The organism is Lentzea sp. NPDC051838, from assembly GCF_040681245.1.
Lineage (GTDB): Bacteria > Actinomycetota > Actinomycetes > Mycobacteriales > Pseudonocardiaceae > Lentzea.
Genome location: NZ_JBFAYI010000003.1, coordinates 170,114 through 224,667 on the forward strand (window position 1 = coordinate 170,114; position 54,554 = coordinate 224,667).

Sequence of the window (54,554 nt, forward strand, 5' to 3'; positions counted from 1 at the left end):
AGCGGTGCGCTGGTCGGCTTCTTCTCGCCGAACTGCGAGCCGTGCAAGGAGCGCATGCCGCAGTTCATCGAGTACGCGACGGGCCACCGCGGCAAGGTGATCGCGGTCGCCGCCGGACCCGCGGAGGAGGTCGCCGACATGGTCGTGCGGCTCGGCGAGGTGGCCGAGGTCGTCGTCGAGGAGATGGGCGGCCCGCTGCACAACGCTTTCGGCACCACCGGTTATCCGGCGCTGTGCCTGGTCGACGACTCGCGGACCGTTGTGGCGAGCGGCTGGGAGATGTCCGCGCTGCCGGTTCCCGCGACCAGGTGAACACCTCTCTGGGCGCCCGCCGGGTGCTGTCGCTCCTGGTCGGCGCTTTCGGCCTGACTCGGGCGGCGGCACCGGTGGGCATGCCGCTGTACGTGGTGCTCAGCCTGCTCGGCGGCGTCGTGCCGTTGGCGGCGGCGTGGTGCACCAAGGTGTTGCTGGACGGGATCTCCGCGGGCAGTGGCTGGGCCGCTTTGGTGCCGTGGGCGGTCGCGCTGGCGTTGACGGGGTTGGTCAGCGGTCTGCTGCCGGTGGTCTCCGAGTACCTGAAGCAACGGCTGGACCGCGCGGTCGCCGTGCTCACGATGGACCGGCTCTACCGGGCGATGGGCAGGCTCACCGGCCTGGCGCGGATGGAGGACCCGAGGTTCCGCGACAAGCTCCAGCTCGCGCAGCAGACCGGCCGCAGCGGACCGGGCCAGCTCGTCGACGACGGCCTGGGCGCGGTGCAGGCGGCCATCACGACCGGCGGGTTCCTCGGCACATTGCTCTTCCTGAACGCAGGCATGGCCGTGATCGTGCTGGTGGCGGCGGTTCCGGCGCTGATCGCCCACCTGCGGCTCAGCCGGGCGCGGGTCGAGGTGCTGTGGTCGATCACGCCGGCCGAACGGCGCGAGGTGTTCTACGCCGAGCTGTTGTCGAGCCTCGACGCGGCGAAAGAGCTGCGGTTGCTGGGACTCGGCGACCTGTTCCGCCGCCGCATGCTCGTCGAACTGACCGCCGCCCACGCCCTGGTCGCGGGCCAGGACCTGCGCGACGCACGGGTGCGCGGCCTGCTCGCCTCGCTGACCGCCGTGGTGTCGGCAGGGGGACTGGTCTGGTCGGTGTGGCTCGCGGTGTCGGGCACGCTGTCGATCGGTGACGTCGCGATGTTCGTGGCCGCGGTCGCCGGGGTGCAGGGCGCGTCGCAGAGTCTGGTGCACTGCCTGGCTTCCGCGCACCACTCCGTGCTGTTGTTCCACCACTACCAGGAGATCGAGTCGCAGCCGCCGGACCTGCCTCCTGCTTCTGCCGCGGTTCCGGCTCTGCGCCAAGGGATCGAGCTGCGCGACGTGTGGTTCCGCTACGCCGATGACCAGCCGTGGGTGCTGTGCGGCGTGAACCTGACGATCTCTTTTGGACGGTCGACCGCACTGGTCGGGCTGAACGGCGCGGGCAAGTCGACGATCGTGAAGCTGCTGTGCCGGTTCTACGACCCTGATCGCGGCGCGATTCTGTGGGACGGCGTGGACATCCGGACGTTCTCGGTGGACGAGCTGCGGTCCCGGATCGGCGCGGTGTTCCAGGACTACATGCGCTACGACCTCACCGCCGCCGAGAACATCGCGCTCGGAGATGTGTCCTCAATGGATGATCGGGGCCGTGTGGTCGGCTCTGCCGAGCGAGCCGGCGCGCACGACCTGGTCGCGGCGTTGCCTCGCGGGTACGACACGTTGTTGTCCCGCATGTTCTTCGACGAAGCCGATCGCGAGGATCCGGAGACCGGCGTGCTGCTGTCCGGTGGCCAGTGGCAGCGACTGGCTCTGGCCAGGGCCTTCCTGCGCGACCGCCGGGATCTGATGATCCTCGACGAGCCCAGCTCCGGACTGGACGCGCAGGCTGAACACGAGGTGCACAGCAGCTTGCGCCGGCATCGTGAGGGGGCGACGAGCGTGCTGATCTCGCACCGGCTGGGCGCGGTCCGGGACGCGGGGGTGATCGCGGTGCTGACGGGTGGTCAGGTCGCGGAGCTCGGGACGCACGACGAGCTGATGTTCTTGGACGGGGACTACGCGCGGCTCTTTCGCTTGCAGGCCTCCGGGTACGACGAGGTGGTGGCTGGGTGAGATCGGGTGCGGGGCTTGGGGATGTGACTCGGTGGTGACCGGATGATCTGGGTGGTTTTGGCCGTTGCAGCGGTTTTGGCGTGGCTTCTCGTGTTGCGCGGCCGCCTGCTGGTGGTGACCGTGCACGGCGTGAGCATGGAGCCGACCTATCACTCCGGCGACCGGTTGCTGGTCCGGCGCACCAGGCTCGACCGCGTCCGCGCGGGCCAGGTCGTGGTGGTGCAGGTGAAGGCTTCGACACCGGACGACCCGACCGGCGGTCGCCTGGTGAAGCGCGCGGTGGCGGTGCCGGGTGATCCGGTGCCGCCGGAGATCCCGGTGCCCGGCCCGCGCGTGCCCGTGGACAGCCTGCTGGTGCTCGGTGACAACCTGGCGCGCAGCAACGATTCCAGGCGTTTGGGTTTCTTGTCGGGGGACGCGCTCATCGGCGTGGTACTCCGGCCGATCGGAGGAAAGCGATGACCACGGGTGCGGTTGTCCTTTGTGGACTTGTTCTTCTGGTTTCAGCTGTGAGCAAGGTGCGCACTCGATCCGACTACGCCGACTTCGTGGCATCGGTGCCCGCGTTCGGGATTCCACAACAGTGGACGCGGCTGTTCGCGGTGCTCACGGTTGTCGCCGAGTTCGGGATCGCGGGGTTGCTGCTCATCGGCTACTGGACCGCGGGGCTGATCCTCGCGGCGGGCATGTTCGCGGTGCTGACCGCCGTGGTGTGGCGCGCGGTGTCACGTCGGTCCGGCGCGGTGTGCCGGTGCTTCGGGCGTGCTCGCACCACGCTCACCCACCGGCACACCGCGCGCAACGCGTTCCTGTTGGCAGCGGCGGTTCTCGGTTTGTCCACAACGGACAGCACGGACCTGGCTGTGGCGTGGCTGGCGGCGGCGGTCGGCGTGATCGGCGCGGTACTGGTGGTGCGGTTCGACGACTTGGCCGACCTGGTCGCGGGCTAGCCGCGGTAGGCGTCGAGCAGCAGCCCGTGGAAGTGGTGCACGCCGTGTTCGGACAGGCCTGACCCCGCCGGGTCGTAGACGATCCGGCCCTGGTCGAACGCGGGCGTGCGCATCCCGCGCTGCACGCTCTCGACGATGCTGATGTCCTGCTGCTGCAACACTTCGTCGATGTACCGCACGCCATCGAGTTCCGACGCGGTGAGCTCGGTCGTCTCGAAGTAGAAGTCCCAGGTCTCGCGCGCGCGTTCCGGCCCGTCCGGAAGAATCTGCAGCACCATGAAGTTGTCGCGGCCGGGATACCGCAACAGGCAGGTGTTGGGCCACAACCACCACACCGCGTGCTGGTTCACCGTCGCGCCGGACACGTCGTACGCCGAGTTCTCGTGCTTGCCCGCCTCGGCGAAGTGGCTCGACCAGATGCCGTGCGTCTTCACGTCGTAGGTGCTCATGTCCACGAGGTCGACGAACTCGGGATGCGCGATGTGGCAGTGGTAGCACTCGAGGAAGTTGTCGACGACGTTCTTCCAGTTCGACTCGAGCTCGTACGTGAGCCGCTTGGCGTGGGTCAGCGAAGCCACGTTCGGCGCCCAGAAGTCGATCTCCGCCTTGAGGTCCGGCGCCTGTTCGGCCAACGCCTTCGCGGTCGGATCCAGGTTCACGTAGACGAACCCGCAGAACTCTTCGACCTGCACCTGGTCCAGGCAGATCTCGGACTTGTCGAACGTCTCCATGCGATCCGCACGCCTCGCCGCTCGAAGCCCGCCGTCGAGGTCGTAAGTCCAGGCGTGGTAGGGACAAACGATGTTCCGCGTGACGCCAGAACCCTGAAGCAGTTCGTGCGCGCGGTGCTTGCACACGTTGTAGAACGCCCGCAGCGTCCCGGCCCGATCGCGGACGATCGCGATCGGCATCCCGGCGACCGTCGCCGCCACGTAACTGCCGGGCGACGCGAGCTGCTCGACGTGGCAGACCCATTGCCACGTCCGGGAGAACACCGCGCGGTTCTCGAAGTCGTGCCACCGCGGCTCGACGTAAGCCTCGGCGCGCAACGACATCGAGCGCGCGGGATCGGGGTGGTAGCCGGAAGCGATGCGCTGAACGTCCTCGGACGTGATGTCCCGCATCAGGTCGACAGCTTCGTGGGCAGGCGCTCGAAGCCTCGCAGGATGCGGGTCGGACGGCGGTGCGCGCCGGGCAGCGGGCTCAGGTCCGGGAACCGCTCGAAGATCGACCGCAGACCGATCTCGCCCTCCATCCGGGCCAGCTGGGCGCCGAGGCAGTAGTGGCGGCCCGCCCCGAACGACACGTGGTCGCGGGCGTTCGCGCGAGTCACGTCGAAGGCGTGCGGGTCGGAGAAGACCTCGGGATCGCGGTTGGCGGCGGCGAGGACGGCGGTGACGAACTGCCCGCGCTGCACCGGAATGCCCGCGATCGTGGTGTCACGAGAGGACATCCGGCCCGTCATCAGCACCGGTGGGTCGACGCGCAGCACCTCGTCGACGGCGTTGCTCCACAGCTCGGGCTGCGAGCGGAGAACCGAGAGTTGCGCGGGATTCTTGGTGAGCAACGAGATGCCGTTGCCCAGCAGGTTCACCGTGGTCTCGAAGCCGGCGGCGAGCACCAGGCCCGCGGTCGACTTCAGCTCGCGGTCGGTGAGGCCCACGCCGTCCTCGCGCGCGGTGATCAGGCGGCTGAGCAGGTTGTCGCCGGGGTTGGCGCGCAGCGTGTCGAGGTGGCGGGTGAGCCACGCATCGAACGTGTTCAACGTGGTCTCGACGGTGCGGAACACGCGCCACGACAGCCCGAGATCGAGACTCGGCGCGGCGGCACCGCCCAACGCCAGCACGGTCGCGCGGTCCTCCGGCGGGACACCGAGGATCTCGCTGATCACGGTGACCGGCAGGAGCCCGCAGTAGGTCTCGATGAGGTCGACCGGGTTCGACGGATCAAGACCGGACAGCAGTTCGTCGGCGATCGCCTGGGTGCGCTCTCGCAGTTGCTCCACGGCACGTGCGGTGAAGACGCGCGTGACCAGCTTGCGGTAGCGGGTGTGTTGCGGCGGCTCGACGACCAGCAGCGACGGCGGCTGCACCGGGTGCGTGATGTCCGTGGCGGACCACGCGGCGAGCGTGCCCAGGATGCCGCCGCTGTACCGGGGCCTGGTCGTCACGAGGGCGTCGTTGGTGAGGATTTCGCGCACGATCGCGTGCCGGGCCGTGGTGTGGCCGACTTTGGTGGCGGCGATCGGGCCGCGGGCGCGGATCTCGTCGAACAGGCCGGTGAGGTCGGCGCCCGTGGACGCCTCGACGGTGATGCGGCCCTGCAGGTCGCCGCGACGGGCCTGCATGCGCAGCACCGTGCGGGGCAGCGCGTGGCCGATGCTCCAGCGCACTGCCGTCTTCACGTGTTCCTTCGCGAGACTCATCAGTTTCGCAGCGTTGCGGACGTGCGGCCGTGCGTCAACGGTATTCTGCCGCGCCATGGAAATCCGGGCGCTGCTCGACCGCATGACGCACGAGGGCCACCAGCAGGAGGCCGCGGAGTTCTTGGCGGAGCACGCAATCACGTCGTTCGACGAAATAGTCACGCTCATGTGCGGCGACGACCAGGTCGTGCGGCCGGCGTGCCGGGTGTTCTCCTTGCTGCACGCGGACGACGAGGTCTACGCGGCCCTTCTCCGGCACCCGCACGAGCGGGTTCGCGTGCACGCCGCGAGCATGTTCCGCGGCGACATGGCGTTGCCGTATGCGCGCGAACTCCTGCCACTGCTGGAGGACGAGGACTACTACGTCCGTCGGGAGGCGTTGCACGCGTTCGGTTCCATGGGCGACGACGTGCTGCCGTTGCTGCACGAGACGCGCGCGACGGCCAAGGGTGCGCTGCGCAGAGCCGCGTTGTCGGCGCTCGTCGAGGTCGCCGGCCCGGACGCGATGTCGGCCGCGGACCGGAAGATGATCGAGCGGTACGTCCTCTTCAAGATCGAGGAGGAGATGTACGGCACCGAGGAGATGCACCTCTGCGGCGGCTGGTTCGCGATCAGGACCGAGGACCAGAACGCGGTGCTGGAGGTGTGCGGGCTGAAGGACCCGACGCCGGTGACCAAGATCCTCGGCGGCGAGGCCTGGAACAACGACCACCACGCGTGGGGCGGCGCCGCGGACCACGTCCAGTGCGCGCGCGTCTACGTCACGGGCTCGTGGGACGGCTGGACGCTGGTGTTCGGCGAGCCGTTCGCCCACGCGGAACGGCCGGTGACGGAGATCTGCGCGGTGCTGAGCGCGGTGTTCGGCGAGGCGCACTACTACGGCATGAGCTGCGGTGACGGCTGGACGGCGTGGTGCATCGCGGAAAGCGGCGAGGTCGTCCGCAACTACGACTGCTTCGACCACGACAACCAGTCCGGCGAACCGCTCGACGTCGAGGAGGGCATGGGACTGCCCGGCGACTGGAGCGACGACAAGGACGACGACCTCGACGACATCTGGGCCACCGACGTCGCCGAGGAGATGTCGGTCAACCCCAGGTACTTCGAGGGCGACATCGAGGGTCACGGCGTGCTCGCGCTGACGCAGTGCGGCCGAACCTACGGCTCTCCCAAGGGTTTCCTGCGGATCTAGGCCCTCAGGACCGGGACCTCCAACGCGCGCACCACGTCGTTGTCCGCGTCCGTGACCACCCCGGCGACCTCGCTGAACGGCAGCACCCCGAACCGGGAGGCCGCGCCGATCTTCTCCGAGCTGGCCAGCACGTACGTGTCGGCGGCCTGGTGGGCGAGCGCGCGTTTCATCGCCGCCTCGTCCGCGTCGCCGGTGGTGAGGCCCGCCTCGGGGTGCACGCCCGTGACGCCGAGCAGGAACAGATCGGCGTGCACGCCCCGTGCGGCCTCCACAGCAGCAGCGCCGCACGCGACCATCGAGTGCTTGAAGAGCCTGCCGCCGATCACGTAGACCTCCACGTGCTCGTGCGCCTCCAACGCGCTCGCGATCGTCGGACTGTGCGTGACGACCGTCGCCTGCAACGAGAGCGGTAGCGCGCGCACCACAGCGAGGGTGGTCGTGCCGCCGTCGAGGATCACGGTGCTGCCCGGCTCGATCAACTTCGCCGCTGCTCGTGCGACCCGTTGCTTGCCGTCGACCGAGACGTCCTGCCTCGTCGCGTAGTCGGCGATGGCCGGGGATACCGGCAGTGCGCCGCCATAGACGCGTTGACAGAGCCCTGCTGCTGCGAGATCGCGCAGGTCACGACGGATCGTGTCCTCGGAGATGCCGACTTCCAGCGCGAGGTCCTTGGCGACGATCCGGCCGTCCGTGCGCAGGCGTTCGAGCAGCAGGTCACGGCGTTGGGCAGCGAGCATGCACGTTTCTCCTTGTTTCTGCCGAGTGTTGCACATTATGGTCGGCTTCATGCTGATTCTGATCGCAGGGCCCTACCGCTCGGGCACCGGGGACGACCCGGAGCTGATGGCGCGCAACCTCGAACGCCTGGAGGAGGCCGCGTGGCCGATCTTCCGCAGCGGACACGTGCCGATGATCGGGGAGTGGGTCGCGTTGCCCGTTCTGCGTGGCGCGGGCGGCACCGCGCCGACCGATCCGATCGCGGAGGAGATCATGTATCCGACCGCGGAACGCCTGCTGCGGCACTGCGACGCGGTGCTGCGGCTGCCGGGGGAGTCGACCGGCGCGGACGAGGACGTGCGCATCGCCAGGGAGCGCGGGTTGCCGGTGTTCGACCGGGTCGAGGACATTCCCGGCTATCGGTCCGCCTAGCTAGGCCGTCAGGCCCGCGATCAGCACGTCGAGCGTGCGCCGGTACTGCCGCACGAAGTCCACCCGCGCCGACTCCAGTCGCGGGTCCGACACCGCTTCCAGGACCTCCGGCGTCGGGTTGGCGAACGGCCACAACCCGATCAGCACCACCATCGAGGTGCTGACGAGCTCGTCGGCGGCCTCCTCGGACAGTCCCGGCACGTGCCGGGCGACGATCCGGGCCTGACGCAGCAGCTGGGAGCGGTTCTCCAGCTTGAACTCGCGGATCAGCGCGGCTGACACGTTGCGCTCCAAAGTGGACGCCAGCAGGCTCCACAACTCGCACAGCACCGGGCGTTCGGCGAGCGACCGCGCCCACACGTCCGTCAACGAGCCATCGGTCACAGCTGCCTCGAACGCGTCCAGCCACTCCGCCCGTTCGCGTTGCAGCAGGGCCAGGAAGAGGGCCTCGCGGGTCTCGAAGTACGTGACGATGCCCGACTTCGAGCCGCCCAGTCTGCGCGCGATCTCCCGCAGGCTCACGTCCGCCGCGGGGAGCTCCAGCAGCAGCTCGCGGGCCGCGTCGAGCACGGCCTGGCGGCGCAGTTCTCGCTGTTCGGGGCGTCGGGCGCGCTGGAAGGTCTCCACCGTCACAGGTTAACAGTCCACTGTCCGCTTGCTAAGAGTCCAGTGGACGGCTACTTTGAGAAATAAGCGTCCACTGGACTTGTAAGGGGAGTGCAATGAGCAAGGTCATCGTCGTGACGGGCACGGCGTCGGGGCTGGGCAAGGCCACGGTGGAGAAGTTCGCCGCGGAAGGCTGGAACGTCGTCGCCACGGTCCGCAAAGAGGCCGATCTGAAGGTGCACAACGAGAACGTCCGCACGCTGCTGCTCGACGTCGACGACGAAGAGGCGGCACCAGGGTTCGCGCAGGAGGCGTTGGCCCAGTTCGGCCGAGTCGACGCGCTGGTGAACAACGCCGGCTCGTACACGATGGGCCCGGTCGAGGCGACGACGATGGACCAGGCGCACCGCCAGTTCCAGACCAACTTCTTCGGCCTGATCGCGATCACCAGGGCGTTCCTGCCGATCTTCCGCGAGCAGCGTTCCGGCGTCGTCGTCAACATCGCCTCGATCGCGGCGGAGCAGTCGTCGCCGTACCACGCGGTGTACTCGGCCTCGAAGGCCGCGGTCGTCAGCCTGAGCGAGAGCCTGAACATCGAGATGGAGGAGTTCGGCGTCCGGGTCCGCGCGGTGCTGCCGGGCCAGCACGCCACCGCGATCTTCACGAAGATCGACCAGGCCGACGCGCCCGAGGACTACCAGGTGGGGATCAAGCGGTTCTTCAGTGGCGTGTCGCGGCGAGGGTCCGCGCCCGAGGTGACGGCCGAGGTCGTCCTGCAGGCCGTGCTCGACCCGCGGTTCGCCCCGGTGCGGTACCACTCGGGACCGGACAGCGCCGCGATTCCCAGGGCCAAGCAGATCCTCGGGCAGCAGCAGTACTGGGAGGAGTTCCGGGCGGCGGCGGGCGGACGGCCGAGCGCGTTGTGGCGCACGCTGATGGCGGCGCCCGGCGAGCACGAGTTCGAGCGGGCCGTCTGATGCTGCCCGAGCACCTCGGCGGCTTCACTCGCTAGCTTGGGATCATGAAACAAGCGATCCGAGCGGCGCGCGTGTTCGACGGCGAGCGGGAGCGCGCCGAGTCGGTCGTCGTGATCGAGAACGGCAGGATCACCGGCCTCACCAGCGGACCGGCCGATCTCGACCTCGGCGACGTCACGCTGCTGCCCGGCCTCGTCGACTCGCACGTCCACCTCGGTTTCGACCCGTTCGGCGTGGCCGTCGACCTGCCGCACGACTCCGAGGACGTGATGGTCGAACGGATGCGTGCCAACGCGGCAGAGGCGTTGCGGGCGGGCATCACGACCGTGCGCGATCTGGGTGATCGCGGCTACCTGTCGATGCGGGTTCGCGACGCCGGGCCCGAGGTGCTGGTCTCCGGGCCGCCCGTGACCACGACCGGGGGCCACTGCTGGTTCCTCGGCGGGGAGGCGGACGGGCTCGACGGCATCCGGAAGGCCGTCACCGAACGGGTCGAGCGCGGTGTCGACGTCGTGAAGATCATGGCCACCGGAGGGTCGATCACGCCCGGCTCGTCGCCGTTCCACCAGCAGTACACGACCGAGGAGCTGCGGGCGGCCGTCGAGATCGCGCACGACGCCGGCATTCCCGTGACGGTGCACGCCCATGGCGCGTCCGGCATCAAGGCAGCGGTGGAGGCGGGCGTCGACTCGATCGAGCACGCGTTCTTCCTCGCGCGGGGCGGCCTCGCGGTCGACTGGGACACCGTGGACCTGATGGTGCGCAAGGGGATCTACGTCAGCACGACGACGGCGCGCCTGCCGACCGCGGAGCCTCCGTTCCCGGTCAGCACCCAGGTGCGGCAGAACTTCGGCCGGATGCGCGAGCTCGGTGTGCGGCTGGTGTGCTCGTCGGACGCGGGGGTGGGGCAGTACAAGCGGTTCGACTCGCTGCCGCACGGGATCGTCGAGTTCGGTGAGGTGGTCGGGTTCTCCACCGCCGGCGCGCTGGCGTCCGCGACGAGCGTGGCGGCGACGATGTGCGGGCTGGGTGAGCGCAAGGGCCGGATCGCTCTGGGCTACGACGCCGATCTGCTCGCCGTGGCCGGGAACCCGGTGAAGGACCTGAAAGCGCTGCTGGACGTGCGTGCCGTCTTCAGGGCCGGGAAGCGGATCTAGCGGCCTCGACGAACTCGCGCATGCGGCCGTGGTCCTTGATGCCCCGGCTCGACTCGATGCCGCTGGACACGTCGACACCCCACGGCCGGGCCACGCCGATCGCCTCGGCGACGGTCTCCGGTGCCAGCCCGCCTGCCAGCACCCACGTGCCGGTGGGCGGGTTGTCCGCGAGCCGCGTGATGTCCCACTGCTCACCCGACCCCGCGACCGGCGAGTCGATCAGCAGCAGCTCCTCGCCGAACGCGCCGGTGCGCACGTCGGTGCCCGGTCCCAGTGCCGTGGCCCTGACCAGCTGGAACGGCTGGTCCGCCAGCTCGTCGAACGCGGCCTTGGGGTAGTCGCCGTGCAGCTGCAGCGCCTGAACACCCGTCTTCAACGCCAGCTCGCCCGCCTCGGCCGCGGTGATCCCGCGCACGACGGCGACGGTCAGCACGGTCGGGGGGACGGCGGCGACCAGGCTGCGTGCCAGGTCGGCGTCGATCTGGCGGGGACTGGTGGTCAGCACGAAACCGACGGCGTCGGCCCCGGCCTCGACCGCCACGGTGACATCGGACTCGGTGCGCAGACCGCAGAGCTTCACGAACACACCTTCAGCTTAGTGACCGGAGCCGCATTGTCGCGCAGCTAACAGTCACATATCGCCTCGCCATCCTGTCTTCCTTGTATAGATGGAAATACGGGCAACGGAGGCCGCGATGACGCACCCTGAACATCAGATAGCCACCTCAGTGCTGGTGATCGGCAGCGGCGGCGCGGGACTGCGCGCCGCCATCGAACTGGCCGAGCGCGGTGTCGACGTGCTGGTCGTCGGCAAGCGCCCCAAGGCGGACGCGCACACGGCACTGGCGGCGGGTGGTATCAACGCGGCGCTGGCGACGATGGATCCCGCCGACACGTGGCAGCAGCACGCGGCGGACACCATCAAGGAGAGCTACCTCCTCGCGAACCCGGACATCGTGCGGATCGTCGCGGAACAGGCCCCGCGCGGCATCGCCGACCTGGAACGCTGGGGAATGCCGTTCGCACGCGAGGAGGACGGCCGGATCTCGCAACGGTTCTTCGGCGCGCACACGTTCCGCCGCACGTCCTTCGCCGGTGACTACACGGGTCTGGAGATCCAGCGCACCCTGGTGAACCGGGCCGCGCAGCTGAACATCCCGATTCACGACACCTGCTACATCACGCAGATCCTGGTGCGGGACAACGTGGTCTTCGGCGCGTACGGGTTCGACCTGAACACCGGCACGCGGTACGTGTTCCACGCCGACGTCGTGATCCTCGCGGCGGGCGGGCACACCCGGATCTGGCGCCGCACCTCGTCCCGCCGCGACGAGAACACCGGCGACTCGTTCCGCCTGGCCATCAAGGCGGGCGGCCGGATCCGCGACCCCGAGCTGGTGCAGTTCCACCCGTCCGGCCTGCTCGAACCGGAGAACGCGGCGGGCACCCTGGTGTCCGAGGCGGCGCGCGGTGAGGGCGGCGTGCTGACGAACTCGCTGGGGGAGCGGTTCATGGCCCGCTACGACCCGCAGCGCATGGAACTGTCCACACGCGACAGAGTGGCGCTGGCCGCGTACACGGAGATCAAGGAAGGCCGCGGCACCCCGAACGGCGGCGTGTGGCTGGACGTCTCGCACCTGCCGCGCGAGCAGATCATGCGCAGGCTGCCGCGGGTCTACCAGACGCTGCTCGAGTTGCAGATGAAGGACATCACGCGCAAGCCCATGGAGATCGCGCCGACCGCGCACTACTCGATGGGCGGCGTCTGGGTGTCGCCCGCGGACCACTCCACGGGCGTCGAGGGCCTGTACGCGATCGGCGAGGCGTCGAGCGGCCTGCACGGCGCGAACCGGCTCGGCGGCAACTCGCTCATCGAACTGCTGGTGTACGGCCGGATCGTGGGAGAGGCGGCGGCGGAGTACTCGGCTTCGCTGAGCGCGCAACGCCGTTCGAAGATCGTGCTGGGCGAGGCGCGCGCGGAGGTCGACGGGCTCTTGGATGCCGACGGACCGGAGAACGTCCGTGCCCTGCAACGAACTCTGCGCAACACGATGACCGAGCACGCGGGCGTGGTGCGGGACGAGTCGTCGCTGCGCAAGGGACTCGCCGAGCTGGACGAGCTGGAAGAACGCATCCGCAACGTCGGCGTGCACCCGGATCTCGCCGGTTTCCAGGACCTCGCCCACGCCTTCGACCTGAAGTCGTCGGCGCTGGCGGCCCGTGCCACGCTGGAATGCGCGCTGGAACGTCGTGAGACTCGCGGCTGCCACAACAGGTCCGACTACCCGGACCTCGATCCAGCGCAGCAGGTGAACCTGGTGTGGGCGGGTCCCGGCTGGGTGGACCGCGAGGAGATTCCCGCGGTGCCACAAGAGATCGCGGCGCTCATGCGGGACGTCGACACGGTCGGCAAGCTGGTGGAGTGAGGCCAGGCGAGGGGCGGGAACCTGGAGAGAGTGAGGTGCCCGCCCCTCACCGTCACGGCAGCCTCAGTGCCGTGGGGACGAGGCCCGCAAGTGCTTGCGCGCCTCCAGTTCCTCCGGGTCGACCACGGTCAGCATCGGCTGGCCCGGTGCGCAGAACATCGTGACCACGAACGCCGACTCCTCGTCCGCGAGGTGGTTCCCGTCCTGGTAGTGGATGACGTCACCGCCGGGCTCCCAGAACGTCCCGCCCGCCCGCACGACGCGGACCGGCTCGCCTTCCAGCTCGAAGTTGATGGCGCCCCTGATCACGTACCCGTACGCGGGACCGGAGTGCCGGTGCGGTGGCGCGCCAGGGCTGCTCGGCGGCAGCGTCACCAGGATGGTCATGGCCTCGCCGTCCTGCGGGATCTGCGGTGCACCCGGCACCGAGCCGATCACCTCGATCTTCGGCGGCGGACCGCTCTTGTCCGGGTTCTCCAGGTGGTGGTCGTGGCTCATGCCGTCACCCGCAGGTGCTTGCGAGCTTCCAGTTCCTCGTGCGCGACGACGGTGAGCACCGGTGCGCCCGGCTCGCAGACCATGGTCGCGATCAGCGCGGACTCCTCGTCCTCCAGCGCGTTCGCACCCTTGTAGTGGATGACGTCGCCACCGGGCTCGTGGAACGCCTCGCCGGCCCTGATCACCCGCTCGGGCTGACCTTCCAGCTCGAACGCGACGGCGCCCTTCACGACGTAGCCGTAGATCGGGCCGGGGTGGCGGTGCGGCGGCGCGCCGGGGCTGCCCGGCGCGAGGGTGACCAGGATCGTGCGCACGACGAGGTCCTCGGACATCGGTGCGACGCCGGGAGCCTCCGCGAGGATCTCGACGCCGGCCGGCGGGCCGCCCGTGGTCTGCGGGTGGTGCAGCAGTTCGCTCATACCCACCAAGACCGGGCAGCCCGCCGATTTGTGACTCAGGAAGTCGCGCCCATGGCGGAGACGACCTTGGTCGTGACCGACGAACTGCTGGTGACCGTGCCGGCCTTCAGCCCGTGCTCGTCCTCGGCCTGGACCGCGCGCGACCCGAGGTACTCACCGGTGTTCGGGTTGACCACGATCTGATAGCTCGTCCCGTACGACGTGAGGCCGAGCGCGGTGCCCGTCCGGCCGTCGATCGTGGCCGCCTGGTCGACCACCTCCAGGCCCGGCAGGTGGGCGAGCGCCTTGTACACCGCGGACCGCACCTCAGCCGGGTACAGGCCGGTGTCCAGGCCGTTCGTGACCATCAGCACCAGGTTCTTGCCGTACGACTCGCTCTGCAGCTTGTCGTAGAGCGCCTGCGGGTCCTGCGGCAGCGAGGCGATGTACTCGGGCGTCGGGTCCTGGAAGCTCACCGGGATCTTGCCGCCGAACCAGCGGCTGCCGCCCTCGACCCTCCACTCGCCGCTCTCCCGCACGAGGTCGAGCATCGACATGTCCGGCGGCAGGTCGGCGGGGGAGCCGATCAACCACTCGTCCTCGTCGGTGTTGGTGCGGCGGTGCAGCCACGTGCCGCGCTGGTCGGCGGGAATCCACGTCTCCAGGAGCTGGCCGCTGAGGAACATCCACTTGTGGTCGTTGCCGTCCGTGTTGGACCACTTCCCGTACTCCCGCACGTACAGGTACTGGCCGGGCTGCAGCTTCACGTCACCGGTCAGCCCGGCGACCTTGTTCAGCACCTCGGCCGCGGCCACGTTGGGGCCGGAGGGGCGCGAGGTCAGCGACGGCACCAGGAGCGCGGCGCCCGCGATCACGACCGCCGCGGCAGCAGCGGCCACGAGCGGGATCCTGCGCCAACGGCGAAACGGCACCACCTTCCCGGCCTCTGCCCCGGACTCCTCGGCGTCGATCCGCGCCAGCAGGGCGTTCCGGCCGCGCGCGAACGCCTCGTCGCTCATCGGGGCGACGTCCGACATCGCCCACTTGACCGTCTCGTCCTCCACCGGACGCTTCTCGTCACGCATCGTCGCCCTCCTGTCCGTTGATCTTCGCCCGCAGCTTCGCCCTCGCCCGGAACAACCGGGTCCGGACCGTCGCCACCGGCGTCTCGGTCACCTCGGCCACCTCGGCCGCGCTCAGGTCGGCCCACGCCGTCATGAGCAGCACGTCGCGCTCTTCCGGCCGCAGGTCCGCCAGCACCTCGGCGAGGTCGTTCATCAGCGACTTCGCGTCCACCACCGAGGCCGCTCGGTCGTCGACGTGGTCGGCCACGGCGCGTCTGCCGTGCTCACGAGCCCACGCCCTCAGGCGCCGTCCCTCGGACCGCACGTGCTGGCGCAGCAGGTTCGTCGCGATCCCGAACACCCACGCCTTCAGGCTCGCCCGGGCAGGGTCGAACGTGTCGCGGCGTTCCCACGCGACGAGGAACGCCTCGGACACCAGATCGTCGGCGATGGCCGCATCCACGCGCAGCGCCAGATAGCGGTGCAGGTCACGGGCGTGCTGGTCGTAGAGACCCACCCAGGTGTCCCTGTCCAGAGGCCTGCTCACCCCCGGCCCTCCAGTTCGCGCCGGCGGCGCTGTCTCGGTGCTCACGGAACCTATTGGCCGATCGGCCCCTCCGCATTCCCAAGTTCGTCCCATGAGGACGGTCACACCCGGCAAGCCGAAACGCGAACACGCGAATCGGCCAAGAAGTCGTCATGAACGAGACAGCGCTGATCAAACAACTCGCCGACGACGTCCCGCCGATGTCCGAGAGCGCGTTCGAGACCGGAAGACGGCGGCTCCTCGCGCTCGACCGGTGGGCCAGGGCGCGCCGCGACACCCGCGTGCTGTGGTTCGCGACCCTGATCGGGCTGCCGCTCGTGCTGGCCGCGATGGGCGTCCACTACCTCGACCTGCAGGTGTACCGGACGGGCGGACTCGTCTGGCTGAAAGGGCTGCCGCTCTACGTTGGCTTCCCGCACGACCTGGCGAACTTCAACCTGCCCTTCACCTACCCGCCGATCGCCGCGGTCCTCTTCAGCGGGATGACGGTGCTGCCGGTGTGGCTGGCGAACACGCTCATGACGATGGTGAGCTTCGTGTCGCTGTCGGTGGTCTGCTTCGTCGTGACCCGGCGGCTCACCCCGCGGACGAACGTCGTGTGGACGGTCAGCGCCGGTGTCTCCGTCGCGGCGTTCGCGCTGGAGCCGGTGCATTCGACGTTCCTGTACGGCCAGGTCAACCTGGTGCTGATGGCGTTCGTGGTCGTCGACTGCCTGGCCGTCACCGACCGGCGGTGGCGCGGGATGCTCGTCGGCCTGGCCGCCGCGCTCAAGCTGACCCCGTTGATCTTCGTGCTGTACTTCGTGGTTCGCCGCGACTGGCGGGCCGTGTTCACCTCGGTCGCCACGTTCTTCGGTGTCGCCGGCGCGGGATTCGTGCTGGCGCCGCACGACTCCTTCGAGTTCTGGTTCAACGGGTTGCTCGACGGGAGCCGCGTCGGCGGCATCGCGTACATGACCAACCAGTCGTTGCGAGGCGTGCTGCACCGCCTCAACCCTGGTCAGTCGACGGAAATGGTGCTGTGGGTGGTGTTGTCCGCGATCGTCGTGGTGCTCGCCGTGATCGCGGCGCGCCGGGCACGGCACGACGTGGTGGCGCTGGTCGCGATCGCGACGGCGGGGCTGCTCGTCTCGCCGATCTCGTGGTCCCACCACTGGGTGTGGTGCGTGCCCGCGTTCCTCGCGCTGGCCTTCCTGCGCCCCGGGGCGGCGCTGCCCGTCCTCGTCGCGGCGTTCTTCCTCGGGCCGTTCAACTGGCTGCCCAGCACCGGCGACAAGGAGATGCTGTGGACCTGGTGGCAGCACCTCTACGGCGACCTCTACACGTGGATCGCGATCGGCCTGCTCGTGCTGCTGGCCACCAGGCCCAGGATCGTCAGCAGCGCTTGACCCGCACGGCGCCGCGGCTCGACTCGACGATGGCGAAGTTCAGCCGGTCGGGATCAGCGGACCCGATCGACGCGCGCACCTCGGCGTTGATGTTGATGAGGCGCGGCGACCCGCACGGCGCCCACTGGATGGCCGCGATGTCCGGGCGGTAGTGGGTCTCCCAGCTGTCGCTGAACGGGCCGGTGAACGGGTGGTTCACGTACTCGGTCTGCGACATGCCCTGAATGTAGGTGTTGACGCGGTTCAGCCCGGTCGCGCCGTCCTGCAGGTGCGTGTAGCCCTCGTAGGAGGTGCGGCCCAGGCCGTAGGTGAAGCCCTGCGGCACGTTCACGCGCAGGGCGACCTGGCAGTTCTTGCGGAAGTCGGTGGGCGCGGAGCCGTTGCCGGCCCGTGCCAGGAATGTGTGGTAACCGATCTTGAACGTTCTGCCGTCGGTCTCGACGTCCGCGTCGCCGACCTTGCAGCCCGACCCGTTGACCGTGACGACCTCGAGGACGGGTGCGGGATCTTCGTCGACGCCGGCCGGTCCGAGGGCGGATAGGGCTACCAGTAGTGCCGCTGCCGTGTTCAGCATGAGGAACCTCTCGGGGGAGTCGCTGGCGGCGGCACTCGACGTTAGCGGCCTTCCACCTGACGTTTCCCTGACGATTCCGGTACCGGTTACGGTTTGAAGGGCAGCAGTTCCTCCTCGACACCCGGCCGGACGATGACGCACGTCGACTCCGGCACCTCCTGCCACGCGCCCACCAGGTCGCCCAGCGGTTCGGACACGACGAGCCGCGAGTCGTCGGCGAGGTCGTGCAGCGCGGGGTTGTCCGGGTACTGGCGGCGCAGCGTCGTCACGTCGGTGCTGTGGAAGAGGGTCCTGGACTTGCCGCGGCTGGAGTAGCGGAACGCCCACGTCGTCGAGCCGTCGGTGGTCGCGACGGTCATCTGGATCGGGTACTCGACGCCCGCGCGCCTGCCGACGTCCTCGACGAACTCGACCATGCGCGCGACGGCGGCGGGCGGGTCCTGCTCCAGCCCGAAGCTGATCGCCAGGTAGAACATGATCTCGGAGTCCGTCGAGCCCTCGATCAACGGGAACAGCAGCGGGTCGATCGCCAGCATCAGCTCGCGCCGGACCAGCGAGAACTTCGGGATCAGCCCGTTGTGCATCCAGAGCCAGTTGTTCCAGCGGAACGGGTGGCAGTTCGACCGCTGCACCGAGCCGCCCGTGGACGCCCGCACGTGCGCGAAGACCCGGTCGACGGTGATCTGCGCGGACAGCTCGCGCAGGTTGCGGTCGTTCCACGCGGGCTCGGTGCTCAGGAACAGCCCCGGCGTGCTCGTGTTGCCGTACCAGCCGATGCCGAACCCGTCGCCGTTGACGGCCGTCGCACCCAGCTTCGCGTGCTTCGACTGCATGACCAGCGAGTTCTCCGGCGCGTAGAGCAGCTCCTCCAGCAGTACCGGCGAACCGGAATACGCGAGCCACCGGCACATGACGACCTCCCTTTGCCCAGCGCTACATGGGAACACGACACGGGCGGGAAGCGCGAGGTTTGCGGCGGCGCGCCTGTCTCAGGCAGCATGCTTGGTGTGACGGTTCCCCCCGGCGTGCGGCGTCCGGCCTACCAGCAGCATTTCGAGACGATCGAAACGCGTGCGCCGACCGTGCGGATCGAGGCCCCCGTCCCTCCCGCCGCCGAGCCGTCCCCGCCACGTCAGGACATCTCCGTCATCGGCCCGATCGCCGCTCTGGTGCTGGCTCTGACGATCTCCACGCTGGTGCTGGACCACCCGGCCGCGCGCGCCGTGGCCGCGGGTCTCGCGACGCTCGGGCTGATCGTCGCCGTCGTGCTGATGCTGATGGGCAAGCGGCCGGAACCGGGCCGCCACGTCATTCCCGGGCGGCACCGGACCGAACGCTGAGCACTACTTGATCGTCGCGAGACCGGCCTTCGCGTACTTCTCGTCCAGGTCACCGCTCGGCGCGCCGCCGACGCCGATGCCCGCGACCGACGTGCCGTCCACCGCGACCGGCACGCCGCCACCCAGGAACAACGTGCCGGGGATGTCCCGCAGCGTCGCGCCCTGACCGGTGACGCGGCCGGCGAGCTCCGAGGTCGGGGCGTTGAACGACACCGCCGTGAACGCCTTGCGCCGTGCCGACTCCTCGGTCTGCGGGCCCGCGCCGTCACCCGCGAGCAGCACGACCAGGTCGCCGCTGCGGTCGACCACGGCGACCGTGACGCGCTGGTTCTCCTTCTCGGCGGCGTCCAGCGTGGCCTGGGCGGCCTTGATCGCCGCGTCGATGGTCAGCACCTTCTCGGTGCGCGTGGTGGTGTGCTGGTCGGCTGCCGCGTAGCCGCCGCCGATCGCGAGGATGGCCAGGGTCGCGACGGTGATCTTCTTGATGTCCATGGCTACTACGGTTCCGCAGGTCAGCGCCGTTTCCATGGTGGTGACGGTGGAACCTCGGTTCAACCCATCGGTTGACCCTTCGGGGTGCGTCTCTGGCTTACAGTCGCCGACGTGTGGCTGCACCGGGCGATGCACGCGGGCTTCTACGTGCTGCTGACGGCGTCGGCGGCGCGGTACGTCGCGTACCACGGCGCCGATCTCCTCGTGCTCGGCCTGGCCGTTGGGCTGGGGGTTCTGTACCCGGCCGGCGTGCGGTGGACGCGGGCGTTGCCGTTGGTGCTCGCCGTGTGGCTCGTGCTGGTGTGGGTCGCGCCGAGCTTCGGGTGGTGTGCGATTCCGCTGTTCTTCCAGTGCCTGCGCCAGTTGCGGCCACGGGTGGCGCTGCCGGTCGCGGGCGTTCTGACGGTCGCCGTGGTGCTCGCCCAGATCCGGCTGGCTCCCGCGTTCGACCTGTCGCTGGTCCTCGGCCCGGTGGGCGTGGCGGTGCTGACGACGGCCGTGTTCTTCGACCGCGCGCGGCTGCTGCACGAGGCCGGCGTCCTGGAGGAGCGGCAGCGCCTGGCCCGCGAGATCCACGACACCCTGGCGCAGGGCTTTTCCAGCATCAACCTGCTGCTGTCGCTGGGTGACTCCGGACGTGCCGCCGAGGTGGCCCGCGAGAACCTCGCCGAAGCTCGCCGGTTCGTCCGCGACCTCTCGCCTCTACCTGGGACGTTGGTGGACGCGCTGCACCGGCTGTGTTCACACGTCGAGGTCGACGGCGAGCCTTATCCGTTGAGCGTGCAGACCGAGGTGGCGTTGCTGCGGGTCGCCCAAGGTGCCGTGGCCAACGCGTCCGAGCACGCTTCCGCCTCGCGCGTCGCGATCACGTTGTCCTACCTGGGAGACGCGGTGACACTCGACGTCGTGGACGACGGCCGCGGCTTCGATCCGTCTTCGGTGGTGGCGGCCGACGGTCGTGGCTACGGCCTCGCCTCGATCCGCGGGCGCATCGCGGAGCTGGGTGGCACGGTGTCCGTGGAGAGCGCGCCGGGGGAGGGAACCGCTGTGGCCGTGACGGTGCCGACACCATGAGGGTCCTGGTGGTCGACGATCACCCGGTGGTCCGCTTCGGGCTGGTCGGGTTGCTGTCGCGCTCGTTCGAGGTGATCGAGGCTGCGACGGGCGAGGAAGCGGTTCCGCTGGCGTCCACTGTGGACGTCGTGCTGATGGATCTCCAGCTGGGCAAGGGAATCGACGGCGTCGAAGCCACCCGGCAGATCCGAGCTTTGCCCTCGCCACCCCAGGTCGTGGTGCTCACGACGTACGACTCGGACGCCGACATCGTGCGCGCGGTCGAGGCGGGCGCGATCGGCTACCTGCTCAAGGACTGCGCGCCGGACGAGCTGGCCGAGGCCGTGCGCACCGCGTCGACCGGCCAGACCGTGCTGTCCCCGGACATCGCCTCGCGGTTGTTGCGCCAGGTCCGCGGCCCGGCGCCGAAGCTGAGCAAGCGCGAGGTGCAGATCCTGGAGAACCTCGCGAAGGGGCTGTCGAACCGGGAGATCGCCAAGGCGTTGTTCATCAGCGAGGCCACCGTGAAGACCCACCTGGTGCGGATCTTCGCGAAGCTCGGTGTCGAGACGCGGACGGCAGCGGTGACGACCGCGGTGGAACGAAAGCTGATCCGGCTCTAGCAGACCTGTGGGACAGTCACCACCGTCGCGTGATCGCTCGGCAGCATCGCGGAGGGCCTCATGAGATTCTGGTCTGTTGTCGCTGTCGTCCTCAGCGTGGTCGCGGTCTCCATCGCGGCCAACTTCCTCACCTCCGAGCAGTTCTCGTGGACCGGTGGAGCCGACCAGATCACGACCGTCGCCAGCGTCGGGGTGGCCGCGGCCGGCACCTTGGTCGCGCTGTTCGGCCTGCTCGCGCAATGGCGCTCCGAGCGTTCCAATCGCGCGGTCGACGACCGCTGGTACGGCACGGCACCAGGTGGCCGCGACTACTACGCCGAGCTGGAACGGCAGCGGATCGAGGCCATGTTCTCGGCCGAGCAGGTCCGCGGCCTGGAGCGGATGCTCAACCAGCGAGATCAGCTCGCCCGTCAGGTCAACCGCCGACGCGACCTGATCTTCCTCGGGAGTGGCGCGGTTCTCGGCGCTCTCCTCGGAATCCCGGCGTCGTGGATCGCCGATCTGATCGCCCAGCAGTTCTAGTCCAGCTCCGGCGGCGTGGTCTTGGTGAGGCGCGGGTCGGGCCGGCTGCCGGACATCGCGAGCATCCCGCGCAGCACCTGCAGCAGCTTCCGCAGCCCACTCGGCTTGCGCCGGTCGATCCCGGAGATCACCTGCTTCAGCACCGACAGCTGGTCGAAGTAGATCCGTTCGGTGACCAGGTTCTCGTCGGCGTCGAAGATGAAGTAGGCGTTCATGCGGGTGCGGTGCTCGCCGCCGGTCGCCGGGATCTTGCCCAGTGGCCCGAGGTGCGTGCCGAGCAGCCAGAACTCCACGATCACGGCGTCGACGCTGTGCCGGAACGAGATCAGCTCGTGGTGCTGGTCGGGGAAGGCCACGCGCGTGTCGGTGTAGTACTGGCGGACCGCGCTGTCGCCGTCGTGGACGACCATCTGGGCGATGATCTCGTAGTGGGGGTGCGGGAACGTCGAGAGTGTGGCGTCCCAGTCGTGCGCCACCTCGTCGCGGAAGTGGTCGAGCACTAGCTTCTCGCGTGCCTCCAGGACTTCCCTGGGCGGCAGGGTGAACCGGTCAGCCATGAAATGCTCCCTCGAGAAGTTACCCACGGTGTGGGTTAAGCTAAACCCACGGTGTGGGCATTCGCAAGGCACAATGGACAGGTGACCGAAACCCGCCGAGGCCGTCCTCGCACGCCGTTGTTGTCCCGCGAGTCGATCGTCGAGGCCACGCTGAAGGTCATCGACGCGGAAGGCGTCGCGGCGGTCGGCATGCGGTCGGTCGCGCGAGCTCTGGGCGTGGACCCGAAGAGCCTCTACAACCACGTCGAGGGCAAGGACGGGCTGCTGGACGCCGTCACCGAGCACGTGCTCACCACATTGGTCCTGCCCGAACGCACCGGCAACACCAGGAAAGACCTGCACGCCATCGCGGACAGCTTCCGCGACCAGGCACTCAAGCACCCGCAGGCCGCGCCGCTCGTGCTCACCCGCCAGCTCGCGTCGCCGCAGGCGCTCGCCCCGGTCAACGCCGTGCTCCAGGTGCTCATCGACGCCGGCGCGGGCCACGAAGAAGCCGTGCACATGCTGCGGATGCTGCTCGCCACGCTGATCGGCACGCTGCTGCGCGAGGTGTCGGCGGACTTCGGCGACGACCGCGCGGAAACGCTCAGGACGAGCGGACTCGATGCGCTGGCCGCCACCGCGGAGCACCTCGCCCGGTTCGACCGCGCGGCCGAGTACGAGTACACAGTGGACCTCGCGGTCACCGCCGTCCTGCAGCGCATTGATCTTCGGGGCAGACTCGGCCCGTGAACTACCGACGGTGGCCCGCGGTCGCGGCAGCAGGGTTCTCGTTCGCCGCCCTGGTCTACATCCTCGCCGTGTTGACCAAAGCCGGGCAGACCATCGAGAACGCGGCGCTGCGAGGCGCCGACCAGGCCAACGTGTCCGATTCGGACACCGCCTGGCACTCCCTGGGCCAGATCACCGTCTACTCGCTCGCGGCGGCCGTCGTCGCAGTCGCCGCCATCGGCGTGCTGAGGAAGCGTTGGGACCTCACGATCGCGGCGGTCGGCGTGATCGTCGCCGGACAGCTGACGGTCCAGGCGCTCAAGCGGTTCATCCTGCCGCGGCCCGCACTGGTCGAGGTCACCGGCGACTACGCGCACAACAGCCTCCCCAGCGGCCACACGACGATCGCGATGACGGTGTTGTTCGCGGCGATCATCGTGGTGCCGTGGAAGTGGCGCGGCGTGATGCTGTTCTTCGTGCTGCCGTGGGCGACGGCGATCGGCCAGTACACGCTGACCGCCAAGTGGCACAGGCTCAGCGACACTCTCGCCGCCGACGGCATCGCCCTCGCCCTGGCGGCCATCGCCAGCTGGTGGCTGCAACGCAAAGGCTCCCTGAAGCCCTACACCGGACCGAGCCGCAAAGGCAGGGTCGTCCTGGTCGTCGTCTGGTCGTCGATCGCCGCCGCGACCGCGGCTCTCGGCCTCATCCTGTGGGGGTTTTCACTGGCCAACGACGGGCTCAACGCGGATGAGTGGGTCATCTACCTGGGTGCGGGCACGTTCGCCACGGCCGGGTCGCTGACAGCGGCCCTCACGTTCCTCGGGTGCTGGCGCAGAATCGAATGACAACCAGTTGATCACTTGCGCGTCCTGACATGTGGAGAGGTTTCACAAGGAGGGGGACAGGACGTTGGTTGTTGACCGTCGCTCGGTTCTGGCGCTCGGCGCGGGTGTCGCGCTGGCCGTCGCCGTGCCCGCCCAGGCTCAGGCATCGACGATCACCGGCAAGCTGCGCGAGCTCGAGCAGCAGCACCAGGCGCGCCTCGGCGTGTTCGCCACCGACACGGGCAGCGGCCGCACGGTGCTGCACCGCGCGGACGAGCTGTTTCCGCTGTGCTCGACGTTCAAGACCATCGCGGCCGCGGCGATCCTGCGCCGCGACCAGGACGGAACGTTGCTGGACAAGGTGATCCGCTACACCAAGGAGGACGTCGAGAAGTCCGGCTACGGGCCGATCACCGGCAAGCCCGAGAACCTCGCCAACGGCATGACCGTGCGGGCCCTGTGCGAGTCGACCATCACCTTCAGCGACAACTGCGCGGCGAACCTGCTGCTCAAGGAGCTGGGCGGCCCGACGGCGATCAGCCGGTTCAGCCGGTCGATCGGTGACCCGGTCACGCGCCTCGACCGCTACGAGCCGGACCTGAACTCGGCTGAACCGTGCCGCGAGACCGACACGACGTCGCCGCGCGCGATCGGCCAGAGCTACGCGCGTCTCACGCTGGGCCACGCGCTCGGCCGCGAGGACGCCGACCAGCTCACGAAGTGGTTGCTGGCCAACACGACCGGCGACAACCGGATCAAGGCGGGGCTCCCCGCGGGGTGGGGCTGGGGCGACAAGACCGGCAGCGGCAAGTACAGCACCACCAACGACGTCGGCATCGCGTTCCCGCCCGGCCGCGCGCCGATCGTGATCGCGGTGCTGTCCACGAAGAAGGACTTCCCGAACGGTACGGCCGACGAGCCGCTGGTGGTCAGGACCGCGGAGCTGGTGGCTGCCTCGTTCAGCTGAAACCCCGGCGCTCCTGCGTCCTTTCTGGTCAGATGGGGCGCATGAGCACCTGGGGGAAAGCGATCGTGCTCGCGTTCGCGCTGGTCGCCACATTTGTGGTGCCAGCGCACGCGAGCAACCAAATCAGCGTGTCCGCGGCGGAGGTGACGCTGCCGCCGGGCGCGAACTCGGGGTCCGTCGACGTCAGCTGGCACACCGACGGCAACCAGACCGTGCAGATCTGGATCCAGGAGACCGGCAAGGCTCCGAAGCTGTGGCGGCAGGAGGTCAACGGCAGCGCGCCTTGGCCGTACCTGTACGCCGGCACCACGACGACGTTCGAGCTGCGCGGCGGCCCGAACTTCGCCACCGTCCTGGCGCGCACGAGCAGCAAAGCGAAGCTGCCAGGGCAACTCAGTGCCAGTCGCACGCACCTCGCGCTCGCACCCGGCACGACCGGTGAGATCGACCTGAACTGGGCCACGACGCTGTCCGACGCGCAGGTGTGGGTGTCGCACAACGCAGGCTCGCAGAAGCTGTACGCGCAGGGCCCGTCCGGCACCGGCCGCATCACCTGGATCAGCCGCGGCACCACGGTGTTCACGCTCTGGTCCGGCACCGCGCAGGAGCACCTCCTCGACACCCTCGTCGTCACCGCGGACTCGGGCGCGACAGTCGCTTTCGACCGGCCAACAGTCAAGGCTGGCGAGACCGCCACCGTGCGCTGGAGCGGTGGCGAGGCACGGCTGGTCAATGACGACGGCACCGAAACCGTGCTCAACGGCGGATCGGCCGTGGTCAGCACGCAGGGCGCGGACCGCAAGGTCGTGAAGATCTACGAGGGCGGCCAGGTCGTCAGCCACGCCAGCCTCACGATCGTCCCGAACGGCGGCTGGGCGGGCTTCAACTACCTGCCGGAGCACGAGAAGCGCTACCAGGAGTACCTGGAGGACGCGACGTGGCCGCAGGTGCGCGACCAGGTCGCGAGGGACTTCGACGTCATGGCGTCGACCGGTGCGACCGTCGCCAGGGTCGTGCTGTGGCCCGAGAAGAGCACCAACGCTCAAGCCCAGGCTCACAACCTCGCAGATCTGGGCACGATCGCGAAGCAGCGCGGCATCCGGCTCGTCGTCGCGTTCGCCAACAGCTGGCTCACCAACCCGAACTGGCAGAGCAACCGCACGAAGTGGGCCGAGTTCGCCACCACCAGCGCGGACTGGATGAACACCTACATCACCGCGCTGGAACCGACGAACGCTGTCCTGTACTACGACCTGCAGAACGAGACTTCCGGCGTGCGCGGCAACCAGCCGAACCTCCAAAGCGCATACGTGGCAATGGTTTACGACCGCACGGCAGCGCCGAGGGGCAAGCGCGGCATCTCCCTGATGCACGCGTCGACCGACGGCGCCGACCTCGCTGAGGCGCTCGTGGGCAAGCCGCTCGACTTCGTGGACGTCCACGGCTACGGCAACCTCGACCTGCTCGACTCCGCGGTCCCCGGCATGCGGCAGAAGTTCCCGGCCAGCACGGTGATCGTCGGCGAGATCGGCAAGAGCGCCCCGGACGCGCAGAAGGAAGTCGACCAAGCCGACTACACCGGGAAGACGCTGCAGACGGTCCAGAACCTCCAGGTGCCGCTCACGATGGCCTGGGAGCTCTACGACGATCCGCGCACACCGCCGCACCCGAACAGCATCGCGTTCGGCTACCTCACGAAGGAGCGCGCCAAGCCGGCGTTCGGCGTGCTGTGTGCACGGTGGAGCCTCGTCCCGGACTGCGCCACCCTCCGCGAGGCCACCTCGGCGCAACCGGCGACCCTGACGGTGAACGCGACCATCCCGGTACGAGCCGGAGTCCTCGCGACCAACGCGATCCTGCGCGGCAACGGCACGGCCCGGCTGGTGATCACCGAGTTCGATGCGACCGGTGGCGAGGTCGGCACCATCCTGACCGAGCCGGTCGCCATCGGGGCAGCGGGGCTCAACTACCTGCGGCACAAGCCATCCGACGTGCGACTGCAGGCCGCCACCACGTCCGTGCGCATCACCGTGCGGGCAGAAGGCTCGACGTCGCTTCAGGTCGACGCGCTGACCGCGAGCGTCAGGTGATCGGCACCCACAGTTCGATCACCGTGTGGCGGCGGTAGTACTCGATGAGCGGCCTGGAGGAGTCCCACGGCCCCAGGGCTTTGAGCTCCTCCATGGCCGGTCCGATCCGCCCGTACAGCTCGGGCGGATCGCCTTCGAGCATCGTGCGCCGGTACCTGCCGCCGGGCAGCACGCCGATGGCCAGGTCGTAGGAGTCGCCGGACTTGCGCGGTGTGCAGACGGTGTAGGTGCCCGCCGTCTCGTCGATGCGCGCGAACATCTTGCGGCCCTGGAGCCCCACGAGGTTCTCGAACCACTGCCACGCCTCGCTCATCGCGGTGAGCTCGTCGGCGACGGTGTGTTCCAGGACTTCGACAGCGTCTCGGGTGATCACGCCGGCCATGGCAGCGCCTTCTTGTCGGGCTTGCCCAGGGGAGTCAGGGGCAGGCGGTCGATGAGGGTCACGTACCGCGGCACGTGTTCGGGCGTCACCTGCTCGCTCACCGTGCGGCGCAACGCGTCCGGGTCGGGTGAGCGGCCGGGCACCGGTTCGACGACGGCGTGGATCGCCTGCCCGGTGCGGGCGTCGGGAACGCCCACGACAGCGGCCTGCGCGACGTCCGGGTGGGTGGTCAGAGCGGCTTCGATCGGTGCCACGTAACAGGTGTCGGCGTTCACCACGATCACCTCGGCGGCTCGTCCCGCCAAGTGCAGATGGCCGTTCTCCAAAAAACCCAGGTCACCGGTGCGCAGCCAGCCGTCGTGCAGCACTTCCGCGGTGAGCTCAGGACGACGCCAATAGCCGGTCATCGTGCCGGGTGACCGCACCAGCACGTGCCCGTCCTGGATCTTCACCTCGACGCCGGGCACCGGTCGTCCCACCGACGTCAGGTTCTCCGCCGCGTCGGCGTGGTCGAGGTAGGTGATCGCGAAGCTCTCGAACTGCCCGTACGCCTGCGCCACCACCGGTCCGTACCGGTCGATCGCCTGGCGGTAGCGGTACGGCAGCAGGGGAGCGCCGCCGGTCGTGACGTGCACCAGTCCCGGGATCTCGGCCGCGTCGTCCAGCAACCGGTAGAGGTACGACGGGTAGAAGTGCACGGCAGCCCTGCCTGCCCGCGCGCAAGCCTCCACAAAGGACTCGACCGCGAAGGTGCGGTGGATCTCCAGCGGAACTCCCAGCCGCATCAGTGCGGGCCCGACCGTGCCGAGCGCGTGCGCCAACGGCGTCACGACGATCAACCGCGTGCCTTCCGGGTAGCGCGGACGCTCGGCGAACGACGCCGTCACGAACTCCAGCGCCTCGAACGTCAGCATCACCGCCTTCGACTCACCGGTCGTGCCGCCGGTGTAGACGAGCTGGGCGACGTCGGAGTCGAGTGCCTGCACCGCAACGGGTTCGGTGGAGTCCACAGTGGAGACGAGTTCGGCCGGATCGGAGACGATCAAGGCCGCGTCGACGTCGCGCTCCAGGAACGGCAGCCCGCCAACGACGTGATCGGGATCCAGCGCCACGAACCGCAGTCCGAGCACCTGGGCGGCGAACTTCAGCGCCAGCAGCTCCCACCGGTTGCCCATCAGTGCGCCGAGTCCGTCGCCGCGCTTCAACCCGTGCCGCGTCAACGCGTGACAGAACCTGTTGATCTCGGCACGCAATTCCCGGTACGACAATTCGACTGAGCCGTCGATCAACGCGAGTCGATCGTCGAATTCGTCGAACGCGTTCAACGTGTTGTGCACCAAGCGAGCCATCGCGATCCCCCTTCGCGAAGCCGACCCTAGTGGAATCCAAATTCAGCGGCTACATTAAGAATGCGAATCTCGTTCACGTTCCCAAAGGCGGCGGCGATGCGGCGAGCGGTTCTCCTGACAGTCCTGTTCCTCTTCTCGTGGATGATCACTCCGGCTCAGGCGGAGTCGTTCGACGGCACCGAGTTACGGGTGTCCGGAGGGGTGTTCCGCGACGAGCACGGCCGAGAGGTGGTGCTGCGCGGCTTCAACGTCTCCGGCACCGCGAAGCTCGCCGAGCACCGCGGCCTGCCGTTCGCGACCGTCGCGGACGCTCGCAAGTCGGCGGCGGCGATGAAGCAGCTCACCGGTGCGAACGCCGTGCGGTTCCTGCTGACGTGGGCCTGGATCGAACCGCAGCGCGGCCAGATCGACCACGCGTACCTCGATGGAGTGACGGCGCAGTTGCGCGCCTTCACCGATCAGGGGATTCGCGTCTACCTCGACTTCCACCAGGACCTGTTCTCGCGCTACCTGTTCAACAAGGACAGCTGGTACACCGGCGACGGCGCCCCGGCGTGGGCGGCGGCCGGGTACCCCAAGGAGTCGTGCGGCATCTGCGTCCACTGGGGCCAGAACATGAAGAACAACAACGCCGTCACCACCGCGACCTACGACTTCTGGCACAACCGCAACGGCGTGCAGGAGTCGTTCGTCAACGCGGCCGGCGGGGCGCTCAAGCACGTGAAGGAAGCCTTGCCCGCCAACGAGTTCAAGCTCGTCGTCGGCGTAGACCCGCTCAACGAGCCCTACGCGGGCAAGTACGACAGCGGGCAGACCTCGCAAACGTGGGAGCGCGACCTCCTGATGCCGTTCTACCAGCGCTTCCGCACCGAGATGGACGAGGCGGGGTGGACGACCAAGCCCGCTTTCGTGGAGCCGCTGGTGTTCTGGAACCAGAACGTGGACTTCTTCGCCGAACCCGGCGGGCTCACTCTCGTGCAGAACCTCGGTGAGCGGTTCGTGTTCAACGCGCACTTCTACGACGGCAAGGCGCAGTCCGGCGTCCTCATGCCGGGCAAGGCGGGCGACGGTCAGTACACCCAGGCGTTCGGCACGATCCGCGACCGCGCCAAAGCACTCGGCACCACCGCGATCGTCTCCGAGTTCGGTCACCCGGTCTCCGGTTTCACGTCCGACAAGACGCCGTCCGTGCTCAAGGCGATCTACCAGGGTCTGGATTCCACGGCCTCCGGCGCCCGCTGGTGGTCGGCGCCGCGCGGCACGGTCGTCTCGGGCAGTCAGTGGCACTGGGACGTCAACTACGGCCGCCACCGCGAGCTGATGAACGACAACCCGGGCAAGGTCAAGACCGACGGCGACGCCATGAACGACGAGCACTTCTCGGCCGTGAAGCTCGACGCGTCCGGCAACCCGGTGCTCACCGTCGACCGCGCGATCGTCGACCGCGTCTACCCGCAGGCCGTCGCGGGCACCACGCTCGCCTTCACCTACGAGGACCGCGCCTACCAGACGTGGCAGCAGATCCCGCTGCCCGCCGTGCGAAACCTGGTCGGCTCGGCCCCGTTCGCCGTGCTCGTCTGGGACTCGACCGGCGGCGCGGCACCGACCGAGCTGCACCTGCCGGAGTCACTGCGCTCACCGCTGGTCGTGAGCTCGGTGCCGTCGACGGTGAACGGCGACAAGCTGCTCCTCACGGGAGGCGCGGGACGGCAGTTCGCGCTGGTCACGGCCCCGTCGGGCGGCAACACGGCCGTGGCGGAGGCAGAGCTGAGGCAGTGGTACCAGAGCTGGTGACTTGCAGCTGTTACGTAGCCTGGTGGAGTGCGTACTAGGCCCACTCTCACCTGGTCTCCGACAGGCCCGTCGCTGCCGCGCACCTCCACCCTCGCCGACGTCGTCCCGATCGTCGCCGACGGCGGTGTGCTGGTGCTCAGCGGCGCGGGCCTGTCCACGGAGTCCGGCATCCCCGACTACCGCGGCGAGGGCGGCTCCCTGCGCAAGCACACCCCGATGACGTACGAGGAGTTCACCGGCAACCCGGCCGGCCGGCAGCGCTACTGGGCCCGCAGCCACGTCGGCTGGCGCACCATCGCCCGCGCGCACCCGAACGCCGGCCACCACGCGGTCACGAAGCTGGCGCCGCGGCTGTCCGGCGTCATCACCCAGAACGTCGACGGCCTGCACCAGGCCGCGGGCTCGCAGGACGTCGTCGAACTGCACGGCGGCCTCGACCGCGTGATCTGCCTCGACTGCAAGCTCCTGTCACCGCGCCTCGACCTCGACCGCCGTCTGCGCGAGGCGAACCCGACGTTCGCGGCCACCACCAGCGAGATCAACCCGGACGGCGACGTCTTCCTGCCCGAGGAGCAGGTGCGCGGCTTCGAGGTCGTCGGCTGCACGGACTGCGGCGGCGTCCTCAAGCCGGATGTCGTGTTCTTCGGCGAGAACGTGCCGCGCCCACGCGTCGAGCAGTGCTACTCGCTCGTCGACAACGCCCGTTCCCTGCTCGTCCTCGGCTCCTCGCTGACGGTCATGTCCGGGCTGAGGTTCGTGCGTCGCGCCTCGGAGTCCGGAATCCCGGTGGTGATCATCAACCGCGGCGAGACGCGAGGCGACCCGTACGCGTCGCACCGCGTAGACCTGCCGTTGGGGACATCGCTGACCGAGCTGGCGGGCCTAGTTCTGTGACCTGAACTGGTCCAGCACCCGCCGCTCCCGCTTCGTCGGCCGCCCGGCACCCCGATCCCGCCGCGCGATGGGGATGTCCGGCGGTGGCGGGGGAGTGCGGTCGATGAAGCACGTGGCCGCGTCCGCCGCACCGACCCGCTTCTGGATCACCCGCACGACCTCGACGATCTTCGTCTTGTCGCCGACGCGCGCCCGCACCTGATCACCCGGCACGACCACGGTGGACGGTTTCGCGGGCTTGTCGTTGACGCGCACGTGGCCGCCCCGGCACGCCTGGGCGGCGTCCGGGCGGGTCTTCGTCAGCCGGACCGCCCACAGCCAACGGTCGATGCGCGTGGACTCCACCCCGCCATCATGGCACTCTCGGAGATCATGAGGATCCTGGCGGTCGCAGTCACGATTTTCGGCACCCTCGCCGCGTCGCTCACGTCCGTCGGCCCGCTCGGCGAGCTCACCGGCCTGGCGGTCAAGCGCATCGAGGTGGCGGACCTGGTGGCAGCAGCCAAGTTCGGCACGTCCCAGCCCATCGACGACCCGGCGCGCGAGCAGCAGGTGCTAGACACCGTGCGCACCAAGGCCGTTCAACTCGGCCTCAACCCGGAGAACGCGGCACGCTTCTTCCGCGCCCAGATCGAGGCGAACAAGCTGGTGCAGCGCGGCCTCTACGCGCGCTGGACCGAGCACCCAGAGGAAGTCCCGACGCGCAAACCCGATCTGGGCACCGAGGTCCGGCCGATCCTCGACCGGCTCACCACCGACATCCTCGCCGAGCTCAAGGACACCGAGCAGCTCCGCAAACCGACGCTGAGGTGCGAGATCCACGCGACGATCGCGGAACGGTCCGCGGTCGTGCTGCACCACCTGGACAGCTTGCACGAGAACGCCTTGGCCGAGGCGATGCGCACGGTCTGTTCCAAGTAGACGGTCAGAACGGCGGCAACGGGTGCGCGCCTTCGGGCCGCAACCCGTCGAACACGATCGCCAGATAGCGTTCCCACAGATCAGGCCGCCCGTCGGGCACGTGCTTGACCACGTCGTTGGGCACGCACATCAACAGCATCACGTCAGTACCGGTGACGTCGGACCGCAACGCGCCCGCTGATCGTGCCCGATCCACCAGCGCGGTGATGGCCGCGGACATCCGCATCTGCGCCTCGCCGACGTCCACGCCGAGGTCCGCGGCCAGAACCTGCAGGTCGAGCTGCTGCCGTTGCCGTGCGGCGAACCTCAGGAACTCCAGCACTGCCGCCCCCGCGTCGGGGGCCTCTGCCAGCTCCAAAGCCAGCGCCGTCAGCCGTTCCACGCGGTCCAGCACGATCGCGGCGATCAGGTCGTGCTTGGTCGGGAAATGCCGGAACACCGTGCCCTTGCCGAGCCCCGCCCGTGCGGCGATGGCGGCGACCGGCGCGTCCACCCCGTGCAGGGCGATCTCCTCGACGGCGGCCTCCAGCAGCAGCGAACGGTTCCGGGCCGCGTCGGCGCGCAAAGACACGTCACGCAGACTAGCAAAGTTGACCGCGCGGTCCGCTTCGTGCACTCTAAGGTGACCAGTCGGTCCGTTTAGGGGAGTGAACGTTGAAGGCAGTCATCGCGACCGGCCCACCGGAGAACTACGTCCTCGGCGACGTGCCGGTGCCGAGCCCAGGACCAGGGCAGATGTTGGTCCGCATCGCCGCGGCCTCGATCAACCAGGCCGACGTCATGCCTCTGGACACATCTCGCACGCCCGGCAACGACTTCGCCGGCACGGTTGTCGAGACCGGCGAGGGCGTGTCGGCGTTCCGGGAAGGCGACGAGATCTTCGGCGTGGCCCTGCCGCGCGCGATTCGGGAGATGGCCGGCCCGCGGCCGTCGCTGAGCACCGGTTCGCTGGCCGAGTACGCGGTGTTCGAGGCCGACACCCCGCTGCTGGCGCACCGCCCGCCGAGCCTGAGCGTTCAGCACGCGGCCGCACTCGCGACGGCGGGCCTGACCGCGCGGGCACTTCTGCTGACCGCGCAACCGAAAGCGACCGCGCTGGTCGTGGGCGCGACCGGAGGGGTGGGCACCGCGCTGGTCCCGCTGCTCGCCGGAGCGGGCGTCGAGGTCATCGCCACCGCCACCGCCGAGGACGCCGAACTGATCCGCGGTCTCGGCGCCAAGCACACCATCGGCTACACCGACGCCTACCCGGCCGTGGACACGGCGTACAACCTCGCGCTGCCGAGCGACGAGCTCGACCGGATCGCGGAGGCCGTGAAACCCGGTGGTCAGCTGCTCACCATCACCTACCCGGTGCCTGAACCGGGCCGCTACGCCGTCGACACGAGGTTCGTGCTGGACCTGAGCGGTGAGCTCGGTGGCATGCGCGAGGTCGCTGAAGCCGCAGCACAAGGCTTGCTACGGGCGACCATCGGCAGGCACTACACCCTCGACGAGGGCGCGCAGGCGTGCGTCGACTTCGCCAGGAAGCACACCACGGGCAAGCTCGTCGTCACGGTGTGACCACTGTGGACGGTAGGCCGAGCATCCGCGCCAGGCCGGACAGTTCCAGCACCCGCGTCACCTGAACCGACGCGGAGGACAGGCGCAACCCACCAGCGGCGGCGGAAGCACGCGCGTGGCCTCGCACGAGCGCGCTCACCCCGCTGGAGTCGCAGAAGGAGACCGCGCTCAGGTCCAGGACGACGTAGCGGTGGCCCTGGTCGAGCAGGCGGTCGAGCCGGGAGAGCAGTCGCTCCGCGCCGGTGCCCGCGAGCTCACCGGAGAGGGTGAGAAGGGTGGAGGCGGGCGACGACTCGGTCACCGTGACTTCGAGCATTTCGCAGTGGTACCCAGCGGCGGACCGCCGGAAACGCGGTCCGCTGACCGGTTTTCGAGTTGTTCGGCAGGGAGCTGGAGTAGTTCTCTCGAAGTACCGGCGAAAGGGAATCCACGTGCGCGTTCTGCTGACCTCGTTGCCCATCCGCTCCCACCTGATGCCGACGGTGGTGCCGCTCGCGCGGGCGTTCCGCGACCGGGGGCACGACGCGGTGATCGCGACAGGGCCGGCCATGGCGCACGTCGAGCACACCGTCGTGATGCCGGACATCCCGGCGCCGTCGGACTTCGGCCCGCCACCGCCGTGGATCCCTGAGCGCGACGGCACGCTGGACGTGCCGCTGTGGGCGGACGAGCTGGTCGTCAGGGCGGCGGCGAACATCCTCGACTTCGCCCGCACCTGGCGTCCTGACGTGATCGTGCGCGAGACCAACGAGTACGGCGGCCAGATCGCGGCGGAGGTGCTCGGCATCCCGCACGCGGTCGTCGACATCGCGCCGTTCGCGCCGCTGGAGATCGAGCACCTGGACGAGCGCAAGGACAAGGTGCGCGCCAGGTTCCACGTCGCGGGCACGGATTCGTCGTTCACCGCGGGCCTCGCGCCGTCGTACTGGCACCCGGCCCAGCACCACTACCGCGTGCCGACGGACCGGACTTCGGTGGACGGCCCGGAGATCGTCGCCACGTTCGGCACCAACGCGGCGCTGTTGCTGAGCGGCTCGAACCTGCTCCACGTCGTCGCGGACGCGTTGGGTCGGCTCCCGGTGCGTTCGGTGCTGGCGATCGGCGAGGGCGAGTGGACCGGACCGCGACCGGCCAACGTCGAACTGCTGCCGGAGATCCCGCAACAGCAGTTGCTCAACTCCGCGAAGGTGTTCGTGACGCACGCGGGCTACAGCAGTGTGCGCGAGTCGTTGACCGCGGGAGTTCCGATGGTCTCGCTGCCGTTGTTCGCCGACCAGCCGCGCAACGCCGCGAAAGTCGAGGAGCTGAAAGCCGGGGTGAGCGTCGAGGTGAAAGGCCTGACCGCCGGCGGACTGGCGGAAAAGATCACTCACGTTCTCGACGTGAAGGCATACCACGACACGGCTGAGACATTGGCGGCACAGATGGCGGAACTGCCGGTGTTCACGGAAATTCCGGACCACCTCGTATCCGCTGTGTGACGACGTTTTGGTTGTCGCCAAAAGCTTCGACGGTAATTTCGTCCGTCTGGAGACTTGGCGGTGGGGCAGGTGCTTGTTGGGGAGAACAGGACGCCTGATAGAGGGGATACAGGGGGATTATATGAAGAGGCACTCGCGCGACAGTTTCTTCGTCGTGGGTGAAGGTGTGCTGGAATTCGACGGCATCGGTGAGGCCACCACGCGTCAGCCCTCCACGACGGAGGAGTTGCGAAGGTTCCGGTTCTCGCGCCTGGGTCCCAAGGGGCCGAAGACCGACGACGCGGCGCGGGAAGCCCTCGCTCTCGCGATGACGTCCGGAGATCAGCCCGACTCGGAGAACCCGGCCGTTCCGGCGGGCTTCACCTACCTCGGCCAGTTCGTCGACCACGACCTGACGATGGACCGCACCGAGTCGCAGCTCGGCCAGGACGTCAACGTGGACGAGCTGCTGCAGGGCCGCTCGCCCGCGCTGGACCTCGACTCGGTCTACGGCCGCGGTCCGCGCGACAAGGACGACCAGGTCTTCTACGCCGAGGACGGCGTGAAGCTCAAGATGGGCACCACGTCGGACGCGGGCCCCGGGTTCCCGCCGATGGAGGGGTTCGACCTGCCGCGCCGCGGTGGGACGGCGGGCACGCCCGCGGATCGGCGCGCGCCGCTGATCCCGGACGCGCGCAACGACGAGAACCTGGCCATCGCGCAGACGCACCTGGCGTTCATCCGCTTCCACAACCGCGTGGTGGACGAGCTCGCGCTCACCGGCCTCACCGGTGACCGGCTCTTCCGCGCGGCCAAGGAGCTCGTGGTCCGGCACTACCAGTTCATGCTGAAGACGGACTTCCTGCCGCGGATCATCGACCCGGCGATCGTGGACGACGTCTTCACCAACGGCCGGAAGTTCTTCGAGGTCCCGGGCCAGTACTACGGCCGGGACAACACGCCGACGATGCCGATCGAGTTCTCGGTCGCGTCCTACCGGCTCGGTCACAGCATGATCCGCGACGCCTACCAGTGGAACCGCGTGTTCAACACGACCGGCATCGTGCCGGGAACGTTGTTCCTGCTGTTCGTCTTCACCGGCACGTCGGGCAACTTCGACCCGAGCTCCACGGTGCCGGACCTGGACGACGTGAACAGGGGCACGACGTTCACGTTGCCCAGCAACTGGATCGCGGACTTCCGCCGCCTCTACGACTTCACCGAGGCGGACCGGGACGACCTGATCCCGCCGGCGGAGTTCGGCGGCGGCAACGTCACCAAGCGGATCGACTCGCTGCTGGTGGACCCGCTGCGGCAGCTGCCGGCCGGCACGTTCGGCGGCCGTGGCACGCAGTTCCCGGAGATCCAGCGCAACCTCGCGTTCCGCAACCTGACCAGGGCGAACATGATGGAGCTCGCCACCGGTCAGCAGATCGCGGAGCTGTTCGGGGTCGAGCCGCTCACCGCCGAGGAGATCCTCGTCGGCAACGGCGGCGCGAACCTGGACTCGCTGACCGAGGAGCAGAAGGCGCAGCTCGCCGAGGCGACGCCGTTGTGGTTCTACGTCCTGCGCGAGGCGGAGCTCAACAACGGCCTGATGGGTCCCGTGGGTGGCCGGCTGACGGCCGAGGTGTTCCACCGGGCGATCGAAGGCAGCCGGATCTCGATCGTGCGCTCGCCGTACTGGCGGCCGACGCTCGGACCGGACTCGTCGACGTTCCGGATGGTCGACCTGCTGCTGTTCGCCTTCGAAGGCAAGGCGGACCTGCTGAACCCGCTCGGGGATCCGCAGCCTGGCGCCTGATCTTCCTCGTTCCTCCTGTCTGGCTGGGTGGTGGCAGCCAGACAGGAGAGGGAGATCGATGTCGCGTCCAGAAACCACACGCCGCGAATCAGCGGAAGAACGGATCTCGCGTTTCACGCGGGACGCCGGAATTCCGCTGCTCCGCATCGGACTGGGGGTCGTTTACCTCTGGTTCGGCGTGCTGAAGCTCTTTCCCGGTGGCAGCCCTGCCCAAGATCTCGTCGAACGCACGGTGTCCGCGCTGACGTTCGGGATCATCACCGGAGATTTGGCCAGATTGAGTGCCGCGATCACGGAAATCGGGATCGCGCTGGTTCTGCTGAGCTTCCGCGCACCACGATTGTGCGCGGTCCTGCTGATCGGTCACGTCGTGCTGGTGTCGACACCGCTGGTGTTGTTCCCCGGCGAGATGTGGTCAGGTCCGCTGCAGGCGTCATTCGAAGCGCAGTACATCCTGAAGAACCTGGTGACCGTCGCCGCCGCGGTGGTCATCGCCTCATCGCACCCTCGCGTGCGATAACGCGGGAGCCGCTCATCCCCCAGGACGGGCGGCTCCCGCTGCTGTACGTTCACTTTTCATGGGGGAATCGTTCGCGCCTTTGGCGCATCCTGCTTTTCGCTGGCTGCTCACAGCCAGGGTCACGACCATGGTGGGCAACTCGATGGCGCAGATCGCGCTCGTGTTCGCCGTGCGGGACGTGACCGAGTCGATCACCACCCTCGGCGTCGTCGTCGCGGCGCGCTCGATCTCGAACGTCGTGTTCCTGCTGTGGGGCGGTGTGGTCGCGGATCGCCTGCCCCGGCAGCTCGTGCTCGTGGGGTCGTCCACGGTGTCGTTCCTGAGCCAGGCGCTGCTCGCGGTGCTGGTGCTGACCGGGACGGTGTCGATCCCGATGTTCGTCGTGCTGGCGGCGGTGAACGGCATGTCGAGCGCCTTCTCCTTCCCCGCCTCGGCCGCGCTGGTTCCGCAGACGGTCCCGGTGGAGTTGCGGCAGCAGGCCAACGCGTTGCTGCGTCTCGGGTTGAACTCCTCGATGATCGCGGGCGCGTCGCTGGGCGGGTTGCTGATCGCCTTCGCCGGGCCGGGGTGGGGTCTCGCGGTGGACGGGTTGTCGTTCGGACTGGCAGCGGTGGCCTTCTCGTTCGTACGGGTGCCGGCCGCCAGGGTTGCCGCCGAGCACAAGCCGGGGATGTTGTCGGAGCTGCGCATCGGCTGGACCGAGTTCGTGTCGCGGACCTGGGTGTGGGTCGTGGTCGTGGCCTTCTTCTTCGTCAACGCGGTGCACGCGGGCGGCACGATGGTGCTCGGTCCGGTCATCGCGGACACCGTGATCGGACGCGAGACCTGGGGACTGGTGATGGCCGCGCAGACCGCGGGCATGGTGGCGGGTGCGTTCATCGCGATGCGGCTGCGGGTGCGACGTCTGCTGCTGCTCGGGTGCGCGTGTGTGGCGGCATTCGCGTTGTTGCCGTTGACGTTGGCCGTCCATCCGGTGCCGTGGGTGCTCATGGTCACCTCGTTCGTGTGCGGGGTGTGCCTGGAGCAGTTCGGCATCGCGTGGGAAACCTCGCTGCAGAACCACGTACCGGCCGACCGGCTCGCGCGGGTCTACTCCTACGACATGCTCGGGTCCATCGCGGCGATTCCGTTGGCACAGCTCGTGGTCGGGCCCGTGTCGGACGTTGCGGGGATCACCGCGACCCTGGTCGGCAGCGCGGTGATCATCGTGGTCGCGACGGCCGCCATGGTCGCGTCGCGGTCGGTGCGGTCGGTCGACAACACGCCTTCGGTTCAGCCGGTTCACTGACGGCGTTCGCCTGGTTTGTGCCAGAGTGCACGGCATGGGGAGAGTGCTGGGGGCACTGGCCGTGGTGTTGTTGTGCGCGTCGTGCGGCGAGGGCGGGCCGGTGACGACGCCGCCGGTGATCACCCCGCCGCCGGGCCACCAAGATCCGGCCTGAGCTGGAGCGGGTGTGTTCGTCGGGTGACTTCTCGCTCGACAGCACCGGGAAAGCGCTTGCTTCCCGCGATGCGCGGGTGTTCCGCGCCGATGAGACGATCATCGAACCGGCGTTGCGAGTGAGGTAGTACGATTGTATGAGATCCACTTCAAACTGGGGGAGTGAATGAAGCTCAAGCGGATCACCGTGCTGTGCACGGCGTTGACGCTGACGGGTGCCGCGCTGGCACCCGCCGCTGTTGCCGACGAGACCGGTCACCACTCGTTGGCGGAGAAACTGCGCGAGGCGATCGCCGCGCAGAACTTCAAGGACGTCATCGACCTGACGCCGCCGGCACCAGGAGCCCGGTCGGCTGGTCAGCGCGAGAAGTACGACGCCTCACCGGCCGAGCTGCGTCAGCGGTCTCAGGCGCGCATGGCCGCGGCGGGCAAGCCGTTGCACCAGACGCCGAACATGGACGCGGCGATCATCGAGCTCGACCCGTTCGGTCGTCCGGCGTCGGTGGCGAACGTGCTGCTCAGCCCGCAGTACCCGCAGGGTGTCGTGGTGCCGGTCAAGCGTTCCGGCCTGTCGACCGACCAGGTGCGGTACCGGTGGTGGGACGACGACGAGTGGGATGCGAACGGCGGCAAGGGCACGCGTGACGTGCTGGCGGGCCGGGAGAACGCGCCGATCGACTTCTCCTCGCCGTATCCCGCGTCCGTGCTCAAGCTGATGGTCGGCTTCGGCGTGCTGCGCCTGGCCGACCAGGGCCGGGTCGACCTCGACGCCGACTACGTCTACGACCCGAACCCGGTGCGCGAGGCGTGCGGCGGGCCGTCGACGAAGAAGATCCGGCAGCACTTCGACGAGATGATCACGAAGTCGCAGAACGAGTCGACCTGCGCGCTGATCAAGATGATCCACGACCTGAACGCGTGGGACGCCGTCAACCAGTCCTTCGTGGACCTCGGCATGCCGACCCTCATGCACACCGGTTCGATTCCCGGCAACGGTGGCCGCTGGATCGGCTCGAACATGAGCGGTCTCGACACCGCGAAGCTCCTGCTGCTGGTCAACGGTGGTCCGGGCGTGCTGTGGACGACGGACAAGGGCAAGCAGGTCACGCGCCACGAGCTCTCGGCGTCGGCGCGGAAGTTCTTCCAGGAGACGCTGTCGGGCCAGGGGCACAACGAGATGCTGTCGACGTCGAACTGGTGCGGCCGCTCGTACCCGGTGCAGGGCATTCCGCAGAAGGTGCCGTCGCGCTGGATCAAGCCGGACGGCACCGTGACCGTCGGCGACGCCGTGTACGACCGGGATGTGCGCCCGTGTGACGAGGTCGCTGAGGTGACGTTCGCGCACAAGACCGGCTGGGTCGACACGACGGGTTCCGACGCGGGCATCGTGAAGTCGTTCCGCGGCAAGGACAAGCGCAACTACATCGTGGTCGTGTTCTGCAACCTCGGCACCGACTACGTGGACGCCGACCGCCCCGCCGACCCGCCCGGTGTGTTCCCGGTGCTCTACACGCAGAAGTACGCGCAGCTCGGCAAGGCGATCGACACCATCATGAAGAACCTCTAGTTGCTGTTCCGGTAGTTCTGGTCCGGCACCGCGGCTCACACGGCCGCGGTGCCGATCAGTCCGTTGCGCGTGACTCTCTTCGCGAGCTCTTCCTCGGTCAGGTGGTCGGTGTTCGCGGGCCTTTTCGGCAGCACCATGTACCGCGACTCGGCGTTCGCGTCCCAGACCTGGATCTTCGTCGTCTCGGGCAGCTCGAGTCCGAACTGCTGGAGCACCTCGCGCGGCTCACTGACCACTTTGGACCGGTACGCCGGGCTCTTGTACCAGGTCGGCGACGGTCCGAGCAGTGCGATCGGGTAGCAGCTGCACAGCGTGCACACCACCACGTTGTGCACCTCCTCGGTGTTCTCCACGACCCACAGCCGCTGCACCTGCAGTCCGCCACCCATCGAGAGCCCGACTTCCGGCAGCGCCTCGTTGGCGTTCTCGATCAACCGGGCCCTGAACCCGTCGTCCACCCACGCTCGCGCCACAACGCGGAACCCGTTGGCGGGCGTGGCTTTGTGCGCGAACGCCTCCAACGCCCGATCCAGCTCGGTCGCGTCGATCAGGCCTTTCTCCTCCAGCACCGCTTCCAGCTCGCGCACCCGTGCCGCGATGGGGGAGTCGTCGTGGTCGTCACTCATCGCTGAGGTACTCCTCCCAGAGGGACAGCGTCACCGTGTGATCACCCTGCCCGAACAGTTCTCGTGCCGTGAACCGCACCAGGTACACCGGCTGCTTCCGCTCGATCCCTTGCGCTCTCAGGTCCGCCAGCGGATGCACCCCGTCGCTGCCGACGACAACGCCGGTCTTTCCCCTGGCATAACCGGGCAGCCGGGTGTGGTGATCAGGATCCACAATGGACGTTCTGACGCGATCGCCTGTCCCGTACCGCTCAGACATGGCCTTTCTCCTCGAGCAGCGTCTGAATCGCCCGGAACCAGTTCTCGTAGTACGACGACTCGTGCGACATCGTCCGCTCGACCGCGTCCCGGAACTCGTCCAGGTTGTAGACACCCCGTCCGATCAGCGCCCGGTTCATGGCGAACACGTGTGCTTCCCAGTCGGCGTGGAACATCGGCTCGTCCAGCTCCTGCACCACCGGCCCGAACCCGTCCTGCCCGCCGACGTCGTTGATCCTCGGCATCTCACCTCCTGCGCTCAGCCAGATTCTGCGCCGCCTCACCCCAGTCGCGATAGCGGAACTCAAACCCGGCCTCGGTCAGCCGCCCCGGCACGACTCTCCGGCTCTTCAGCAGCAACTCGGTGTCGCTCCTGATCGCGAACGCGCCGATCTCCGCCATCCACCTGGTCGCCGGCAACCCCACCGGCACCCGCCACGCCTTCCTCAGCTCACGCATGAAGTCCTTCTGCGGCAACGGTCCCGGCGCCGCGAGGTTCACCGCCCCCTCGATCGGCTCCCTGATCAGCAGCGCGATCGCCCGCACGAAGTCCTCGTCGTGAATCCACGACACGTACTGCCGTCCGCCGTCCACCGCGCCCCCGAGCCCCAGCCGTGCGAGCCACGACAGGTAGTCGAACACCCCACCCCGGTCCGGACTCATCACCATCGCGGCCCGGAGCGCCACCTTCCTGGTGTGCGGCGTGTCCGCCTGGTTCAGCTCCGCTTCCCAGTTCTTGGCGATGTCGACGCTGTAGGCCCAATACTCCGGCACGTCCTTTTCTTCCCCGCCGATGATTCCGGTCGCCTCGTCGTTGGGCCCGTCGAACCGATGCGCGTAAATCGTCGCCGTGCTCATCTGCAACCACACCTTGGGCGGCCGCGCGGCTTTCTGAATGGCCTCTCCGACGACCCTCGCCGACTCGACCCGCGACCGCATCATCTCTTTCAGGTTCTCAGGTGTGTACCGGCAGCTGACGCTCCGCCCAGCGAGGTTGATCACAACGTCCGCGCCGTCCACCGCCTTTGCCCAGTCGCCCAGCGTCCGCCCGTCCCAGCGCACTTCGCTGCTCCGGCCGATGATCACGACCTCGTGCCCGGCCTGGACCAACGCCCTCTGGAGCACGCCGCCGACCTGCCCGGTCCCGCCGGGAATCACGATCTTCATCTCTCCAACCCCCTCTGTGGCGGACGCTAGTCCACGCAAGCTGAGAGATCGCTGTGTCCTCTCGATTCACTTGAGTGGGTGACACCTTTTGGTCTTTTTCGGAAATGATCTCGAATAGAATTGGGGGCATGGAAGCAGTCGAAGCCATCGATGCTCTCACCTATCACCAGAAACAGATCGCCTATCATCAGGCGCAGTTTCTGCACGTCCTCGCCGACCACGCCATTACCTGCGAGGGCGATGAGTTCTTCGAGGCCGAAATCGCCGCCGCGATGCACTGGACCACGCGCTGGGCCAGCGACCAGATCATCACGGCACTGGAGATGGTGACCAGGCTGCCACAGACGGTCGACGCCCTGGAGAAGGGTGAGATCGACTTCTACAAAGCCCGCGTCCTGCACGACAAGACCATGCCCCTGTCACCAGATCACGCGGCCGAGGTCGAAGCGCGCGTACTGGTGAAGGCGCCGAACCAGACCGGCGCCCAGATGCGGCAGCTGACCAACCGCGTCGTGATGCGCGTCGACCCCGAAGGCCACAAGGACAGGGCGGAGCGCCGCAAGGCCGAGCGCTGCACGGGCATCGACAAGCTGGAAGACGACATGGCCCGCCTGTTTGCCTACCTCCCGGCCGGCCTGGCCCACAAGTGCTTCGAACGCGTCGACACCATCGCCCGCGCCGTCCGAAACCCCAAGGACCCGCGCACGCTCGACCAGATCCGCGCCGATGTCGTGGCCGACCTGATCCTGGCGACCCGCGACGGCGCCAGCTCCGTGAAAACCGAGGTCTACGTGACCATCTCCGCAGCCACGCTGATGGGCCTGTCCGAACAGCCCGGCGAACTGGCGGGCTACGGCCCGATCTCCGCCGACCTGGCCCGCGAACTGGCCGCCGACGCGACCTGGCGCCGCCTGCTCACCGACCCGGTCTCCGGCGCACCACTGGAGTTCGGCACCAGCACCTACCGCCCACCCGCCGCACTGCGCAGGTTCATCTGGACCCGCGATCGGACCTGCCGCTTCCCGGGCTGCATGCGCCCCTCGCACGAGTCGGACCTGGACCACACGATCCCGTTCCCGAAAGGCCCGACCTCCGAGGCGAATCTCGGCGCGTTCTGCCGCTACCACCACCGCGTGAAACACCGCTCAACCTGGGAAGTGGCGCAGAAGAAACCGGGGAAGTTCACCTTCGTCAGCCCGGCCGGGAAGACTTACACCCGCGAACCGGAGCCGGTGCTGGGTGATCTACCGCCGTTCTGAGGTACGCCGACGAAGTCGGCTCACCCCTAGCTGGGTTGCGCGCAAATTGAGATCCCCCAACGGAATTCTCGACATCGCAACCCGACCCTGGCGACCACCAACGCAACCGGCGCGGTCCGCCCGCAACACGCCCACGCCCCGCAACCACCCCCGCAGGGCGACCACAGAAACTCGGTCCAGCACACGCCCGACGAAGGAGGGCATGTGCTGGCTCGGCGAAGCCGTGCCCTCAACCACCGGGTTATGCTCAAACAACCGATCAAACGAACAAGGGCAGGAAGACCATGCGCGAACCCGGCGAGGCGAGACGGCAACGAATCCTCGCCGTAATAGCGTCCCGGGGCCCGGTCAAGGTGAGCGATCTGGCCGCAGAACTCGACGTCTCGATCGTGACGATCAGGCGAGACGTGGAAGACCTGGCCAGGCAAGGAAGACTCCGCAGGGGCCACGGCGTGGCCAAACCCATCACCCCGGTAGAGCAGCCCCAACCAACGACCCCGCAGAACGGCGCGATCGCACTGGTGGTCCCAGAGCGACACACGTACCTGTACGAAACGATGAACGGCGCCCGCAAGGTCCTGGAAGAAGCCGGCATGCGCGTGGTCCTGCACATCGCCCCGCAGGTCAAAGGCGCCGAGAAACCGATCGTCGAACGCGCCCTGCAAGAACCGGTCCAGGGCCTCCTGATCGCGCCGAGATGGCGCACCCAGGAAGAAGAACGAGCCGACGACTGGCTCAACGACACCGGCGTCCCGACAGTCCTCATGGAACGCAGGCCGGGCGGCCACCTCCGAGCGATGAACTCGGTCTGCTCCGACCACTGGTACGGCATGCACCTGGCGGTCAAACACCTGACCGACCTGGGTCACCGCAGAATCGTCCTGGCCGCCCGCGACGACAGCCCCACCGCGCGGGCACTCAGAAGCGCCTTCAAAGAGATCTCCAAAGATCTCGAAGACGCCATCACGGTGGGCAGCTCACCCGACACCGGACTGGTCGGCATCCTCAGGGCACACCGCGCGACCGCGACGATCCTGCACGGCGACGTCGACGCGTTGATGCTGGTCCAGCAGCTGACGGACGCGGGCATCAAGGTGCCACAGAGGTGCAGCGTGGTGGCGTACGACGACGTGGTCGCGGCGCTCGGCAGCATCCCGCTCACCGCCGTCGCCCCGCCCAAGACCGAGGTCGGCAAGGTCGCCGCGACACTGCTCCTGCAGAAGCTGGGCAACCCTCGGCAGACGGCCGAGCGCATCGAGTTGCTGCCCGAGTTGAAGGTCCGGTCATCGACTGAGCGTTTGAACGTTTCTTGACGTCAAAGCGATCAGGCGATCAGGATGCGAAGCATGCGCCTGAGTCGTCGCACACTCCTCGCGGCGGGTCTCACGGCACCACTGGCGGCCTGTTCCACTCCGCAACGCCGCGGTGCCGGAGGCCCGGTTGAGATCACGTTCTGGTCGGCCCTGCGCGGTAGCCAGCAGGTGGTCGACGCGTTCAACTCCAGTCAGAACCGCATCAAGGTGATCTTCCAGCAGATCCCCTCGGGTGGTCAGGGCGGCTACGCGAAGCTGAGCAACGCGGCCCGCGCCGGCAACGCGCCCGACGTCGCGACCATCGAGTACCCGCAGGTGCCCGGCTACGCCATCGACGGCGTCGCGCGGGACATCACCGATCTCGTCACCGACCGCCTCAAGCAGAAGCTGCTGCCCCAGGCGCTGAAGCTGACCACGTTCGACAACCGCGTGTTCAGCGTCCCTCTCGACATCGAGCCGATGGTGCTGCACTACCGCGCGGACATGTTCGAGGCCAACGGCTTCCGCATCCCCGCCACCTGGGACGAGTTCACCGAGCTCGCCAGAACCGTCAAGGCCAAGTTCCCGAACAAGCGGCTCGTGCTGTTCCCCACGGACGGCGCCATGCAGTTCGCCTGCTGGGCCTGGCAGGCGGGCGGGCAGTGGTTCGACACGGCGAACGGCAAGTGGCAGGTCTCGCTCGCCGACGGACCCACGCGCAAGGTCGCCGACTACTGGCAGGGCCTGATCGACGAGGATCTGGTGTACCGCAACGCGAGCGACAGCAAGCAGCACGACGCCCAGCTAGGCCAGGACCTGATCCTCACCAGGCTCAGCGGCGCGTGGGACGCGGGCGCCCAGATGCGTGCCAGGCCGGGTCAGAAGGGCAAGTGGCGCATCGCTCCCATGCCGGTCTGGGACCAGCCGGTCGTCGGCACCCACGGCGGCTCCACGTTCGCGGTCACCAAGGACTCCCAGCAACCCGAAGCCGCCATGGAGTTCATCGAGTGGCAGACGACCGATCCCGCCGCGCTCACCGCACGGCTCAAGAGCGGCACCAGCAGCCAGTACCCGGTCGCGCCCGGCCTGGTCGACGCGGGCGCCAAGGCGTTCCCCGGCGAGTACTACGGCGGCCAGGACATCTACCGGCTCTTCAAGCAGGAGGCCGACAAGATCCGCGACGGCTGGGTGTGGGGACCGCGGATGACCGCCACGCAGAAGGTCATGCAGGACGGCTTCGCGAAGGCCGGCGCCGGTGAGGGCACGGTGATCGACGCGGTCCGCGCGGCCCAGAGCGGCACCATGCCCGACCTCAAGGCGCTCGGACTGTCCACAGAGGAGGTCGAGCGGTGAAGAGCAGACTCGCCTGCGCCGTCCTGATGGCGCCGTTCTTCGTCCTGCTCGTCACGGTGTTCCTGATCCCGACCGGCACCGCGATCTGGCTGAGCTTCTTCGCCCAGGACCAGCCAGGACTCGGCTTCGGCCCGGAGAGCACGGTGTTCGTCGGTCTCAGGAGCTACCTCGCGGTGCTGAGCGACCCGACGTTCCTCGGCAGCCTGGGCACCGTCGTCCTGTACTGCCTGATCTACATCCCGATCATGGTGCTCGGCGCGCTCACCCTCGCGCTGCTGCTGGACTCCGGCGTGGCGAAGCTCAGGAGCTGGGCGCAGATGGGCCTCTACCTGCCGCACGCCGTGCCGGGCATCATCGCCGCCGTGATCTGGCTCTACCTCTACACGCCGGGGCTGAGCCCGATCATCGACCTGTTCGCCAAGGGTGACATCCACATCAACTTCCTCGGCATCAACACGGTACTGCCGTCGATCGTGAACATCGCCCTGTGGAGCAACCTCGGCTACAACATGGTGATCTTCTACGCCGCGCTCCAGGCCGTGCCGCGCGAGGTGCTCGAAGCGTCCGTTGTGGACGGAGCGGGCCCGGTGAAGCAGGCAGTCCGGATCAAGACGCCGCTGGTGCGCGGTGCGGTCGTCACGGTCGGCATCTTCACGCTGATCTGGGCGTTGCAGCTGTTCACCGAACCCGTGCTGCTCAGCCAGTCGACCCAGATGATCAGCGCCAGGTTCTCGCCGAGCATGTACATCTACGACGCCGCCTTCACCCGCAACAACTACGGCCTCGCCGCGGCCGCGTCCGTGATCCTGCTGGCCTTCACGATCGCGCTCTCCTACGGCGTCACGCGCTGGACGAACAGGAAGGCCGCCTGATGACCCTCCTCGGCCGCACCACCGTCAACTTCGTCGTCGGCGTCGCGGTGCTCTACACCCTGCTGCCGGTGCTGTGGCTGCTGCTCGCCGCCACGAAGAACGTCGACGCGCTGTTCCAGAGCGACCTGCTGTCGCTGAGCAACTTCTCGTTCGTCGACAACGTCAAAGAGCTCTTCGCGATGGACAAGGGCCTCTACCCGCGCTGGTACCTCAACAGCGTCCTGTACGCCGTCGTCGGTGCCGCCGCGAGCGCGTTCATCTCGATGGCGGCGGGCTACGCGTTCGACAAGTACGCGTTCCGCCACAAGGAGAAGCTCTTCGGCCTCGTGCTCGCCGCCGTCATGGTGCCGCAGACCGTGCTCGCGCTGCCGCTGTACCTGATGGCGTCCGGCGCGGGCCTGGTCAACACGTTCTGGGCGGTGTTCATCCCGGTGCTGTTCAACCCGTTCGGCGTCTACCTCGGCCGCATCTTCAGTCAGGGCTACGTCCCCGACGAGGTCCTGGAAGCCGCGCGGATCGACGGCGCGGGCGACCTGGCGACCTATTTCAAGGTCGCGTTCCGGATGCTCGGCCCCGGCGTGATCACACTGTTCCTGTTCCAGCTCACCGCGATCTGGAACAACTTCTTCCTGCCCATGGTCATGCTGTCCGACCAGAAGCTCTATCCGGTGAGCCTCGGCCTGTACCAGTGGAACAGCTCCGCCACCGTCAGCCCCGAGTACTACCCGGTGGTGATCATGGGCTCGCTGTTCGCCGTGCTGCCGCTGATCCTCGCGTTCATGCTGCTGCAACGGTTCTGGCGCGCCGGTCTGACCGCGGGAGCCGTCAAGTGAGGGCCGCGGGTGCGATGTCCTCGGACGCTCAGAGGTCCGTCCTCGCACCCGTGCTCGACCAGCTCAGGGAGATCTGCGACTTCGGCCCGGTCACCCAGGACCTCGCCACGATCCCGGACGTGGATCTGCTCGTCACCGGCTGGGGTTGCCCGCCGATCACCGCGGACGTCCTGGAGCGGCTGCCGAGTCTTCGCGCGATCGTGCACACCGCGGGTTCCGTGAAGGGCTTCGTCACGGACGCCTGCTGGGACCGCGGCATCGTCGTCTCGTCGGCGGCGTCGGCCAACGCGCTGCCCGTCGCCGAGTACACGCTCGCGATGATCCTGTTGAGCGGCAAGCGCGTGCTGGAACGCGCCCGCTCGTACCGGGCCACCAAGAAGATCACCTACTACGACATTCCTGCTGGTGTTGGCAACTACGGTGCCACCGTCGGCATCCTGTCCGCGTCGATGATCGGCCGCAGGGTGATCGAGCTGTTGCGGCCCTACGATTTTGACGTGCTGGTGCACGACCCGTTCGTGACCGAAGTGGACGGTGCCGAGTCGGTGGGTCTCGCCGACCTGTTCCGGCGCAGCGACGTGGTCAGCGTGCACACGCCGTTGCTGCCGGAGACCAGGGGACTGGTGAGCCGCTCGTTGCTCGGTCTGCTGCGCGACGACGCCGTGCTGATCAACACCGCTCGGGGTGCGGTGATCGACCAGGACGCGCTGGTCGATGAGGCAGGCCGGATCAGGGTGGTGCTCGACGTGACCGATCCCGAGGTGCTGCCGCAGGACCACGCGTTGTGGCGCTGCGAGAACGTGCTGATCACGCCCCACTTGGCAGGGTCGCAGGGCAACGAGTGGGGGAGGTTGGCCCACCACGCGGTCGCAGAGGTGCGGAGGTGGGTCAACGGAGAGGCGTTTCAGACTCCGGTGCTCGCGGAACGAAGGGAACGGATCGCGTGAGCGCTGCCGGTGGGAACGCGGGGGCGGATCGCGTGAGCGGTGCCGATGGAGACGAAGGAACGGATCGCATGAAGCTGCCCGACGACGACCGCACCCTCAGCCCCCACACCGGCCTGACCCGCGACCACTGGGGCGCCACCGCAGACGGCCTCCTCGACTCCGCCTGGCGCCATGCCTCCCCGGACCAGGCCTTCCTCGATCTGCCCGGCCGACCCTCGCGCAGCGGCGTGCGCAGCGACGGCCTGGAGGGCTACGCGCGCACCTTCCTCGCGGCCGCCTTCCGCACCGCGCACGGCGACGACCCGCACAACTGGCTGGAGCGGTACGCCGCCGGCCTCATCGCCGGCACCGCGGGGGAGTGGCCCGCGATCACCGACGTCGGCCAGCCCATGGTCGAGTCCGCCTCGGTCGCGCTGGGCTTGCGCCTGACCAAGCCGTGGCTGTGGGACAAGCTGTCCGAGGCCCAGCAGGACCGCGCGGAAGCCTGGCTCAGGGAGGCGTTGCGGCACGTCCCGGCGGCCAACAACTGGTACTTCTTCCCGTACACCGTGGCCGCGTTCCTGGAGGCGGCGGGCCGTGGCGATGACGAGACCGCGCAAGCCAAGAGCCGCGCGATGGAGCTCCTCCAAGGCTGGTACCGGGGTGACGGCTGGTACTCCGACGGCGACGGCCGCGCGTTCGACCACTACAACGGCTGGGCCCTGCACCTCTACCCCGCGCTGGACGCCCATCTGAGCAACGAGCCGATCACCACTCACCTCAAGGAACACCTGGCGAGCTTCCACCTGCTCTTCGGCGCGGACGGTGCTCCGATCTACTTCGGACGGTCGCTGACCTACCGGTTCGCGGCGGCATCGGCCGTCGCACTCGGCGCGGTCACCGGGGAGACACCGCTGAGGCCGGGCCACTCGCGGCACCTCATCAGCACCACGCTCCAGTACTTCCTGCGGAACGACGCACTCGAAGACGGCCTGCTCAGCCTCGGCTGGCACGGTCCGCACGAGGCCACCCTGCAGCCCTACTCCGGGCCCGCGTCACCGTACTGGGCGTCGAAGGCGTTCGTCTGCCTGCTCGCCGGACCGGATCATCCATTGTGGACCGCACCTGAAGAGAGCCAAGACGAAGACCTAACGCTTGCGCTACCCGGACCGGGCTTCCTCATCCAGCGGCACAACGGGGTCACCAGGCTGCACAACCACGGCAGCGATCACGTAAGGCCGTTCGAGGGCGAGTACGCGACCGAGGACGATCCGCTCTACAGCCGTTTCGCCTACTCGACGAGCACCGGGCCGACGTCCGCGAAGAACCCCGCCGACAACCACATCAGCCTGGTGGTCAGGGGCAGGCGGAGCGTGCGCAGGCGGATCCACCCGCTCGGCGCACGACACAACTGGGCGGCGTCGTGGCATCGGCCGGTGTTCGACGCGCACCAGCCGATGGTGCCCGGGCTGAGGATCGAGAGCGTCACGGCGGTGTGGGACGACCAGGAGCTGCGGATCCACCGCGTGATCGGTGCGCCGCCCGGCACGAGGGCGGAGCTGACCGGGTGGGCGACGGATCTGCCGTCACCGCTGCTGGCGATCCGGGGCTGGACCGGCGTCGAGTGGCAGACGGCGCCGCAGGGCACGGCGTTCGCGACAACGGCGAAAGTGCCGACGCTGACAGCCGATGTCGAGGGGACCGTGACGCTGGCGGCGGTCGCGGTCCTGAACGGCACGGTCGAGGACGCGGACTGGGACGCCCGCGTCGACGAGATCCTCAAAGCGACTCTCGACGCTCAGACCGGCACGTCGTAGAACGTGCACACGCGGGCACCCGGCGCGAGCCAGGGCTCCAGCAACGCGCGCGCCCGGTCCGGGTCGCGGTGGAACAGCCCGACTCGGACCGCGAAGACCAGGTCGAACCGCCGGTCGCCGAGGTTCATGTCCTCCAGCGACGCGATGAGGAACTCCGCCTTGCCCGACGCCACGTAGACGGCGTTGCGGCGGGTGGCGGCCTCGACCATCTTCGTGGACCTGTCGATCGCCGTGAGCGTGCCCGTGGACAGCAGCTGGCACACCATCGTGGCCGCGACCCCCTGGCCGCAGCCGATCTCCAGCACGCGGTCGCCAGGCCGGATCGCGAGTTGGTCGACCACACCGCGCAGACGCTCGCTCATGGTCCACATGATGCGTCAGCGCGGCGGGCGGGGCCACTACCGCGGCCCCGCCGAACCACCTCAGCCCAGGCCACCCAGGTTGACCATCCAGCTGATGCCGAACTTGTCGACGAGGTCGCCGTACTCGTCGCCCCACATCTGCTTCTCCAGCGGGGTACCGATCTTGCCGCCCTCGGCGAGCTTGGCGAAGTACTCCTTGAGCACCTCCTCATCACCCGAGAGGGAGACGGTGATGGTGTCGCCGGGGTTGTAGGGCATGCCGGGCGGCGTGTCGGAGGCCATGATCGTGTAGCCGGCGGACGTTTCCAGCTGCGCGTGCATGATCTGGTCGGCCTGCGGGGAGTCCTGCATGCCGAACTCGCCGAACGTGCTGATGTTCAGCTCGCCGCCGAAGATCGACTGGTAGAACTCCATCGCCTGGCGGGCCGAGCCGTCGAAGCGCAGGTACGGGTTGAGGCGAGTTGCCACCGGAATCGCTCCTTCGAAAGAGACGGACCCGAATCCTCGCAAACCCTTGGCACACCTACAACTTGAACTTACTCCGTTACTCCCGGATCACCCTGTGCGACCTTGCCCGCGTACATGAGTGTGGCTTCAGGGGTGAGCGGGTGGAACGTGCCGGCGCGCACGTCGCGGTAAGCGCGTTCCAACGGTGAACGCTTGAAGAACGACCGTCCACCCAGGACCTCCATCGCGATGTTCACGACCTCGACCGCCTCCACGACGGCCTGCCGCTTCGCCGTCATCACGGTCACCGTCGACTCGGCGTTGGCCGTGTAGTCGGAGCCGAGCTCGTCGATCGCGCCCATCAGCGACCACCACGCGGTGCGCAGCTTGTAGTCCATCAACCCGATGGACCTCGTGGCGTTCTTCGACGTCGTCTTCACGGCCACGTCCCGCGCACCGGCGGCGATGCCGAAGTACGTCGCCCCGCACACCGGCGCGAAATGCACGACCGCAGCGAACAGGGGTGCGCCGAACTCGCCGTACGGACGGCGGGCCGCGATCTTGTCGGCCGGGATGAACACGTCCTCCAGCACGACGTCGTGGCTGGCCGTGCCGCGCATGCCGAGCGTGTCCCAGGTTTCCTCGATGCGCACACCGTCGGCGTTCAGCGGCGCGCTGAAGTGCAGCACTTCCTCACCCAGCACCGCGGAGGTCGCCACGACGTTCGCGCGCGGCGACTGGCTGCAGAACGTCTTGCGCCCGTTGACCAGGAACCCGCCGTCGACCTGCGTCGCGGTCGTCGTCGGCCACAACCAGTCCGAACCGCCGCTCGTCGCGATGACCAGGCCTTCCGCCGCGACCCGCCGCAGCACACCCTCGGCGTCCGGCGCGCCCTTGCGTCTGCGATATCCCTGCATCAGCGTCAGATACAGGTGCATCGTGACGGCCAGCGCGGTCGCTCCGTCGTGCCGGGCGAGCTCGGCCTGCGCGTAGCAGACCTGGCGCATCGTGGCGCCGAGACCGCCCAGCTCCTCGGGTACGGCCAACGCCAGGTAGCCCTCCTCGCGCATCGCCTCGTACGCCTCGGTCACGAACGTCGCGTCGCGGTCGTGCTCGGGCGCGTGCTTCGCCGCGATCGCGCCGATGCGGGCGGCCATCTCGACGAACTTCGCGTCGTCGTCCCTGATGACGGTGGGGTATGTGCTGGTCACTCGGGGTGTTTCAAGAGTTGTCATGAGACGAAACTAGGAACGCGCAAGCCCCGCGGGTAGTTCTGAAAGTGAACCGGACGGCGGTAACGAATCACCCGCCGAGGCGGAGACTCCTCCTGTGAGGACCTACGCGCAGTACTGCCCGATCGTCCGCGCCGTCGAGGTGCTGGGCGACCGGTGGACGTTGCTGATCGTGCGGGACATGCTCGTCGGTGCCTCGCGCTTCAACGAGCTCTCCCGCGGCCTGCCGGGACTGTCCCGCGCCCTCTTGTCGAGAAGGCTCAGGCAGCTCGCCACCGCCGGTCTCGTCCAGCGCACCGGCGACGGCTACACGCTCACCCCGTCCGGGGAAGCGCTGCGGCCCTTGGTGTTCGGTCTCGCCGACTGGGGCGCGCGGTACGCGTTCGGCGACCCGCGGGCCGACGAGCTCGACCCCGAGGTGCTGATGTGGTGGATGCACGGCCGCATCGACACCGGCGCGCTGAGCCGCCGCGCCAACATCGAGATCCGCATGACCGACCGGCGCCGCACGTTCTGGCTCGTCGTCGAACCCGGTGACGCCTCCGTCTGCTACACCGACCCCGGCCTGGAGGTCGACGCGGTGCTGGCGTCCGACATCGCCACGCTCTACCGGATGTGGGAGGGCGAGGTCGAGCTGCTCGACGCCGTGCGGGCGGGGACGATCGAGCTGACCGGGCCGCGCTGGGTCGTGCGCGGTCTGCCGGACTGGCTGAAGCTCAGCCCTGTCGCCGAGTACGTGCGGGCGGCTCGTGCCACGTGAGCTCGCCGAGCTCGGCGAGCATCTCCTGGGCCTCGCGGTCCGCTGACAGCTGCACCGCGAGGTCGGCGTGCTTGAACGCCTCGGGGTAGCGGGCCTGGGTGATGAGCTTGCGCGCCCGTTCGACGTGCATCGCGGCCATCGCCTTGGCCTTGTCCTTCAACAGCGGGTGCTTGCTGAAGATCCACGGTTCGGCGTGCAGGATCTCCGTGCCGCGCTCGTGCAGCAGCGCCGCCAGTGACCTGTGCTGGCCGAGCCGGTCGTGCAGGTGCGCGGCCGCCGCCGGATAGCCGTTGCGCGCGTACCAGTGCGCTGCCGCCTGGTGGTCGACCTGCGCCGGCGGCACCGACTCCGCGACGGCCGGCACGATCCGCCCGTGGACGAGCACTCCGAGCCTGGTCAGCTCCTTGATCGCCAACGGGTCCACGCCCAGTTCGACGCACAACGCGCGCCGGACCGGGCCGAGGCGGGCGAACGTGGCGATGAGGTGCCGTGCCGGGGCCGACAACGCCGGCAGGACCGTCACCAGCACGTACGACTCGTGGTCCGGCCATCGGTGCGCCAGCGCGGGCCAGCCGAGCGTCTCGCGGTAGACCTCGGGCACCACCGCGGCCTCGGGCAGCTTCAGCTCGGCAGGCCCGATCTGCTCGGCGTTCTCCCACTCGAACGGCGTGCGCGTGATCAGCGTGACCTGGTCGCACGGCGTGTGTTTGAGCCACTCGCGCAGCTCGTCGCGTTCGATCGACGGCTCGTCCAGCACGACCTGCGGCGCCCACCTGCGCGTCCGGATGAAGTCCGCCGCCGCTTCCCCCTCACACCACCGCGCCTGTCTTGCTCTTCGTCGGACGCTTTCCGTCTTGCCGTAGCCGGGCGCTGCCGCCACCACCGTCAACCTCACCACTGAACAGAGGCGCTGACCTGGCCGTGGATATGGGCGAACCGGGTGACGCGGAACTTTTCCAAGATTTTTTGGCGGGCTTGTCGATCCGG

61 protein-coding genes (1 of these 61 cut by a window edge) are annotated in these 54,554 nt (G+C 68.6%); 35 read left to right on the forward strand and 26 right to left on the reverse strand.

The features are described 5' to 3' along the window. The 4 genes in view from AB0M24_RS09710 to AB0M24_RS09725 are tightly spaced (at most 42 nt apart) and all read left to right on the forward strand, a layout consistent with a single transcriptional unit that may run on beyond the window. Positions 1–312, forward strand: the 3' portion of a protein-coding gene (locus AB0M24_RS09710; RefSeq protein ID WP_363763459.1) for a hypothetical protein. It extends 195 nt beyond the left edge of the window; only the last 312 of its 507 coding nucleotides appear in the window; its start codon lies beyond the left edge, outside the window; its stop codon occupies positions 310–312. Next, a complete protein-coding gene (locus tag AB0M24_RS09715) occupies positions 309–2,135 on the forward strand; it encodes an ABC transporter ATP-binding protein (protein ID WP_363763461.1) in 1,827 nt (608 codons plus the stop codon). The genes AB0M24_RS09710 and AB0M24_RS09715 overlap by 4 nt, the downstream gene beginning before the upstream one ends. A gap of 42 nt (positions 2,136–2,177) precedes the next feature. Then, positions 2,178–2,597, forward strand: a complete 420-nt coding sequence (locus AB0M24_RS09720) for a S26 family signal peptidase (RefSeq protein ID WP_363763464.1) — start codon at positions 2,178–2,180, stop codon at positions 2,595–2,597. After that, a complete protein-coding gene (locus AB0M24_RS09725; protein ID WP_363763467.1) occupies positions 2,594–3,085 on the forward strand; it encodes a MauE/DoxX family redox-associated membrane protein in 492 nt (163 codons plus the stop codon). The genes AB0M24_RS09720 and AB0M24_RS09725 overlap by 4 nt, the downstream gene beginning before the upstream one ends. Here AB0M24_RS09725 and AB0M24_RS09730 read toward each other — a convergent pair. Beyond that, positions 3,082–4,209 carry a ring-hydroxylating oxygenase subunit alpha gene (locus AB0M24_RS09730; protein ID WP_363763470.1) on the reverse strand — a complete coding sequence of 376 codons (1,128 nt, stop codon included), beginning with the start codon at positions 4,207–4,209 and terminating at the stop codon, positions 3,082–3,084. The genes AB0M24_RS09725 and AB0M24_RS09730 overlap by 4 nt on opposite strands. Next, positions 4,209–5,510, reverse strand: coding sequence for a cytochrome P450 (locus AB0M24_RS09735; RefSeq protein ID WP_363763473.1), 1,302 nt, complete (start codon positions 5,508–5,510; stop codon positions 4,209–4,211). The genes AB0M24_RS09730 and AB0M24_RS09735 overlap by 1 nt, the downstream gene beginning before the upstream one ends. A gap of 55 nt (positions 5,511–5,565) precedes the next feature. Here AB0M24_RS09735 and AB0M24_RS09740 point away from each other — a divergent pair, with 55 nt between their 5' ends. Further along, positions 5,566–6,702 carry a HEAT repeat domain-containing protein gene (locus tag AB0M24_RS09740; protein WP_363763476.1) on the forward strand — a complete coding sequence of 379 codons (1,137 nt, stop codon included), beginning with the start codon at positions 5,566–5,568 and terminating at the stop codon, positions 6,700–6,702. On the opposite strand, the gene AB0M24_RS09745 is transcribed toward AB0M24_RS09740, so the two are convergent. Next, positions 6,699–7,439: a DeoR/GlpR family DNA-binding transcription regulator gene (locus AB0M24_RS09745; protein WP_363763479.1), complete on the reverse strand. Its 741-nt coding sequence runs from the start codon at positions 7,437–7,439 to the stop codon at positions 6,699–6,701. The genes AB0M24_RS09740 and AB0M24_RS09745 overlap by 4 nt on opposite strands. 49 nt (positions 7,440–7,488) lie before the next feature. Between AB0M24_RS09745 and AB0M24_RS09750 the strand changes: the two genes are divergently transcribed. Next, positions 7,489–7,851, forward strand: a complete 363-nt coding sequence (locus AB0M24_RS09750; RefSeq protein WP_363763482.1) for a DUF4406 domain-containing protein — start codon at positions 7,489–7,491, stop codon at positions 7,849–7,851. Here the strand turns inward: AB0M24_RS09750 and AB0M24_RS09755 are convergent, their stop codons facing one another. Next, positions 7,852–8,478, reverse strand: coding sequence for a TetR family transcriptional regulator (locus AB0M24_RS09755; protein WP_363763484.1), 627 nt, complete (start codon positions 8,476–8,478; stop codon positions 7,852–7,854). A gap of 95 nt (positions 8,479–8,573) precedes the next feature. On the opposite strand from AB0M24_RS09755, the gene AB0M24_RS09760 reads away from it, so the two are divergent. Both AB0M24_RS09760 and AB0M24_RS09765 read left to right on the forward strand, forming a co-directional pair. Then, a complete protein-coding gene (locus AB0M24_RS09760; RefSeq protein ID WP_363763487.1) occupies positions 8,574–9,434 on the forward strand; it encodes an SDR family oxidoreductase in 861 nt (286 codons plus the stop codon). 44 nt (positions 9,435–9,478) lie between these two features. Continuing rightward, positions 9,479–10,591 carry an amidohydrolase family protein gene (locus tag AB0M24_RS09765; RefSeq protein ID WP_363763490.1) on the forward strand — a complete coding sequence of 371 codons (1,113 nt, stop codon included), beginning with the start codon at positions 9,479–9,481 and terminating at the stop codon, positions 10,589–10,591. Here AB0M24_RS09765 and AB0M24_RS09770 read toward each other — a convergent pair. Further along, positions 10,569–11,171: a phosphoribosylanthranilate isomerase gene (locus AB0M24_RS09770; protein ID WP_363763493.1), complete on the reverse strand. Its 603-nt coding sequence runs from the start codon at positions 11,169–11,171 to the stop codon at positions 10,569–10,571. The two genes, AB0M24_RS09765 and AB0M24_RS09770, sit on opposite strands and share 23 nt — an antisense overlap. Positions 11,172–11,286: 115 nt before the next feature. Here AB0M24_RS09770 and AB0M24_RS09775 point away from each other — a divergent pair, with 115 nt between their 5' ends. Further along, positions 11,287–13,017 carry an FAD-dependent oxidoreductase gene (locus AB0M24_RS09775; protein WP_363763495.1) on the forward strand — a complete coding sequence of 577 codons (1,731 nt, stop codon included), beginning with the start codon at positions 11,287–11,289 and terminating at the stop codon, positions 13,015–13,017. Positions 13,018–13,080: 63 nt separating this feature from the next. On the opposite strand, the gene AB0M24_RS09780 is transcribed toward AB0M24_RS09775, so the two are convergent. The 4 genes from AB0M24_RS09780 to AB0M24_RS09795 are packed head-to-tail and all read right to left on the reverse strand — an operon-like array spanning position 13,081 to position 15,524. Beyond that, positions 13,081–13,515, reverse strand: coding sequence for a cupin domain-containing protein (locus AB0M24_RS09780; RefSeq protein ID WP_363763498.1), 435 nt, complete (start codon positions 13,513–13,515; stop codon positions 13,081–13,083). After that, positions 13,512–13,934 (reverse strand): cupin domain-containing protein, encoded by a 423-nt coding sequence (locus AB0M24_RS09785; RefSeq protein WP_363763501.1) that lies wholly within the window; start codon positions 13,932–13,934, stop codon positions 13,512–13,514. The genes AB0M24_RS09780 and AB0M24_RS09785 overlap by 4 nt, the downstream gene beginning before the upstream one ends. 35 nt (positions 13,935–13,969) lie before the next feature. Then, complete coding sequence (locus AB0M24_RS09790) at positions 13,970–14,998, reverse strand: CU044_5270 family protein (protein ID WP_363763504.1); 1,029 nt, start codon at positions 14,996–14,998, stop codon at positions 13,970–13,972. Further along, on the reverse strand, positions 14,991–15,524 hold the full coding sequence (locus tag AB0M24_RS09795; protein ID WP_363763507.1) for an RNA polymerase sigma factor: 534 nt from the start codon (positions 15,522–15,524) through the stop codon (positions 14,991–14,993). The genes AB0M24_RS09790 and AB0M24_RS09795 overlap by 8 nt, the downstream gene beginning before the upstream one ends. Before the next feature lie 152 nt (positions 15,525–15,676). Here AB0M24_RS09795 and AB0M24_RS09800 point away from each other — a divergent pair, with 152 nt between their 5' ends. Next, positions 15,677–16,912: a glycosyltransferase 87 family protein gene (locus tag AB0M24_RS09800; RefSeq protein WP_363763510.1), complete on the forward strand. Its 1,236-nt coding sequence runs from the start codon at positions 15,677–15,679 to the stop codon at positions 16,910–16,912. On the opposite strand, the gene AB0M24_RS09805 is transcribed toward AB0M24_RS09800, so the two are convergent. Together AB0M24_RS09805 and AB0M24_RS09810 are read right to left on the reverse strand one after the other, a co-directional pair. Further along, positions 16,899–17,486 carry a DUF4360 domain-containing protein gene (locus tag AB0M24_RS09805; RefSeq protein WP_363763513.1) on the reverse strand — a complete coding sequence of 196 codons (588 nt, stop codon included), beginning with the start codon at positions 17,484–17,486 and terminating at the stop codon, positions 16,899–16,901. The two genes, AB0M24_RS09800 and AB0M24_RS09805, sit on opposite strands and share 14 nt — an antisense overlap. 86 nt (positions 17,487–17,572) lie before the next feature. Further along, on the reverse strand, positions 17,573–18,397 hold the full coding sequence (locus AB0M24_RS09810) for a class II glutamine amidotransferase (RefSeq protein WP_363763515.1): 825 nt from the start codon (positions 18,395–18,397) through the stop codon (positions 17,573–17,575). 96 nt (positions 18,398–18,493) lie between these two features. On the opposite strand from AB0M24_RS09810, the gene AB0M24_RS09815 reads away from it, so the two are divergent. Next, on the forward strand, positions 18,494–18,826 hold the full coding sequence (locus AB0M24_RS09815; RefSeq protein WP_363763518.1) for a hypothetical protein: 333 nt from the start codon (positions 18,494–18,496) through the stop codon (positions 18,824–18,826). A 3-nt stretch (positions 18,827–18,829) separates the two neighbouring features. Here AB0M24_RS09815 and AB0M24_RS09820 read toward each other — a convergent pair whose 3' ends face one another. Further along, positions 18,830–19,354: a heme-binding protein gene (locus tag AB0M24_RS09820; protein ID WP_363763521.1), complete on the reverse strand. Its 525-nt coding sequence runs from the start codon at positions 19,352–19,354 to the stop codon at positions 18,830–18,832. Between the two features lie 75 nt (positions 19,355–19,429). On the opposite strand from AB0M24_RS09820, the gene AB0M24_RS09825 reads away from it, so the two are divergent. From AB0M24_RS09825 to AB0M24_RS09835, 3 genes are read left to right on the forward strand one after another with little or no spacing between them, the layout of a single operon-like run. After that, positions 19,430–20,392, forward strand: a complete 963-nt coding sequence (locus tag AB0M24_RS09825) for a sensor histidine kinase (RefSeq protein ID WP_363763524.1) — start codon at positions 19,430–19,432, stop codon at positions 20,390–20,392. Next, positions 20,389–20,994: a response regulator transcription factor gene (locus tag AB0M24_RS09830; RefSeq protein ID WP_363763527.1), complete on the forward strand. Its 606-nt coding sequence runs from the start codon at positions 20,389–20,391 to the stop codon at positions 20,992–20,994. Before AB0M24_RS09825 ends, AB0M24_RS09830 begins: the two co-directional genes overlap by 4 nt. Before the next feature lie 60 nt (positions 20,995–21,054). Further along, a complete protein-coding gene (locus tag AB0M24_RS09835; protein ID WP_363763530.1) occupies positions 21,055–21,516 on the forward strand; it encodes a hypothetical protein in 462 nt (153 codons plus the stop codon). Here AB0M24_RS09835 and AB0M24_RS09840 read toward each other — a convergent pair. Beyond that, positions 21,513–22,073 carry an ester cyclase gene (locus tag AB0M24_RS09840; protein ID WP_363763533.1) on the reverse strand — a complete coding sequence of 187 codons (561 nt, stop codon included), beginning with the start codon at positions 22,071–22,073 and terminating at the stop codon, positions 21,513–21,515. The two genes, AB0M24_RS09835 and AB0M24_RS09840, sit on opposite strands and share 4 nt — an antisense overlap. A gap of 81 nt (positions 22,074–22,154) precedes the next feature. Here AB0M24_RS09840 and AB0M24_RS09845 point away from each other — a divergent pair, with 81 nt between their 5' ends. The 4 genes from AB0M24_RS09845 (at position 22,155) to AB0M24_RS09860 (ending at position 26,668) form a co-directional block, all read left to right on the forward strand. Beyond that, the gene (locus tag AB0M24_RS09845; RefSeq protein WP_363763536.1) at positions 22,155–22,805 is read left to right on the forward strand and encodes a TetR family transcriptional regulator; all 651 of its coding nucleotides are present in this window, start codon (positions 22,155–22,157) and stop codon (positions 22,803–22,805) included. Further along, complete coding sequence (locus tag AB0M24_RS09850; protein WP_363763539.1) at positions 22,802–23,632, forward strand: phosphatase PAP2 family protein; 831 nt, start codon at positions 22,802–22,804, stop codon at positions 23,630–23,632. The genes AB0M24_RS09845 and AB0M24_RS09850 overlap by 4 nt, the downstream gene beginning before the upstream one ends. Before the next feature lie 64 nt (positions 23,633–23,696). After that, complete coding sequence (gene bla, locus AB0M24_RS09855) at positions 23,697–24,578, forward strand: class A beta-lactamase (RefSeq protein ID WP_363763541.1); 882 nt, start codon at positions 23,697–23,699, stop codon at positions 24,576–24,578. 41 nt (positions 24,579–24,619) lie between these two features. Continuing rightward, complete coding sequence (locus AB0M24_RS09860) at positions 24,620–26,668, forward strand: hypothetical protein (RefSeq protein ID WP_363763544.1); 2,049 nt, start codon at positions 24,620–24,622, stop codon at positions 26,666–26,668. Here AB0M24_RS09860 and AB0M24_RS09865 read toward each other — a convergent pair. Together AB0M24_RS09865 and AB0M24_RS09870 are read right to left on the reverse strand one after the other, a co-directional pair. Further along, on the reverse strand, positions 26,661–27,041 hold the full coding sequence (locus AB0M24_RS09865) for a GyrI-like domain-containing protein (protein ID WP_363763547.1): 381 nt from the start codon (positions 27,039–27,041) through the stop codon (positions 26,661–26,663). The genes AB0M24_RS09860 and AB0M24_RS09865 overlap by 8 nt on opposite strands. After that, positions 27,038–28,399 (reverse strand): AMP-binding protein, encoded by a 1,362-nt coding sequence (locus tag AB0M24_RS09870; protein ID WP_363763550.1) that lies wholly within the window; start codon positions 28,397–28,399, stop codon positions 27,038–27,040. The genes AB0M24_RS09865 and AB0M24_RS09870 overlap by 4 nt, the downstream gene beginning before the upstream one ends. A gap of 60 nt (positions 28,400–28,459) precedes the next feature. On the opposite strand from AB0M24_RS09870, the gene AB0M24_RS09875 reads away from it, so the two are divergent. Beyond that, positions 28,460–30,193 carry a cellulase family glycosylhydrolase gene (locus AB0M24_RS09875; protein WP_363763553.1) on the forward strand — a complete coding sequence of 578 codons (1,734 nt, stop codon included), beginning with the start codon at positions 28,460–28,462 and terminating at the stop codon, positions 30,191–30,193. 27 nt (positions 30,194–30,220) lie between these two features. After that, the gene (locus tag AB0M24_RS09880) at positions 30,221–31,087 is read left to right on the forward strand and encodes an NAD-dependent protein deacetylase (RefSeq protein ID WP_363763555.1); all 867 of its coding nucleotides are present in this window, start codon (positions 30,221–30,223) and stop codon (positions 31,085–31,087) included. On the opposite strand, the gene AB0M24_RS09885 is transcribed toward AB0M24_RS09880, so the two are convergent. Then, the gene (locus tag AB0M24_RS09885; protein WP_363763558.1) at positions 31,076–31,432 is read right to left on the reverse strand and encodes an RNA-binding S4 domain-containing protein; all 357 of its coding nucleotides are present in this window, start codon (positions 31,430–31,432) and stop codon (positions 31,076–31,078) included. The genes AB0M24_RS09880 and AB0M24_RS09885 overlap by 12 nt on opposite strands. 27 nt (positions 31,433–31,459) lie before the next feature. Between AB0M24_RS09885 and AB0M24_RS09890 the strand changes: the two genes are divergently transcribed. After that, positions 31,460–32,008, forward strand: coding sequence for a chorismate mutase (locus AB0M24_RS09890; protein ID WP_363763561.1), 549 nt, complete (start codon positions 31,460–31,462; stop codon positions 32,006–32,008). Positions 32,009–32,012: 4 nt separating this feature from the next. Here the strand turns inward: AB0M24_RS09890 and AB0M24_RS09895 are convergent, their stop codons facing one another. Further along, positions 32,013–32,579 carry a TetR family transcriptional regulator gene (locus tag AB0M24_RS09895; RefSeq protein WP_363763564.1) on the reverse strand — a complete coding sequence of 189 codons (567 nt, stop codon included), beginning with the start codon at positions 32,577–32,579 and terminating at the stop codon, positions 32,013–32,015. Positions 32,580–32,662: 83 nt separating this feature from the next. Here AB0M24_RS09895 and AB0M24_RS09900 point away from each other — a divergent pair, with 83 nt between their 5' ends. Then, complete coding sequence (locus tag AB0M24_RS09900) at positions 32,663–33,571, forward strand: NADP-dependent oxidoreductase (RefSeq protein WP_363763567.1); 909 nt, start codon at positions 32,663–32,665, stop codon at positions 33,569–33,571. Here AB0M24_RS09900 and AB0M24_RS09905 read toward each other — a convergent pair. After that, a complete protein-coding gene (locus tag AB0M24_RS09905; protein WP_363763570.1) occupies positions 33,561–33,887 on the reverse strand; it encodes an STAS domain-containing protein in 327 nt (108 codons plus the stop codon). The genes AB0M24_RS09900 and AB0M24_RS09905 overlap by 11 nt on opposite strands. Positions 33,888–34,002: 115 nt before the next feature. On the opposite strand from AB0M24_RS09905, the gene AB0M24_RS09910 reads away from it, so the two are divergent. The 5 genes from AB0M24_RS09910 to AB0M24_RS09930 all read left to right on the forward strand — a co-directional run bounded on the left by AB0M24_RS09910 (position 34,003) and on the right by AB0M24_RS09930 (position 40,363). Next, entirely contained in the window at positions 34,003–35,052 is a 1,050-nt protein-coding gene (locus tag AB0M24_RS09910) for a glycosyltransferase (RefSeq protein WP_363763573.1), read from the forward strand. A 121-nt stretch (positions 35,053–35,173) separates the two neighbouring features. Beyond that, positions 35,174–36,835 (forward strand): heme peroxidase family protein, encoded by a 1,662-nt coding sequence (locus tag AB0M24_RS09915; RefSeq protein WP_363763576.1) that lies wholly within the window; start codon positions 35,174–35,176, stop codon positions 36,833–36,835. 58 nt (positions 36,836–36,893) lie between these two features. After that, the gene (locus tag AB0M24_RS09920) at positions 36,894–37,355 is read left to right on the forward strand and encodes a DoxX family protein (protein ID WP_363763579.1); all 462 of its coding nucleotides are present in this window, start codon (positions 36,894–36,896) and stop codon (positions 37,353–37,355) included. A 58-nt stretch (positions 37,356–37,413) separates the two neighbouring features. Next, entirely contained in the window at positions 37,414–38,643 is a 1,230-nt protein-coding gene (locus tag AB0M24_RS09925) for an MFS transporter (RefSeq protein ID WP_363763581.1), read from the forward strand. A gap of 319 nt (positions 38,644–38,962) precedes the next feature. Then, a complete protein-coding gene (locus AB0M24_RS09930) occupies positions 38,963–40,363 on the forward strand; it encodes a serine hydrolase (RefSeq protein ID WP_363763584.1) in 1,401 nt (466 codons plus the stop codon). Positions 40,364–40,398: 35 nt separating this feature from the next. Here AB0M24_RS09930 and AB0M24_RS09935 read toward each other — a convergent pair whose 3' ends face one another. From AB0M24_RS09935 to AB0M24_RS09950, 4 genes are read right to left on the reverse strand one after another with little or no spacing between them, the layout of a single operon-like run. Continuing rightward, positions 40,399–40,989 carry a nitrile hydratase subunit alpha gene (locus tag AB0M24_RS09935; protein WP_363763587.1) on the reverse strand — a complete coding sequence of 197 codons (591 nt, stop codon included), beginning with the start codon at positions 40,987–40,989 and terminating at the stop codon, positions 40,399–40,401. Continuing rightward, positions 40,982–41,248 carry an SH3-like domain-containing protein gene (locus AB0M24_RS09940; protein ID WP_363763590.1) on the reverse strand — a complete coding sequence of 89 codons (267 nt, stop codon included), beginning with the start codon at positions 41,246–41,248 and terminating at the stop codon, positions 40,982–40,984. Before AB0M24_RS09940 ends, AB0M24_RS09935 begins: the two co-directional genes overlap by 8 nt. Beyond that, positions 41,241–41,492, reverse strand: coding sequence for a hypothetical protein (locus tag AB0M24_RS09945; RefSeq protein WP_363763593.1), 252 nt, complete (start codon positions 41,490–41,492; stop codon positions 41,241–41,243). Before AB0M24_RS09945 ends, AB0M24_RS09940 begins: the two co-directional genes overlap by 8 nt. A gap of 1 nt (position 41,493) precedes the next feature. Beyond that, positions 41,494–42,414 (reverse strand): TIGR01777 family oxidoreductase, encoded by a 921-nt coding sequence (locus AB0M24_RS09950; protein ID WP_363763596.1) that lies wholly within the window; start codon positions 42,412–42,414, stop codon positions 41,494–41,496. A gap of 74 nt (positions 42,415–42,488) precedes the next feature. On the opposite strand from AB0M24_RS09950, the gene AB0M24_RS09955 reads away from it, so the two are divergent. The 7 genes from AB0M24_RS09955 to AB0M24_RS09985 all read left to right on the forward strand — a co-directional run bounded on the left by AB0M24_RS09955 (position 42,489) and on the right by AB0M24_RS09985 (position 50,766). Then, the gene (locus AB0M24_RS09955; protein WP_363763599.1) at positions 42,489–43,673 is read left to right on the forward strand and encodes a DUF222 domain-containing protein; all 1,185 of its coding nucleotides are present in this window, start codon (positions 42,489–42,491) and stop codon (positions 43,671–43,673) included. 284 nt (positions 43,674–43,957) lie between these two features. After that, positions 43,958–44,986 carry a substrate-binding domain-containing protein gene (locus AB0M24_RS09960; RefSeq protein WP_363763602.1) on the forward strand — a complete coding sequence of 343 codons (1,029 nt, stop codon included), beginning with the start codon at positions 43,958–43,960 and terminating at the stop codon, positions 44,984–44,986. Positions 44,987–45,019: 33 nt separating this feature from the next. Further along, complete coding sequence (locus tag AB0M24_RS09965) at positions 45,020–46,318, forward strand: extracellular solute-binding protein (protein WP_363763605.1); 1,299 nt, start codon at positions 45,020–45,022, stop codon at positions 46,316–46,318. After that, the gene (locus tag AB0M24_RS09970; protein ID WP_363763607.1) at positions 46,315–47,190 is read left to right on the forward strand and encodes a sugar ABC transporter permease; all 876 of its coding nucleotides are present in this window, start codon (positions 46,315–46,317) and stop codon (positions 47,188–47,190) included. The genes AB0M24_RS09965 and AB0M24_RS09970 overlap by 4 nt, the downstream gene beginning before the upstream one ends. Continuing rightward, positions 47,190–48,023 (forward strand): carbohydrate ABC transporter permease, encoded by an 834-nt coding sequence (locus AB0M24_RS09975; RefSeq protein ID WP_363763610.1) that lies wholly within the window; start codon positions 47,190–47,192, stop codon positions 48,021–48,023. Before AB0M24_RS09970 ends, AB0M24_RS09975 begins: the two co-directional genes overlap by 1 nt. Continuing rightward, entirely contained in the window at positions 48,020–48,970 is a 951-nt protein-coding gene (locus AB0M24_RS09980; protein WP_363763613.1) for a hydroxyacid dehydrogenase, read from the forward strand. Before AB0M24_RS09975 ends, AB0M24_RS09980 begins: the two co-directional genes overlap by 4 nt. 68 nt (positions 48,971–49,038) lie before the next feature. After that, entirely contained in the window at positions 49,039–50,766 is a 1,728-nt protein-coding gene (locus AB0M24_RS09985; protein WP_363763616.1) for a DUF2264 domain-containing protein, read from the forward strand. Here the strand turns inward: AB0M24_RS09985 and AB0M24_RS09990 are convergent. The 3 genes from AB0M24_RS09990 to AB0M24_RS10000 all read right to left on the reverse strand — a co-directional run bounded on the left by AB0M24_RS09990 (position 50,748) and on the right by AB0M24_RS10000 (position 52,786). Next, the gene (locus AB0M24_RS09990) at positions 50,748–51,128 is read right to left on the reverse strand and encodes a methyltransferase domain-containing protein (protein WP_363763619.1); all 381 of its coding nucleotides are present in this window, start codon (positions 51,126–51,128) and stop codon (positions 50,748–50,750) included. The two genes, AB0M24_RS09985 and AB0M24_RS09990, sit on opposite strands and share 19 nt — an antisense overlap. Positions 51,129–51,188: 60 nt before the next feature. Then, on the reverse strand, positions 51,189–51,596 hold the full coding sequence (locus AB0M24_RS09995; protein ID WP_363763622.1) for a VOC family protein: 408 nt from the start codon (positions 51,594–51,596) through the stop codon (positions 51,189–51,191). Positions 51,597–51,664: 68 nt separating this feature from the next. Then, the gene (locus AB0M24_RS10000) at positions 51,665–52,786 is read right to left on the reverse strand and encodes an acyl-CoA dehydrogenase family protein (protein ID WP_363763625.1); all 1,122 of its coding nucleotides are present in this window, start codon (positions 52,784–52,786) and stop codon (positions 51,665–51,667) included. 118 nt (positions 52,787–52,904) lie between these two features. On the opposite strand from AB0M24_RS10000, the gene AB0M24_RS10005 reads away from it, so the two are divergent. Further along, the gene (locus tag AB0M24_RS10005; protein ID WP_363763628.1) at positions 52,905–53,567 is read left to right on the forward strand and encodes a helix-turn-helix domain-containing protein; all 663 of its coding nucleotides are present in this window, start codon (positions 52,905–52,907) and stop codon (positions 53,565–53,567) included. Here the strand turns inward: AB0M24_RS10005 and AB0M24_RS10010 are convergent. After that, positions 53,524–54,462: a hypothetical protein gene (locus tag AB0M24_RS10010; RefSeq protein ID WP_363763631.1), complete on the reverse strand. Its 939-nt coding sequence runs from the start codon at positions 54,460–54,462 to the stop codon at positions 53,524–53,526. The two genes, AB0M24_RS10005 and AB0M24_RS10010, sit on opposite strands and share 44 nt — an antisense overlap. Between the last annotated feature and the right edge of the window lie 92 nt (positions 54,463–54,554).

Coding starts and splice junctions, on each gene's coding strand:
- AB0M24_RS09720 (WP_363763464.1), top strand. CDS start 2,178: ATGATCTGGGTGGTTTTGGCCGTTGCAGCGGTTTTGGCGTGGCTTCTC.
- AB0M24_RS09725 (WP_363763467.1), top strand. CDS start 2,594: ATGACCACGGGTGCGGTTGTCCTTTGTGGACTTGTTCTTCTGGTTTCA.
- AB0M24_RS09730 (WP_363763470.1), bottom strand. CDS start 4,209: ATGCGGGACATCACGTCCGAGGACGTTCAGCGCATCGCTTCCGGCTAC.
- AB0M24_RS09735 (WP_363763473.1), bottom strand. CDS start 5,510: ATGAGTCTCGCGAAGGAACACGTGAAGACGGCAGTGCGCTGGAGCATC.
- AB0M24_RS09740 (WP_363763476.1), top strand. CDS start 5,566: ATGGAAATCCGGGCGCTGCTCGACCGCATGACGCACGAGGGCCACCAG.
- AB0M24_RS09745 (WP_363763479.1), bottom strand. CDS start 7,439: ATGCTCGCTGCCCAACGCCGTGACCTGCTGCTCGAACGCCTGCGCACG.
- AB0M24_RS09750 (WP_363763482.1), top strand. CDS start 7,489: ATGCTGATTCTGATCGCAGGGCCCTACCGCTCGGGCACCGGGGACGAC.
- AB0M24_RS09760 (WP_363763487.1), top strand. CDS start 8,574: ATGAGCAAGGTCATCGTCGTGACGGGCACGGCGTCGGGGCTGGGCAAG.
- AB0M24_RS09765 (WP_363763490.1), top strand. CDS start 9,479: ATGAAACAAGCGATCCGAGCGGCGCGCGTGTTCGACGGCGAGCGGGAG.
- AB0M24_RS09775 (WP_363763495.1), top strand. CDS start 11,287: ATGACGCACCCTGAACATCAGATAGCCACCTCAGTGCTGGTGATCGGC.
- AB0M24_RS09780 (WP_363763498.1), bottom strand. CDS start 13,515: ATGAGCCACGACCACCACCTGGAGAACCCGGACAAGAGCGGTCCGCCG.
- AB0M24_RS09785 (WP_363763501.1), bottom strand. CDS start 13,934: ATGAGCGAACTGCTGCACCACCCGCAGACCACGGGCGGCCCGCCGGCC.
- AB0M24_RS09790 (WP_363763504.1), bottom strand. CDS start 14,998: ATGCGTGACGAGAAGCGTCCGGTGGAGGACGAGACGGTCAAGTGGGCG.
- AB0M24_RS09800 (WP_363763510.1), top strand. CDS start 15,677: ATGAACGAGACAGCGCTGATCAAACAACTCGCCGACGACGTCCCGCCG.
- AB0M24_RS09805 (WP_363763513.1), bottom strand. CDS start 17,486: ATGCTGAACACGGCAGCGGCACTACTGGTAGCCCTATCCGCCCTCGGA.
- AB0M24_RS09810 (WP_363763515.1), bottom strand. CDS start 18,397: ATGTGCCGGTGGCTCGCGTATTCCGGTTCGCCGGTACTGCTGGAGGAG.
- AB0M24_RS09820 (WP_363763521.1), bottom strand. CDS start 19,354: ATGGAAACGGCGCTGACCTGCGGAACCGTAGTAGCCATGGACATCAAG.
- AB0M24_RS09830 (WP_363763527.1), top strand. CDS start 20,389: ATGAGGGTCCTGGTGGTCGACGATCACCCGGTGGTCCGCTTCGGGCTG.
- AB0M24_RS09835 (WP_363763530.1), top strand. CDS start 21,055: ATGAGATTCTGGTCTGTTGTCGCTGTCGTCCTCAGCGTGGTCGCGGTC.
- AB0M24_RS09840 (WP_363763533.1), bottom strand. CDS start 22,073: ATGGCTGACCGGTTCACCCTGCCGCCCAGGGAAGTCCTGGAGGCACGC.
- AB0M24_RS09860 (WP_363763544.1), top strand. CDS start 24,620: ATGAGCACCTGGGGGAAAGCGATCGTGCTCGCGTTCGCGCTGGTCGCC.
- AB0M24_RS09870 (WP_363763550.1), bottom strand. CDS start 28,399: ATGGCTCGCTTGGTGCACAACACGTTGAACGCGTTCGACGAATTCGAC.
- AB0M24_RS09875 (WP_363763553.1), top strand. CDS start 28,460: ATGCGAATCTCGTTCACGTTCCCAAAGGCGGCGGCGATGCGGCGAGCG.
- AB0M24_RS09890 (WP_363763561.1), top strand. CDS start 31,460: ATGAGGATCCTGGCGGTCGCAGTCACGATTTTCGGCACCCTCGCCGCG.
- AB0M24_RS09905 (WP_363763570.1), bottom strand. CDS start 33,887: ATGCTCGAAGTCACGGTGACCGAGTCGTCGCCCGCCTCCACCCTTCTC.
- AB0M24_RS09915 (WP_363763576.1), top strand. CDS start 35,174: ATGAAGAGGCACTCGCGCGACAGTTTCTTCGTCGTGGGTGAAGGTGTG.
- AB0M24_RS09920 (WP_363763579.1), top strand. CDS start 36,894: ATGTCGCGTCCAGAAACCACACGCCGCGAATCAGCGGAAGAACGGATC.
- AB0M24_RS09925 (WP_363763581.1), top strand. CDS start 37,414: ATGGGGGAATCGTTCGCGCCTTTGGCGCATCCTGCTTTTCGCTGGCTG.
- AB0M24_RS09930 (WP_363763584.1), top strand. CDS start 38,963: ATGAAGCTCAAGCGGATCACCGTGCTGTGCACGGCGTTGACGCTGACG.
- AB0M24_RS09935 (WP_363763587.1), bottom strand. CDS start 40,989: ATGAGTGACGACCACGACGACTCCCCCATCGCGGCACGGGTGCGCGAG.
- AB0M24_RS09940 (WP_363763590.1), bottom strand. CDS start 41,248: ATGTCTGAGCGGTACGGGACAGGCGATCGCGTCAGAACGTCCATTGTG.
- AB0M24_RS09945 (WP_363763593.1), bottom strand. CDS start 41,492: ATGCCGAGGATCAACGACGTCGGCGGGCAGGACGGGTTCGGGCCGGTG.
- AB0M24_RS09950 (WP_363763596.1), bottom strand. CDS start 42,414: ATGAAGATCGTGATTCCCGGCGGGACCGGGCAGGTCGGCGGCGTGCTC.
- AB0M24_RS09960 (WP_363763602.1), top strand. CDS start 43,958: ATGCGCGAACCCGGCGAGGCGAGACGGCAACGAATCCTCGCCGTAATA.
- AB0M24_RS09965 (WP_363763605.1), top strand. CDS start 45,020: ATGCGCCTGAGTCGTCGCACACTCCTCGCGGCGGGTCTCACGGCACCA.
- AB0M24_RS09975 (WP_363763610.1), top strand. CDS start 47,190: ATGACCCTCCTCGGCCGCACCACCGTCAACTTCGTCGTCGGCGTCGCG.
- AB0M24_RS09985 (WP_363763616.1), top strand. CDS start 49,039: ATGAAGCTGCCCGACGACGACCGCACCCTCAGCCCCCACACCGGCCTG.
- AB0M24_RS09990 (WP_363763619.1), bottom strand. CDS start 51,128: ATGAGCGAGCGTCTGCGCGGTGTGGTCGACCAACTCGCGATCCGGCCT.